The organism is Armatimonas sp., from assembly GCF_043757465.1.
Lineage (GTDB): Bacteria > Armatimonadota > Armatimonadia > Armatimonadales > Armatimonadaceae > Armatimonas.
Genome location: NZ_JAYVPL010000041.1, coordinates 1 through 57,671 on the forward strand (window position 1 = coordinate 1; position 57,671 = coordinate 57,671).

Below are 57,671 nucleotides of genomic sequence, written 5' to 3' on the forward strand. Positions count from 1 at the left end.
GTAGATGGGAAAGGCATTTTCAGCATTCATAGCAAACTTGGGCAAACGCCTGAAAACTGGGAAATTCGGTCTTCAAAAAAACAAATGCGGTTCCCCTGACGGGGGGGAACAATAGGGATTTTCCTTGTTCTCCCCCCGCTTGGCGGGGGCTAGGGGGTAGGATTATCCCAGCATCGCCTCCACAAAAACCTCCGGGTTGAAGGGGAGCATGTCCTCGGGGCCTTCACCAACACCAACCATTTTAACGGGAACGCCCAGCTCTTGTCGGAGCGTAATGACGATTCCACCACGCGCTGTGCCATCGAGTTTGGCGAGCACAATGCCCGTGACACCGACGGCCTCCGTGAACTGTTTGGCTTGAGGAATCGCGTTCTGGCCCGTGGTGGCATCCAGGGCAAGCAGCACTTCATCGGGCTTGCGGCCCAGCTCTTTCTCGCAGATTCTACCGATCTTGCGCAGCTCCTCCATGAGATTGAGCTTGGTGTGCAAGCGCCCCGCCGTGTCTACGAGAATTAAGTCCGCGCCACGAGCTTTGGCGGCGATAATGGCATCATGAACCACGGCGGCAGGATCGGCGTTCTCTTTCTGCCGGATCAGCTCCGCGCCCGCGCGATCCGCCCAGATTCCGAGCTGCTCCGCGGCGGCGGCGCGGAACGTGTCGCCTGCTGCGAGAATCACTTTCTTACCGTCTTTTTTCACCGCCCGATACGCCAGTTTCCCCAAGCTCGTGGTCTTTCCCACGCCGTTGACACCCACCATGAGATAGAGTGTCGGGCCGCTCTCGGCCACTTTAAGTTTCGTGTCGCCAGGATCGCCCAGCGCCTCGGTGAGCGCGAGCTTGAGCGCATCCTGAACTTCCTGCGCCGTGGACATGCGCTGGTCGCGCACCATCCCCTTGAGCCGCTCTAGGACCTGATCCGTGGTGCGTAGCGAAAGATCCGCCGCGAGAAGTGCCTCCTCGAACTCATCGAACAGATCATCATCAATGCGGCCCTTGCCCGTGACCAGAGCATCCACCGATTGAAACAGGGTCTTGAACACACCACGTTTGAGCATAGGGTTATCATACCAGCACCCCCTAGCCCCCGCCCGGCGGGGGCTAGGGGGCCTACTTCGCCATCAGATAATCGCCACGATAGACAATACCAGGCTGCTGATCGCTGATCGGAAGCTTGGCGGCGAACGCGGCGCGGGCGACAGCCTTAGCGTGCCCGTCGCAGAAGACGATATTGCCAAAGCCCTGGTGCCGGAAATCCAGCGACGATGTGCAGCCATAGCCGGGGTAACACCAGGAGCTAGGCGGCTGGATGATGATTGTCTCTGTCACCGTCGCAGCGGTCTTCATCGTCTCTGGGCCAGTGGCCGTGCTGTCGGTGCGGTTGCCACTGTCGGCAAAGAGCAGGCACTCGGCGGGGCGGGAAAGCTCCGCGTCGTGCGCCGGGCTCGGTTGCATCACCCAGCCCGCACTGGTGCTGACCCACCGCTCATTGGCCAGTACCGAGCTGTAGCCGTAGCCCGTGCCGCCGAGATTGGCAGGACCGGCGTACTCGGAGCAGCGCTGAATCTCGCCGCTCTTGAGATACGGAAAGATCAGCCCGAGCTTTTTATCCAGCGGCCCGGAAAACCCGCCGCGCGCCCCGACCCAGTAGGTCTGAGAATCGCCGTAGCTGAACAGAGGAAGCGTCGAATCGTAGTCCTGGGAGTACATCAGCGCCGCCAGCCCGAGCTGCTTGGTATTGGAGAGGCAGCTTGTCTGACGGGCTTTACTACGTGCCTGGGCAAAAACAGGAAACAAAATCGCCGCCAGAATCGCGATAATCGCGATGACAACAAGAAGCTCGATCAGCGTGAATGCCATTTTCCCCCGTCGGACGGGGGGGAGGGGGTGTATAAACAAAGGGGTCTCTTTCTGGCCTGTTTCGCGCAGGCCAAGGGATTTGTCGCCCCCGCTGGTGATCGGACTTGGAGCATAACGCTCTATTACCGTTGCGCGACAGTGCCGGAATCACACCGGACTTCCCCAGGGGCGGGAGCGGAGTCAGAGTATCACGACTATCAATCGGCGGCAATCCGGGTAAAATCCCTCCATGGAAAGATTTGTCATCGGGGTGGATGTCGGGACGGGCTCGGCGCGGGCGGGGGTTTTCGCCGTGGCCGATGGAGCACGTAAGGGGCTGGCGAGCCATCCGATTAAGCTCTGGCGACCGCAGCCAGAGTTTGTCGAGCAGAGCAGCGCTGACATCTGGAGCGCGGTGGGAATCGCGGTGCGCGGTGCACTGGCGCAGGCGAAAGTGGCTCCAGAGAGCGTGGTAGGGATGGGCTTTGACGCCACGTGCTCGCTGGTGGTACTGGGCGAGAGCGATGTACCACTGACCGTGAGCCCGACGGGAAGTTCTGAACAGAATATTATCGTCTGGATGGACCATAGAGCAATTGCCGAGATGGATGCGATCAACGCGGGGAGCCACGACGTTTTAAAATATGTGGGGGGGGCGATCTCGCCGGAGATGGAGCCGCCGAAGCTTCAGTGGCTCAAAAAGCACCTGCCGGAGACGTGGGCGAAGGCGACGAAGTTCTTAGATCTAGCCGACTTTCTGACCTACAAGGCATCCGGCCAAGATGTCAGATCACTCTGTACCAATGTTTGCAAGTGGACTTATCTGGGACATGAGGGGCGCTGGGACACGGCGTTTCTGGCGACACTGGGACTCGATGATCCGCGCATCACGGGGAATCTGATCCGGCCACTGGGCGAGCGCATTGGGCCACTCACAGCAGACGCCGCCGCGTACTTTGGGCTGACAACGGGCTGCTTTGTGGCAGTCGGAATTATTGATGCCCATGCGGGCGGGCTTGGGCTACTGGGAGCCGCCAACCTCGAAAGCTCTATCGCGCTGATCGGGGGGACGAGCAACTGCCACATGGCGGCGTCGAAAGACCCGATCTTTGTGCCCGGGGTCTGGGGGCCGTACTTTGGCGCGATGGTGCCCGGCTACTGGCTCACCGAGGGCGGGCAGAGTGCGGCAGGGGCACTCATTGATTTTGTGATCGAGGACTCCAGTGAGTACCGTGATTTAGCGTATCGCGCGGAGTCCGAGGGCACGACGGTCTATGCGCTGCTCAATGCCGAGGCCCAGAAGCTCGCCGATTCGGAGGGGCTGGCTGACCTGGCGTATCTGACGCGCCACTTACACGTCCTGGACTTTCACTTGGGCAACCGCTCGCCGTTCGCCGACCCGCACGCGCGCGGCGTGGTCGAGGGGCTCTCGCTGGATAAGTCGCTGGCGCAGGACACACGGCTCTATGTGGCGACGGTGCAGGCGCTGGCCTACGGTACGCGTGCGATTATCGAGGCCGCTAATGCAAAAGGCTTCACGATCTCCCAGATTGTTGCGACGGGAGGTGGCACGAAAAACCCGCTCTGGCTCCAGCAGCACGCCGATGCCTGTGGCTTACCGATCACTCTGGGGCGCGAGTCCGAGTCGGTCTTGCTAGGCTCCGCGATTCTGGCCGCGCACGCTTCCGGCGACTACGCCAGTGTCACCGACGCCATGACAGCAATGGGCCGAGCGGGGGAGACAATTGCGCCAAACCCCGCCACTCGCGCCTTCCACGACGCTAAGTACGCCATCTGGCGCGATCTCTACGACGCTCAAAGACGCCATTGTGCGCTCATGGTGGGCATCTAAACATGAGCCGGTTAAGCTGGAATGAGATTCGTGTCAATGCCACTAAGTTCTCCGAGGAGTGGAAAGACGCAAAGTACGAGAAAGGCGAGACGCAGTCGTTCTACAATGACTTTTTTGCCGTCTTTGGAGTAAACCGGCGCAAAGTCGCAAGCTTTGAAGAGCCGGTGAAGAAGCTCCATAATAAGCAGGGTTTCATTGATCTTTTCTGGCGCAAGACTCTCCTAGTGGAGCATAAAAGTGCGGGGAAGAATTTAGCCGATGCGAAGGCGCAGGCGTTTGAGTATTTTGTGGGTATCAAGGATGAAGACCTGCCGCGCTATCTGCTTCTGTGTGATTTTCAGAACTTTCAGCTCTTTGATTTAGAGGAGCAGACTGAGGTTCACTTTCCGCTTGCGGAGCTAGGCAAGCATGTGGAAGACTTCGGATTTATTCTGGGGATTCAGAAGCGGACGTTTCGCGACCAGGCTCCGGTCAATATCGAGGCGAGCGAGAAGATGGGCGCACTGCACGATGCCCTCTATGCTTCAGGGTATCGGGGGCATGATCTGGAGCGGCTGCTGGTACGGCTGCTGTTTTGCCTCTTTGCCGATGATACGGGAATCTTTGGCGAAAAGGATATTTTCTTTGATCTGATCTCGGACTGTACCCATGAGGATGGGAGCGACCTGGGGCAGTGGCTCAGTCAGCTTTTCGATACTCTGAACGAGCCGGAGACCGAGAGGCAGGCGACACTCCCAGAGCGGCTGAGTGCGTTTCCCTACATCAACGGGGCGCTGTTTTCGGAGCGCCTGCGAACCCCGGCCTTCAATGCGCTGATGCGAAAGCGGCTCTTGGAGGCGTGCGACTTTAACTGGGATGCTATCTCGCCTGCGATCTTTGGGGCGCTGTTTCAGTCGGTGATGAACAAGGAGGAGCGGCGGGGCAAGGGAGCGCACTACACCACGGAGCGCAATATCCTCAAGGTGATCGAGCCTTTGTTTTTAGACGAGCTACGCGACGAGCTAAAGCGCACGGCGGCTCGCAAGGATAACGGGCGGCGCAGTGCGCTGGTGGCCTTGCAGGAGAAGCTCGCCGGGCTGACCTTTCTGGACCCGGCGTGTGGGTGTGGCAACTTCCTGATTATCGCCTACCGAGAGCTGCGCGAATTAGAGCTGGCGCTGCTCAGAGAGCTTCATCCCGAAGGCCAGCAGGTGATGGATGTGGCGCAGCTCTCGCGCTGTGATGTGACTCAGTTCTACGGGATCGAGATCGGGGAGTTTGCGGCGCGCATTGCAGAAGTCGCGCTGTGGATGACGGATCATATCGCCAACAACCGCCTCTCACTGGCGTTTGGCCAGGTCTTTAATCGAATCCCGCTCAAGGCCGCGCCCCATATCCGCCACGCCGACGCACTCGAAACCGACTGGAGCGACTTACTACCTGCCGCTGAGTGCAGCTATGTTCTCGGCAATCCCCCGTTTATCGGAGTGAGTCTTCAGACCACTTTTCAGCGCGAGCAGTTGCGAAGGATTGTTAATGTTCAAGGTTCAGGAACAGGTCTTGACTACGTGGCAGCATGGTTTTTGAAGGCGGGAGAGTACGCGCAGAAGGGCAACGCGCAGATCGGTTTTGTTTCGACCAACTCCATCACGCAGGGGGAACAAGTGACTCCCCTCTGGCGGCTTGTCTTTGATCGCTACGGCCTTGAGATTTCCTTTGCTCACCGCACATTTGCCTGGGGGAGCGATGCACGAGGAGTTGCCCATGTCCATGTGGTGATTGTGGGGCTTGCGCGGCGGGAGGCGGCTCCCAAAGAGCGCCGTCTGTTCTCGTACACGGATATTAAAAGTGACCCGTTGGAGACAAAGCACACCACTCTTTCCGCCTATCTCACCGATGCGTCGCTTCTGGCCGATCCTCACTTGACCATAACAGATACGAACAAACCCATAAATGGAATGCCTGCAATCAAGAGTGGGACAAAACCAACGGATGGCGGATACCTCATCTTTACTTCCGAAGAGCGTGATGAGTTTCTGACAAAAGAACCAAATGCTTCAATTTTTATGCGACCGTTTATTGGGGCCGATGAGTTTATCAATGGAAAGCAGCGCTATATCCTGGCTCTTCAAAGCGCGACTCCCAGTGAACTTCGGGTCATGCCTTATGTGAAAGAACGACTTGAGCAGGTCAAGCAAATGCGAGCAAGTAGTTCAAAGTCAGCAACGCAAAATCTTGCCAACACTCCTACTCGTTTTGAATGCGGCGCGATACCGGATCGTCCTTTTCTTGTCTTTCCGCTTCATACGTCGGAAACGCGCGACTACATTCCTCTTGCTTATACTGCGCCTCCTGTCATTGCAAGCAATGCGACATCCGTTCTTTTAGATGCAGAAAAATGGCAACTTGCTCTTTTGACTTCTCGCATTCACATGGCCTGGATGCGCTACATTGGAGGGCGTATTAAAAGTGACTATCGCTACTCTATTGGAATTGTCTACAACAACTTCCCTCTTCCCGTTTTGGATGAGAAGGCCAAGGAGAGCCTGAGTAAGCACGCGGAGGAGATTCTGAAGGCTCGGGCGGCGTTTCCTTCCTCCACCCTCGCCGATCTCTACGACCCGCTCACCATGCCGCCTGCCTTGCGAAAAGCACACAGTACACTCGATGCCGCCGTAGACAAGCTCTATCGCACCGCGCCGTTTTCGGGAGATAGGGAGCGCGTGGAGTTTCTTTTGGCGGCCTACGAAAGCCTGACAGCGCCCCTGATGGCTTTTGCAAACGCTCCTAAAAAACGTAAAAGAGTCACTTTAGATAAAATTTAAATAATTTGAACCAATAATATGACTATAAGCTACGATAATTAAATGGAAAATAATGATATTTATTTAGGAAAATCTGATAATATAATGCTGTTGATTCATATTGAAATAGGGATACTTGCTGAGGAAACACACACGAGCTATAATGTTCACGAATTCCCCCCTAACCCCCGCCGGGCGGGGGGAATACAAGGAATCGGATTCTGTCTTGTCCCCCCGCTTCGCGGGGGTTAGGGGGTAGGAGGTTTGAGTATGAGAAAGTTTGATCTTGCGGCAAAGTCACACGCCTACGCCGATCACTGGAACAATGCCGAGACTGCTCTCGGACGGGCGATTGTCTTGCCCAGCGGAACGACCAGCGACGGGTTTGTAGACAGTGCCAGCGCCGCGCAAACCGCACAAGAGACCCTGATTGCCCGCACCAACGACATGGAGGGCGCTATGCAGACCCGCGACAACACCTTAGGGCCGCTCCAGAGCAGTGCAGCGCTCTTTACTGCTTTTGTGCGTGCCAGCACGCCCGGTAGTGTTTTTGTTAAGATGCTCCCCCGTATCCCCGTCACGACTGCGGCGGCGGTCAAGTGGGGCAAGGTACTCGGCGATCTCGATGGGGTCTGGGCACGACTCGATGCCACCACACCCGGCGAGTACCCCGCGCTCACCCTGCCCGTCACGCTCTCCAACGGCGCGACACTTGCCACTTTCTCGGCAGGTGTCACCACTTTCCAGACCGCGCTAGACGACTTGCAAGAGGCCATCAACGACATCAAAGTGGCACAAGGCGAGCTACGGACTCTGGGGAGCAGTGTTCGCGCCGACATCAGCGCCTACCGCAAGCTCATCCGCTCGCTCTTTCCCGCAGGACACCCGATCCGCACCAGCCTGCCGTAAAACCTACCCCTAACTCCCCTCCCTTCGCCCCAACGAAGTTGGGTCTCAGGCGAAGGGAGGGGCCGGGGGAGGGATGCTGGGATAGGTTCGGGAAGGGGGGGGAATTTATGCTCACCGTTTTTAAGCAGGAGGTGCTTCTACGACTGCGACAAGGGGCGACCTGGGGACAGTTTCTCTTCATCCTCCTAGGTGCTGTCGGTGTGATGATGAGCGACCGGGGGGACGCGGACAACGGACGGCTCCTTGCTAACGCACCGACGCAGCTTGTGATGATCTGCAGTGTGTTTTGCCTGATCACCGGGCCGATTGTGGCCGCCATTGCCGGCACGGGTATCTTGCGCGACTTTGAACTGCGGGTCCACGAGTTCTTCTTCACATCGCGCCTTAAAGCATGGCAGTACTTCTTTGGGCGCTATTTCGGCAGCTTTGTCGTCACGGCGCTCCTCTTCACGGCGCTCCCACTCGGGCTGTGGCTGGGGACGGTTCTGCCGGGCGACACGACCCATCTTGGCTCATTTCAGCTTGCACCCTACACTTTTTCATATTTTGTGATTCTGCTGCCGAATCTTCTGCTGACCAGCGCCCTGTTCTTCGTGGCGGGAGCGCTCACCCGAAACCTCTTTGCCGTCTATGCGCTGGGAATCGGGCTTTTTGTGTTCTACCTCATCAGTGCCGCGCTTGCGGCGGGGATCGAGAGTCGGGGCGTGGCGGCGGCGCTTGACCCCTACGGCATGGTGCTCACGATGGTTGAGACACGGTACTGGACACCGGCGCAAAAAAACGCGGAGCTACCGTCGTTGGATGGCGCGTTGCTGACCAACCGGCTGCTCTGGTCGGGGATCGGGCTGGGAGTACTGATGCTGGGAAACCTGCTCTTTCGCTTCCGCGCCCTGGCCCCGCAGCTTCCGCGCCGAACCCGTGCGCGAGGCGTGCCGCCCCCGCAAGGAGCGATTCCCCGGGCCACCGTGAAAGCGCGGCCTCGGGCGTGGCGGAGCTTTTTGCATCTGGTGCGCTTTTACTCCCGATCTATTCTCAAGAGCTGGCCCTACTGGCTCTTTCTCGCCCTCGGGCTGCTGGTCTTTGCCGTGATGGGGCAAAAAGAAGAGGGATTTACCGGAACGGCGCTGCTTCCCACCACCAGCCACGTTGTCAAGGAAGTGAGTGACAGCTACTTAGTGCTCTTTATCTTTGTCGCGGCGATCTATGCCGGGGAGCTGTGCTGGCAGGAGCGCATTCTTCGCGTCGCACCGCTGGTGGATACGCTGCCACTCTCACAGGCGGCGGCGACTCTGGCTCGGTTTGCCGCTCTGGTACTGAGCTTGGCACTCGCCGGGGCGATCTACGGGGGGATCGGGATGCTCCAGCAGCGGGCGGGGGGCATCGTGCCAGATGTCATCGGCTACGGGGTCGCGCTCTTTGGCGTGTGCGGAGTGCCCCTTTTGAGCATGTCCGCCCTGGCCTTTCTTATCCATAGCCGTGCGCCCAGTAAGTTTGTGGGACATATTATTTTTGTGGTACTGACCCTGCTACCGTCGGTGTTTGGTGAGCTCGGCTGGGAGCACCCACTGCTCAATCTCGGGTTGGTGGGGGAGGCACACTTCTCCGATCTCGACGGCTTCAGCGCCTACACCGCGCAGCTTCTTGGGCTGGGGACGCATTGGCTATTACTGACCTGCCTCATGCTTGGGCTCGCGATTCAACCAAAGCGGCGCACAGTGCTCGTGGCGCTGGCGGCTCTGTGTACGCTGAGCACGGGGCTTTTGCTCTATAACTTTCACGGGATCCATCGCTTCCAGAATGAGAACGGAGCAAAGCGCGAGCAGGCGGACTATGAGCGGATGTACCGGGGGAGCTGGGTAGACCGGCCACAGCCAAAAATCACCGCCGCCAGCCTAGACATGACACTCTGGCCAGAGCGCCGGGCGTTCTCGCTGAGTGGGCGCTACACGCTCCGGAACAAGACGGGCAAACCGATCCCCGAGGTTTTTCTGAGCTACGACAGCGATCTCACGCTACATCGGCTTGTATTTGGTGGAGCTCGCAGCGCCACACGCACCCAGAACAACTCGGTTTTGGGGGTGCAGATCTGGAAGCTCGCCACTCCACTGGCTCCGGGGCAGAGCACCACACTCGACTTCACGCTGGTCTGGGACAAGCCGGGCTTTGCCGTGAGCGGCCCCCGCACCGATATTGCCACCAACGGGAGCTTCTTATCCAACCTCGCTCCTCGGATTGGTTACCAGGCGGCCATTGAGCTGACCGATACGGCGGAGCGCACAAAGCAGGGCCTGGCGCACTGGCGGGAGCTACCGGAGAAAATCGGGCTGAGCCAGACCTACATCGGCGGCGACTCCGACTGGGTGAAGCTGGCGATCACGGTACGCACTGCGCCCGATCAGCTCGCGCTGGCACCTGGCAAGCTCGTTCGGGAGTGGAGCGAGGGCGGGCGGCGCTGCTTTCGCTACGAATCAGGCCATGTGGTGCGCTACTTCTGGGCAGTGGTCTCGGGCAAGTACACCACCCAAAAGAGCCTGTACAAAGGCACTCCCATCACGGTCTACTACCATGCTGGGCACCCATGGAACGTCAAAAGAATTCTCGCGGGCGCCAAAGCCTCTCTGGCCTTCTGCTCCGAGACCTACGGGCCGTATCCGTTCTCCGAGCTGCGCGTTGTCGAGTTTCCGGCGCGTGGTGAGGCCGTGGCGGCGCAGGCATTCGCCGGAACCATTCCCTTCTCCGAGGACGGCGGCTTCACGATGAAGGTGGTTCCAGGCGACTTTGACACGCCGTTCTATGTCACGGCGCACGAGGTGGCGCACCAGTGGTGGGCGCACCAGGTCACGGGCGCGAACCTACCCGGCTCCGAAGTCCTCTCTGAGTCGCTGGCTGAGTACACGGCCCTCCGTGTTGCTGTCGCTGCGGGCAATGATCCTCATGAGGTGCAGAAGCGTGCCGCTGATGCCTACTTAGAGGGCCGTGGAAAAGACCGCACGGAGGAGCGCCCGCTAGTGACAACGCGCCGCCAGCCGTATATCTGCTACCAGAAAGGCGGTCTCGCCTTTCATGAGCTGTACGGGCTCACCTACCAGAGGCTCGATGCTGTCCTGCGTGGCTTTCTCCAAGCACTCGCTTTCAAAGACCCCCCGTACCCCACGGCGCAGGCTCTGGTGGACACGCTCAAGGCGAACTTTCCCGCGCACGCGCTGCGCATCTCGGAGAGCTTTGAGAAGCTGACACTCTGCGATCTCACGGCGGTCTCGGCGCACAAAAAGCCGCTCGGGAAGAAGCGCTGGCGAACCGAGGTTGTGGTGAAAGCCAAGAAAGTTTTTGCCGACGGCCAGGGCAACGAGAGTGCTGCACCGCTCCACGAGGCGATCTCCGTCACGCTCTGGCAGGGTGAGCAGTCCGTGACTCTGCTTGCGTATCTCCAACAGTCGCGCCAGAGCCTAAGCTTCGAGACCGATTTTCCGCCGAGCTATATTGTCCTTGATCCCAGCTTTCACAAACTGGATCGCAACCACGACGATAACACGCACGCCGTAGAAGTAGAGTAGGCAGTAGGTACAATTGTGCTATGCTTCTGCTCCCTCTCCCCGCACTGGTGCAGCTGGTGCAGCCTCTCTCGTCCCTCTGGGAGCGGCTCCACTGGAGTGTCGAGGCACGCGGGGCGTTGATTGCCGTGGGAATCGAGGCGCGGGAGCCACTGCCAAATTTCCCCGTTCTGCTCCCCGGGCCGCAGAACGCCACGGACTTGCTGGCCCGCTACGATGCCACTCTGGTGCGCTACGGCAGCATTAGCGCCGTTGCCACACGCACCATGCGCGTCTACGACCCACCGCGCAGCCCCGTTGCACTGGCGGAGAAGCTACGCGACATCAACCCCGAACCCTACTGGCTGCTCCTGCTCGCGTCGCTGAACCCAGGGCAGTGGCAACAGCTTACGGGGCCGCCCGGCCTTCTGCTCTCGGCGCTGGAGACGCGGCAGCGCCGCTGGCTGGAGAGTGCCCTGCCCGAGAGCGCTTCGTTTCGGACTAGAGAGGCACTCTCGCTAGATCCCCGTGACTTCCGGCTGCGTCTAACCCGACAGCTCACGATCTCGGTGGGAGGCAAAGAAGTGGGGGATGCCTACTTTCCGACCGGACTCGCGGCTCTCTCCGAGGAGTCGGTGGTGACTCTCCCACTGCGCGAGGGCGTACAGCCGGGCGACGAGGACGAGCAGTTTTTGGGGCGTCGCCTTGCCCCTGGAAAGAGCAAGCCCACGGATCTGGACACACGGCTTCCTGCACTTCAGACCTCGGTGCTCCTGGAGGACGTGACAAGTGTGGGGGCTCTGGTCAAGCGTCTGGCAGCAGTCACGCAGCTGCCTCTGATGGCCGATGCGCTGCTTGCAAAAAGATCGGTGCGGGTGCTGGGCAAGCGTGCTCTCGCCGGGGACGTGCTCGCGGCGCTCTGTCGGGGAGTAAACGGGGGAATGCGTCGAGTCGGCTCCGTGTATCTGCTCGTGGAGGATCTCCCGAGTGCAGCGGCGCGGCGCGAGCGAGCCAATCTTGACTACCAGCGCTTTCTGGCACCACAGGAGCAGGAAGTGCAGCAGCTCTCTCAGCTTGCGGCTGCCGCGCGGAGCCGCCTGATTCGTGAGGGGGCACTAAAAAAAATACCGCGTAGTACCCAAGACGCGCCGGAGGCACTCTGGGCGCTTGCGGAGCGCTTCGACACTGAAGAGCGAATCCCTTTTGCACAGCTCTCAGCCACGTTGCGAACGGAAGTGCAGGCGCTGGCCGTGGAACAACAAGAACGGGTAGAGCGTTTTGGCGGGGTGTTGCCTCCCGTGCCCACCGAGGCGCATGCGGAGCAGAAGCTGGTACTGGAGCTACTGGCACCCGCCGCCCAAGGAGCCGCTTTGGTTGCGGAACTCTCTGCGGAGCTGCTGCGAAGCGACGAGCCACTTCCCGAGCCGCAGGGGCCGCTGGTGATCCCCGAGACGCTTAAAACGCGCGCCTGGCAGGTAGCACTTCCCGAAGATGACAGTGCCCAAGACGCGTTGCTCTCTCTGGCGAAGCGCACTAAGCTCACGCAGCTACGCATTGTCCTGCGACCTCATCCCCTGGCCGAAAAACGTCTGGCGGCACTGGCACGGGCCGCTAAAACAGCGGGAATCGGGGTTGTGCCGGTGTTCTCTCCGTTCTTGGCCTTCTCCGCAACGACCGCAAGAGAGCGCGGTGCGGGGGGACAGACACTTGAGCAGTGGGCGGCGATAAACGCCACCGATGAAACTCCCTCCAGCCGCCTGGCACGGTCGCTGGTGCGCTGGGACTTTGTGGTGCCCGAAGCGCTGGATCTCGCGGGGGTAGTTGGTTTCGCCGCGCGGCTCGCGGCGCTTCCTGGCGTGGTCGGGCTGGGGCTGGAGGGAGTCACGCCGCCGGGCTACCCGGATGCGGAGGTGGGAGACTGGGCGCTGTGGATCGGGGGATTTGCTCTGGAGCGACGGCTCGCCTTTGTCCGTGCGCATCAGACAGACCCCGCCGATCTAATCTCCGCTTCGCCGTTTAACATCGAGAGTGAGCCCCAGGAGCGCACGGAGCTCCGGGAGATTTGGGAGGCGGAGCAGCGCCAGCGGCGGGATCGGGCGCTGCTACGTCTGCACCAGGCACTTCTTGCGGCAAAGCTTCCCGTCCCGCTGTCGGTGCGCGCGGGGGCGCTGGGCAAGAGTGGGCACTGGCAGCGCTGGCGTGGGCATGTCGAACCCACCACGGGCGAGCGCTCCCCGCTTGTCCCCGAGGATGCCCACCCTGGCTTGCTCCATGTGAGTGTGATTGCCTACGATGTGCGTGTCTCAGGTCTCGGGGCAAATCTTTCCGCACTCTTTGACGCCACGGCCCAGTTTCGTAGCTGGCTCGACCTGGAGCTTCAGCCCGCCCTCCGCCCCACACCCGATCACCCGGATCACTGGGATGGCTTCGTCATTGATGTCTCGGATCGGTCCTTGGCTGTGGCACTTTTGGTGCTTGAGAAAGCTTTTGAGCCCTCTTGAACAATGATCGGCAGAACAGAAAGCCGAAATCAATTGGAGCAAATTAGCGATTGGGCAGGAATTCGATTTAGGAATGTGGAAAGGCCTTTCACATCAGGAGGAATTTTTTTATGTCTCAAAATAGACGTGAGTTTCTGACGGGAGCGGCGGCGCTCGGTATGGGGATGACGTTTGCCGATAAGGCACTGGCAAAGCAGGGTGGGAAAGTCCGCTTTGCGTGTATTGGAGTGGGTGGCAAGGGCGACAGTGACACGGCAGATGCTGCGCGCTTCGGCGAAGTTGTTGCGATCTGCGATGTGGACGAGAATACGGTCGCGAAGGCACTTAAGAAGTACCCGAATGCGAAGCCGTTTACGGATTGGCGCAAGTGCCTTAAGGCGATGGCCAAGGAAGTGGACGCGGTCACGGTGACGGTTCCTGACCACATGCACGGTATCATCGCCGCCAATGCCATGCGGATGGGTAAGCACACCTTCTGCCAGAAACCACTCTGCCGCACTATCTACGAAGCGCGTCGCCTTGCGGAGATCGCCACCGAGATGAAGGTGCAGACCCAGATGGGCAACCAGGGCACTGCGGACCCTAAGCTGCGCAAGCAAGCAGCTCAGGTGCGCGCGGGCATTATCGGCAAGGTCAGCGAGATCCATGTCTGGAGCAACCGCCCGATCTGGCCCCAGGGGATCGCACGGCCCACTGCTGTGGCGCCGCCGCCCACAGGTTTGAACTGGGACACCTGGCTGGGAGTGGCTCCGGTTCGCCCCTTTGTGCCCGGAGCGTACCACACCTTTAACTGGCGCGGCTGGTGGGACTTTGGCTCTGGCGCACAAGGCGACATGGGCTGCCACACGCTCAACATGCCGTTTATGGCGCTGGATCTGCGCGATCCCATCTCCATTCAGTCCGAGACCGCGCCCAATAACGGCGACTCGTTCCCGGCTTGGTCCGTCACGACGTTTATGTTCGCCGCGACGTCCACACGTGGACCGATCAAGCTGGTCTGGTACGATGGTAACAAGCAGCCGTCGCTGGATGTTCTTGGCGATGCCATTGACGATGACTGGAAGCTCCAGAATTCCGGTTCACTCTTAATTGGCGACAAGGGCAAGATCTACGTTCCCGGCGACTACGGCAGTGGGGGTCGCGTGGTAGGTGGCGTCGATCTCTCCAATGTCGGCTTTGAGGAGTCCCCGGGCCACTTCCAGGAGCTGGTGCGTGCCATCAAAGAAGGGAAGCCCGCCATGAGCAACTTCCCGGGTTACGCAGGACCGCTCGCGGAGATGGTGCTGGCCGGGAATCTTGGCGTTCGCGCTGCGGGTAAGAAAGTGGAGTGGGATGCCCGCGCGATGAAGGCGACGAACATGCCTGAGCTGGACGTCTACATCAAGCCCAAGTACCGCAGGGGCTACGACATGATCTAGCTTGACAGAAAGTCAAGCACTTGGGTGCGGAGCCACGGCTCCGCACCCTGGAAGGATTTCTTAAGATGGACCGTCGCAATTTTCTGAAGGGCGTTGCCGCCGCGGGCACTTTTACAATTATTCCCGCGAGCGCACTGGGACGTGGGGGGAAGCTCGCTCCCAGCAATCGCATCACCCTGGGCTGTATCGGTGTGGGAGGGCAGGGGAACTCCAACCTCGGTGCTTTCCTCAACGAAGCGGACTGCCAGGTGGTTGCGGTCTGCGATGTGGACAAAGACCATGTGCGCGACACAAAAAACCGCGTGGATCGGCACTACAAGAACGCGAGCTGCGCTGCCTACGCGGACTTCCGTGAGCTCATCGCCCGAAAAGACATAGACGCTATCTCGCTCTGCACCCCGGACCACTGGCATGCCGTGCCTGCGATTCTGGCGGCGCAGTCCGGGAAAGATATTTTTGGCGAGAAGCCGATCTCGCACTGCTTGATGGAAGGCCGCCAGATGGCCGATGCCGTCAAGAAAAACGGGCGTATCTGGCAGACCGGGAGCTGGCAGCGCTCCACCAATAACTTCCGCGTGGCTTGTGAGCTGGTACGCAATGGGCGGCTTGGTAAGATCGTGCGTATTGAAGTGGGGCTGCCAACGGGAAACCCCTGCGGGAAAGTGGACTTCAAAGATGCGCCACCGAGCTTGGACTATGACTTCTGGGTAGGCCCCTCGCGCATGATGCCCTACTGCAACGAGCGCACCCACTGGAACTGGCGCTGGCAGCTTGATTTTGGCGGCGGTCAGCTCATGGACTGGATCGGGCACCACGGCGATATCGCCCACTGGGGCATGGACTGGGACACGACCGGTCCGCAAGAGATCGAGGGAACCGGCAGCTACCCCGATACCGGAATCTGGGACGCGGCGACGACCTATCACTTTGTGTGCAAGTACGCCGGTGGCATCGAGATGCATGTCGCCAACGGGGGCAACGCCGGAATTCGTGGGGGCACCAAGTGGATCGGGGAGAACGGTAACTGGATCTGGGTAGACCGGGGTGGGTTAGACGCGAATCCTAAGAGTCTGCTCAGTGAGGTTATCGGTCCTGATGAGAACCAGCTCTTCCGTAGCCCGGGGCACCATCGTAACTTCCTAGACTGTGTTAAGTCGCGCAAACAGACCCTCACACCCGCCGAGACCGCGCACCGCTCCGCCTCAATCGGGCACCTGGGGCAGATCGCGATGAGAGTCGGGCGCAAGCTAAAATGGAACCCCGTCACTGAGCAGTTTCTCGACGATTCCATGGCCACACGCCTTCTCTCAACCCCGATGCGCTCACCCTGGCACGTATAAGCACCCTAGCACGTGTAAGAAAGTATTAGAATCATGCGAATATTTCAGAGAGCCTTCCCCATGCTGGCTCTGGCGCTCACGCTGACGCCTGCCTTTGCTCAAGATCCCCTTCAAGAGCTTCGGCAGTACGACTATCAGAACCGTAAGCCGCTAGACGCCATTTCGAAACAGATTGTCACGGCAGGCAAAGACAGCACAAAACTTGCCGCTCTGGAGATGGGGTTGGTGTCGGTGCTCCAGGATTCTCAGTCAACGCTGGGCGCTCGGCTTGAAGCCTGTACGTTTCTCAGCCGCATCGGAACCGTCCGCTCCGTGCCCGCGCTCGCCAAGCTCCTGGCCGATCCTGCAACCGCCAATATCGCCCGGCTGGCGCTGGAGCGCAATACGGATCCGGCGGCTGGCGTGGCGCTTCGGGCAGCGCTTGGCTCCGTGACCGGCGCTGCGCTGGTGGGGACGATCAACTCGCTGGGAAACCGTGGTGAGGTGTCGTCGGTGGCAAAGCTGAAGTCGCTGACTGCCAGCTCGGATTCGCTGGTCGCGGAGGCTGCTGTCACGGCACTTGGGAAGATTGCAACCCCGGCATCCGTGGCGGCGCTGCGCCTGGTGAAGAATACGGCTCTGCCCGCTGCTCCCGCACTGCTGAGTGTTGCCGGTAAGCTTGCTGTCGCGGGGAAGCGCAGTGATGCTCTGGGAGTCTACGAGAGCCTACTGGGTGGCAATCAGCCTGAGGTGATTCGGGCGGGCGCGCTGACGGGGCTGGTCGCACTGAACGCACCGCGTCTTGGCGAGCTGGCCCTGGCGCTCGCTCGCACCGCGCCCGAACCGGTGCTGCAACGCGTGGCCGGGCGGGTGCTTGGCATGCTTGCGGAACCCGAACGAGTGAAAGCGGCGGTTGCCGCCTTTCCCACTCTCACGGCACCAGCCCAGATCGCACTGCTGGCGGCGTGGTCGGACCGTAAAGAAGCGGCCGCAGCGGGCGTGACGACCGCGGCGCTAAATAGCACCGACCCTGAGGTACAGTCCGCCGCGATCCAGGCTGCGATCCATGTCTGCGATGCCAGCGTGGTGCCCACTCTCGCGGAGCTTGCCAAGAGCGGCCCGGCGTCAAAAGTAGCTCGGGAGTCGCTGGCACGGATGGGCGGCAAAGGTGTTGAAGAGGCACTTCTCAAACTTGCGGAGCAGGGTAACCTCGCCGTGATCGGTGTCCTTGGGCAGAGACCCAGCGCCAGTTCCACAGCGCGGCTGGTGACACTGGCCAGTGGCAAGGAGCCACGCTCGGCAGCAGCGGCCCTGAAAGTCTTGGAGAAAACCGCGAGCCTTGCGCAAGAGCCCGCACTGGTTGCGGTTTTAGTGGGCACGAGCGAGGATGATGTCCGCGATGCGGCTCAGGCAGCGGTTATTGCGATTGTTCAGCGCTCCGGCGATAAAGAGGGAGGCTCGGCACCACTGCTGGCCGCCATGAAAAGTGCTTCGCTCTCGGGCAAGTCAGCGCTTTTGAGTGCGCTCGCGGAGCTTGGTGGTGAGAGTGCTCTTGCCGTGCTCATTCAGGCCGCTACTTCGGGCGACGAGGAGCTGAGGAACGCCGCGCTCAGTGGGCTGGCTAATGCCTGGGGCGACTTGCGCGCCCTGCCGACATTGCTCAATATCGGCAAGAGCGCCACCGCAAAATCCGACCGCGTGCTTGCCCAGCGAGGCAGTTTGCGTTTGCTCGCTGCAGATGACAAGCTGCCTGCGGAGCAGAAACTCGCCCAACTGAGCGAACTATTTACCCTCACGGAGCGTCCAGAAGAGAAGCGCCAGGCACTGAGTGTCTTGCGCGAGGTGCGCTTGCCCGGAGCGGTGGCTCTTGCGGCAAAGGCACTCGATAACCCGGAGCTGGTGGCGGAGGCCGCAGACGCAATTTTGTATCTCGCGGCTCCGCAAAAAAAAGATCGGAAATCGCTTAATGCCGTGACTGGCGCACAGACAAAAGCCGCGCTTGATAAAGTGCTTGCCACAAGCCAGGATGAGAAAGTCCGGGCGCTGGCGCAGAAACTGAGTGCACAATAACGGAAACCAAAACTGCTCCGACGAACTCTAAAAGGGGCAGTGAACTTGTTTTTAGGAGAGTGAATAAATTGTATTTAACGGCTATGAAAAAGAGATCTCTTTTCCTGGTGCTCACCACACTTGCCCTTGCTGGGGCCGCGCTTGCACAGGACTTGGTGCCACTACCAGCGGTCTTGCCTAAGCCGAACTTTATCGGGACGCCCTCAGATGCGCCCGCTGGAGCCAACGTCGAGAAACCACTCGGGAAGCCAAGGCCCATTCCTCAGGTACCAATGGGAACCGTCAATCTAGCGCTAAAAAAGAAAGTTACGGCGAGCAAAGCGCCCTACGAAGGCTCTCTTGATCTGATCACGGACGGTGACAAAGACGCTAAGCAAGGCACCACTGTCGAGATGTACCCCAAGCTCCAGTGGATACAGATTGATCTGGGGGCACCCTCGGAACTCTCGTACGTTCTGGTCTGGCACTTCCATGAGCAGCCCGTTGTCTTCCGCGATGTGATCGTGCAGGTCTCCAACGATCCTAAGTTTGTGGAAGGGGTAACCACGCTCTACAACAACGATGCGGATAATAGCGCGGGGCTGGGAATTGGCAAAGACCGCGAGTACTTTGAGACGAGTGAGGGACGTCTGATCGCTGCCAACAAGGCCAAGGCACGCTATGTCCGGCTCTACAGTCGTGGCAGCACTTTCACCGACCCGCTGAACCGTTACACCGAAGTCGAGGTCTACGGCCTGCCGAGTAAATGAGGCATGGTTTCGCACTCGTTGCTGTCGTCTTTTTGATAGCGCTTGCGCTCGCTCTGCGACTGCCTCAGCTAGGAAACCGCCCCTTTCATGGGGATGAGGCAGTCCATGCGGTGAAGTTCCAGGAGCTCTGGGAGCACGGCAAATACGCCTACGATCCCAATGAGTTCCACGGCCCGACAATCTACTACGCCGCACTTCCATTCGTGGCCGCCAGTGGGCATCGCCTGTTTGCTGACATGCAGGAGTCGGATTTTCGGACAGCCATCGCGGTGCTCGGCGCCGCGACGGTTGGTTTGCTTCTGCTGCTCAAAAAGCCGCTCGGGCTACACGCACTGCTCTGGTCTGGGCTCTTTCTCGCGCTCTCTCCCGCCTTTGTCTTCTATAGCCGCTACTTCATCCAGGAAGTCTTTCTCGCCGCCTTCACACTGGGCTTTCTCGGCTTTGCCTTGCGCGGCTCCGCAGTGGGCGCGGGGATCTTCGCCGGGCTGATGTTCGCTACCAAAGAGACGGCGTCGCTCTCGTTGTTCGCGGCAGGAATCGCCTGGTTCTTCGCACTCCGCGAGGGCAAGACACTCGCCTGGCGTCCGATTCTGCTCACGATCACCATCGCGCTGGCGGTTGCCTATCTCTTCCTCTCGGGCTTTTTCACCAATCCCGCGGGGCCGCTTGGGTACCTGCAAACCTACACGCCCTGGCTCCGGCGCGCGGGCGGGACGGATCTTCACAAGCACCCGTGGCACTACTACCTCGCGCTTCTGACCTGGCATCCTGGCACAAAGGGAATGGTCTGGAGCGAGGGACTGATCCTCGCACTTGGGATGGTGGGGGCTGCGCTGAAATTCCGCACCCGGTTTGGACGCTTTTTGACGCTCTACACGCTGCTGCTCACCGGAATCTACGCGGTGATCCCGTATAAAACGCCCTGGTGTCTGCTGAACTTTCTGCTTCCCTGGACTCTCTTAGCCGGGCTTGGTGCGGCCGGGATTGTGGATGCCACCCGCTCGAAATCGTTGAAAACCCTTGCCGTGCTGCTGCTCTTGCTGGGCGCAGCGCAGCTCGGCTGGCAGGCGTACAAGACAAGTTTTGTCTTCCAGAACGACACCCACAACCCCTATATCTACTCCCCAACCCTCCCCGATGCGGATCGGTTTCGGACGCAGCTTGAGGCACTGGCGCAGGGGCACCCAGATAAATTCAAGATGGTGATCCAAGTGGTCTCCAAGGACGGCTACTACTGGCCGCTTCCATGGTACCTGCGGCGCTTTAACGTGGACAAGATCGGCTACTACACGCAGGTTCCAGAGACGCTTTTCGCACCCATCGTGCTGGCATCGCCAGAGTTCGATGAGACTCTAACACCACGCTTAAAGGGGCATGTCATGACTGGCTTTGTCGGCCTGCGCTCCGGGGTGATGTTCCAGACCTTCGTCGAGCAGGGGCTCTGGGAGGCGTATCTCAAGAAAAATGGCCCGGTCAAAGATGAGCGCGAAGACACCTGGGTACCATCGCACTGAGGCTGAAGAGGCGACAGCGAGAGCCCAACTTGTGGTAAGAGGATTCGAAGATGCCAGATAACACCCACCCACTTTTTAAAGCGTTTGACACTAACAACGATGGTAAGCTAAGCCGGGAGGAGCTTCCCGAGCTGCTTCGGCCCGCATTTGACCGGATGGACACCAATGGCGATGGCTTTCTCTCGCCCGCCGAAGAGTCCGCCGCGCGCGGTGCGGCAGCGCATGTGCAGATCGAGGCCACACCGCTCCAGCGCTTTACCACTGCACTCTCCGTGCGCGGAACCAGTGTTGCCGTACCGATTCCTTTTGATCCCAATGACACGTGGGGGCCAAGAGAGCGCCACGATGTCACGGGAACTCTCGGAGGGCACCCCGTTCGCGGCCCACTCCAATCCGACCGCGACGGTTTTATTCTCCTGCTTGGCCCGGCATTTCGACGTGATTCCCAGCTTGATCTGAGCGCCGATGTTGAAGTGGAGCTCTCGCCCGAAGGCCCACAGCTCTACGAACTCTCTTCGGACTTCCGTGATGCAATTATCGCTGTCCCCGAAGCAAGGGCTTTCTTCGAATCTATTCCGACGTTCTACCGAAAAAATTATGTCCGCTGGATCGAAGCTGCCAAGCGCCCTGAAACCCGCACCAAGCGCATCACGGAAGCCGTCGAGCTGCTCCGAAATAAACAGCGCCGCTAGCTCGCCGCCTGTCTTTCATCGGGTTCATCGCGCAGATCAGGAAGCATCAGGGCAAAGCACATTGCCAGGAAAAACAGGGGGCTGAGCGCGATCAAAGAGAGGCGCATATCGCCGACAGGGTTGATCAGAACAAAGAAAACCGTGCCCGCTGCCGCGAAGATCCGTCCGATATTATAGCAAAATCCCGCCCCCGTCGTTCGCAAGAGTGTGGGGAAAAGGGGCGGTAGGTACATCGTGAAGAGCGCGAATACCCCTGAAAAGAACCCAACAACGGGCAGGAAAGGCAGAAGCGCGGCGGCGCTACGGGGGACGATGTACGCGGCGGTGTTGGCAAGGCAGAAGCCCAGAAGCATGACGGCGATTGCGGCTCTGTAGCCTAGTTTCCGGGCGAGAAACCCGGCGAAGTAGTTCCCTAGAATCGAGATGCCGATGATCCACCCGAATGTCTTACTGGCGAGCTGCGTGATCGCGAGCTTATCCATCGCCTGTACCTCCGGGAGGCTACGCAGGTGCTGGAGATGCCAGAACTGAAACGCCCACCAGGCCGTGAGTGAGGTGGAACAGACCGCGACGACCCGTAGCGTGGTTGTGAGAACCGGGGGGCGGAACAGATCGGCGATGCCAGGCGCCTTCTCGTCTTTCTCTTTAGCGGCTTTCCACTCGTCGGGCTCGGGGACATTTTTACGGATCCAGAAGACGAAGAGGGCTGGGAGAATTCCCACCAGGAAAACCCAGCGCTCGTTGCCCGCCATGAGGTAGGTGGTGAGAGTCGCTAGGAGCACGCCGATATTCACGCCCGTCTGGAGTGTCGCCGCCAGCCAGCCGCGCCAGCTCTTGGGCCACGTCTCCGAGAGCAGTGCGGAGCCCACAGCCCACTCCCCACCGATTCCGAGTGCAGCGATAAATCGGAAAATAAGAAGCTGTTGCCAGGTCTGCGCCACCGACGACAGTCCGGTAAACACCGCGTAGGTGAGGATCGTCAAGCTCAGCGAGCGGCTCCTGCCCAAAATATCACCCAACCGTCCAAAGAACGCACCGCCCAGCGCCCAGCCCACCAAAAAGGCTGCCTGAATGTAGGCAGCTTTCTCTTTAACATCGGGAGATGTTGTCGAAGAGCTCTGGAGCAAAAGTGCCACGAATACCGGGGCGACGACGGTGTAGAGATGGATATCTAAGCCGTCGAAGAGCCAGCCGAGCCAGGCGGCGATGCCGGATTTCCACTGCTGTGGAGAGATTGATTTTAGAGTCATTTCTTTTTTTTCTTAGGCGGTGGGGCCGGGGTTGGCTTGGGGGCTGGGGCCGGTTTTACGGTGGGTTTAGGCGGGGGGGACGGCGCAACAGCCTTTCCGGTGGTGAACTGCCAGGAGCGTGCCGTCTCCCGCCCATTCCCTTCTTTTACGACAATGTGTGCACGGTAGGTGGTGAGAGGCAGAAGCGGCTGCTTGGGAATCAGCAGGATCATGTCGTCGAGCTCACTATCGTTGCTGGGAGAGTTTGTGTAGCACGCAACAGGGATATTGTTCAGGCCGGTGAGCGCGGCCTCAACCAGCTCGGGTTTTTCGGTGACTCCGTAGAGATGGAGCGTGATTGGATAGCCCGTCGTTCGGGCGGCACCCGGGTAGAGCCGGAGGGGGTCGGGAGTCTCGGTGTCGGTCCACTGGACATTCACATCGAGCTGGCCGTCTGCCGGGTAAACCAGGACTTCTCTGCCTGTACTCGCTCCACAAAGCACCGTGACACGATCCCCGGCGATTCCCACTCCTGCGGGAAATGCCCCTGGCTGGAGCAAGGCAGCGCGGTGGTAGGGGGCATCCACCAGACTCTGAACCGAGGCCAGTGCGCTGGGCCCCTGGGCCACGACCTCATAGCACGGATCATAGAACCCCGCCTTCTCTGCGCGCTCACCGGGAGTGGCGGCGTAGAACTCAGATTTCTCGGGCTGCTGCGCGTGGGTGAGCTCCAGCTTGTTGGCCCAGAGATAGCGGCTGTGGCGGGCGGCTGCCAGGCAGAGTGCAGGCTGAAGGACGGCGTCTGACAGGAGTGCGGCACGCCGGAGGTGATTGAGATGCGTGAGGGTGTCTTGCTGGGCGCTATCCGGGGCGGGGGGCGGGGGAGGACTGAGCACACGGGTGAACTCCCACTCCATATCCACCCCTTTGTCGTTGGAGAGCCAGACCTCGCAGACAGCCTTCACAGGGCCTAAGGGAAGCGGCTCCTGAGGTTCCCCGATAATACTATGGCTCTCGTTGTCATAGCGAGTGGGAATGGGCTGGCCATTGACACGCATTTGAATCCGGCGTAGCTGTGCGCCCTTGGGCTGCATTTGCCAGACCAAGACGGGCTTCTCCAGTGGCGTCTTACCCTGGGGACGCGGCTCGGAGCCTTCCCAGAGGTTCTGTTGAGGCATGGAAAGTACGAACAGAAGCGCTGCCAGAGCCAGTCGTTTCACCGCATCTCCTGTCCACCCGTAACATTGAGTGCCTGCCCGGTCATGTAGCCCGCGTCCTCGGTGCACAGAAAAACCACCACACCTGCGATATCTGCATAGGTCGCGCTGCGTCCGAGCGGCACCTGCGACTCATATTTTTCTCGTACTTGCTCTTTCGTGAGCGCTTGGGTTTGGCTGTACTGTCCAAACAGTGAGTCTTGCCAGAGTGTGCCGTCCAGTAAGTTGCCGGGGCAGACACAGTTTACGCGTACCCCATGGGGGGCCATATCCAGCGCGAGGCTCTGCGTTAGTCCGATCCCACCGAACTTACTGGCTGCGTACGCTGAGTTGCGCAGGCTACCTTTCTTGCCCGATTTTGAGTTGATCTGCACAATACAGCCACTTTTCTGCTGCGCCATTTGTTTACATGCCGCCTGCGCTGAGATAAAGTAGCCGCCTAGATTGACATCAATGACTCTTTTCCATTTTTCGGGATCAAACTCGCACACATCGCCCGCGATCAGGATTCCGGCGTTGGCGATCAGAATATCGAGCTTACCAAATTCCGCCACGGCGCGTGCCACCATCGCCTCACAGTCAGACGCGCTTGTCACATCCGCACGCATGCCAATCGCACTTCCGCCGATTTTCGTCGCCGCCAGAACTGCTTTTTCCTCGCTCAGGTCCGCCAGAAGCACGGAGCAGCCTTCACTTGCCAGACGTTGTGCGAGTGCCTCTCCGAGCCCCTGGGCCGCCCCAGTCACGATTACTGATTTTCCTTGAAGTCGCATAGAACAGAATTATAACCGATAAAATAGGGCAGTATGGCTATTTTTAGTGCGGATTTCGCCCTGCGGGAGAACTTAGAGAAGATCGTCGCACTTGGCGATTATCTGGCGATCAAGCAAAACTTAGAGACCCAGGGCATGCTGCGTTTTGTGCAGGAGGGCGGAGAGAGCGGCTACAGTGCGCGTCAGCTCAAAGACGCTGAGGCTTCCGCCAAGCTCACGCGCTGGATTGATGCCCTGAGCAACGAGCGCAAGTGGCCGATTAAGCGCTTCACGGAGCAAATCGCCCCGATGCTCGCTGAGGGAATCGCGGTTGCCGTCGCGCCGTCGCACAACCCGTTTACGACCGATACCCCCATTCGAGCACTGGCACAGAAGCTCGCCGAGTCTGGGGAGCGCGTGGATGCCACAGGGTGCTTGGTGCGCCATACCAAAATTCGGCGTATCGGCTACGGTGGGCCCAGCTACATGCACTTGCATCAGGAGACGATTCGGGTAGAGAACGAGGTGCTGTTTTTCGGCAAGCCCGTGTTGCTCCTCGACGACATCGCGCGCTCTGGGGCCACTCTGCGTGCTTGTCGCCGCCTTCTACTCGACCACGGAGCTGCGGAGGTACAGATGCTTGTGCTGGGACGTGTTTGGAGAGGCTAACCTGAAATGCCCCCCTTTAGGGCTATCGCATTGTTCTGTGTTCCTCTATACTTTGGAATATCTCTAGAAATAAGGAACAATGACAATGTCTCGCAAGATTCTATGTAACCTCGCTTTAGTGTCTCTGATTCTCTTTACCTGTGCTCCGTCTCAAGCCCAAACGGCTGTTGAAATAGGTTATCATAATTCATTTGGTAGCTTTCAAACAGATTTTTTCGGTGGTTCGGCTGCTTTTATAAACACAGGCACTATCAATGGCGGATACACATCCGCTCTTGATCCTCTTGGAATGAGTGGAAATGCTATTATTGTCACACCTGTATCCGATCCAGTGATCCACTTCAACTCGTACTCAATGACAAATCTGACAGGAGATACTTTTTTGTCAGTGACATTTCGTATGCCGCAGTACTTAGTGGGGGATTCCCGTCGAACACAGCTTGGGTTTCTTGAGTCACCCACTACGTTGGGAGTGGGGAGCAACGCGGCAAACTTCCAAGTGGCCTACCTGAATCCAATCGGCAGTTACAATGGTGATGCTTTGGCCTATACGGGGGCTCCTGTGTACAGTACTCTGCATTTTTACCGAGGGGTGGGGAGTGCTCTGATCGCATCGGGTCAGGCGGGAACCTTCAATTTTCATGTGGGTTACCCCGCTGCGCAGGCAGGGATAGTCCACTACTTCATGGATGTTGTCCCTGGCACTCTCAATACTCCCTCGCCGAATGCGGGTATCTTCAACACTCCTAACCCGGGAGGCGGGATCATGCCGTTTGGACCAGCGCCGGAACCCGCCACGATTGGTCTCACTCTCTTGGGACTGCTAGGGCTCGGGGGAGCTCGTCACCGTTGTAGGCAATTTTCATCGTGACAGAAAGCGTTCTACGATTCTTCTTATTTTCCGATATTGAAGGGAGCACGCCGCTCTGGGAGCGTTTCCCTATTGCAATGCGGCATACTCTTGCTCGGCACGATACTATTTTTCGTGAGACAGCCCTCTCGCAAGAAGGAACTGTCTTTAAGACAATCGGGGATGCCTTCTGCATCGCTTTTACAAATGCCGAGGCAGCGTTGACAACAGCTGTTGAGGTGCAGCGTGCTCTGCACAACGAGGACTGGGGAGAGATCGGATCGCTTCGGGTACGGATCGCGTTGCACGGTGGAGAGGTCGAGGAGCGCGATGAGGACTACTTTGGCATGCCCCTCAATCGTGTCTCCCGGATGCGCGATGCGGGACATGGCGGACAGATTTTGGTCGCTGAAGCACTGAAGCAACAAGTACAGTCGAATTTGGTCTCGTGGCGGGATATGGGATGGCACCGCCTTCGTGGTATCGAAGAGCCTGAGCATATCTTTCAGGTCGTGGCAGCAGGCCTGCCCGAGAACTTTCCTATCCTGAAAAGTGAGTCCTCGCATCCTCATAATCTGCCTTCTGAGACAACCTCATTTGTTGGGCGGCTGGCCGATAACGAAAAGCTTCAGGGGCTACTTGTCGAAAAAAAAGTGCGCTTGGTGACCATCACAGGTTTGGGAGGTAGTGGCAAATCGCGGCTTGCTCTCCATTGCGTGGGGGAACTCCTCTGGCACTATCCTGAGGGTATCTGGTACGTGGATGCCATCCCTCTCGCGCGCTCCGATGAGTTCGCGCCCACGCTACTTCATTCCTGTGGTCTTGTGGAAGATCCTAAAAAGAGCCCTCTGCAGCAGCTTTGTGAGCACTTCCGAACGGCAAGTGCCCTCTTGATATTGGATGGAGGAGAGCGCTTCGAAGAGCTTGCCGATGAGATTGCCGTGCTCTTGAAAGGAACCGAGCGGCTCCAGGTACTCGTGACATCACGGAATCTTCTTTATTTAAGCATGGAACATGAGTACTCACTGGAGCCGTTGACTCTGCAAGAGTCGGTGGTTCTTTTTACTGAGCGCGCCCAGCAAGCCCGGCAAAATTTTTCCGTCGCGCACGAGGAGGAAGGGATTTTAGATGCCCTCTGCCAGCAACTTGAAGGTAATCCACTGGCTGTCGAACTCGCAGCGGCCCAGGTTCGTTCCCACTCTTTGGACGCAATTTGTGAGGCGCTGGCTCAGCGCTTGACGGTTCTTGCCAGCCGGATGCGCGACCTCCACCCGCGCCATCGTTCCCTGCGTGCGACGATTGACTGGAGCTACCAGACCCTGAGTACAACGGAGAAGCAGTTGTTTCTGGGGCTTTCGTGCTTTACAGATGGCTTCAGTATATGGGCTGCTCAGACGGTTTGTGCCGAGATCTGCCATGTTAGCAATGTGCTTGAGGTACTTATCAATCTGCGTGATAAGAGTCTGTTGCGGATTCGACCGGGTGAGGGGGAGCGTTATCTGCTGCAGGACAGTCTCCGAGAGTATGGTGCGCAGCTCCTGGAGTCCGAGGCTCCGACGCTTGCGCGTCAGCTACGTTTGCGCCATGCCGAGCACTTCCAGCAAGAAGTTGCCGACTATGCGCGGGAGCTACGCGGTCCTGGACAGAAAGCAGTGCTACTTAAGCTAGAAAGTGATGCTGCCAATATCCGCTCAGCCCAGGAGTTTTTTCTGGTCTCAGGGAGCCTTGAGGCTGCGGCCCGGATGGTGGTGGGCCTCTGGCGTTTTTGGGAGACCCGTGGCTGGTTGCGAGAAGGTCGTGCACGAATCCAGCGCCTCTTGGAGCGTCGTACTGAGATGGGAGACTCGCTTCTGGTTGCGGAGCTGTTCCTGACAGCAGGGCGCTTGGAGTGGAACGGAGAGGATGCAAGCCTTGCTGTGCATTTCCTGGAACAGTGCGTTGCTCTTTGCCGGGGCAAGGAAAACGTCTCCGCGGCCCAACTGGAGAGAACGGCACGGACAGTTCTCGGAATGATTGCCTACAGTTGGGGAGATCTGTATAACTCAGACACACACTATGAGGCGGCTCTTAAAATCTCGCTCAACGACCCGCATGGGGAGGCAGCTCTTAAGATGAACTTGGGGATCAATGCTCTGTCACGCGGGGAGTTCCCCAGAGCACTTCTTTTGTTTGATGAGGCACTGGTGATTCGGCAGGCGATCGGAGACGGAGTTCGCGAGGCGCAAGTCTGGAACTGTATCGGGGCAGGAGCCGCTGGACTGGGAGATCTGGAGCGTGCAAAAGAGGCGTTTACCCGAAGTCTGGCACTCTATGAAAGCCGTCGTGACCCGATTCACGCTGCCCATGCCCGGATCAACCTGGGGGATATCGCTGTTCGCAAAGGAAAACTACCGGAGGCTCAACGTACCTATCAGATCGCGCTCAAGACCTTGCGGGAGACGGAGGACTGGCGTGGCATCATTGCGTGTTTGCTTGGACAAGCTCAGGCGGCACTGCGGACAGAAAAGCCCGAGATCGCTCTGCCACTTCTCCGCGAAACGCTCGCACTAAGTCAGCGCAATGGCTACCGTGAGAGCCTGGTTGCCACGCTTGATTTAGTGGCATGGCTCAGCTTCCAGCAGAAGCACCTGCACCGAGCTTTCGAAGCTCTAGACGTATCCGACACGCTGCGGAAGACCTATGGCTTGACACGACTCGAATTTCAAGAGCAGTTGGTTGGGGAGCTAAGGGAGGTGCTGAGTAATGGGGTGCCTGCCCTGCTCTCTGTTGCCGAGACTGAGTTTTTTCCCGCAAAAGTGATGGGTTGGTTGTCGGAAAATTAAGCGAGAGATTGATCTAAAGAACCCTGGTATAAACACCAATAAAAGTAGTGCGAGGCTCTAAGATACCTTAGAACCGAGAGCGAGACGAGACTAAGACCCGCCAGACACCTGTCTGGCGGCTTTTTTTATCTGACGGATCGCGAGCGCCGCTGCAAATCCAGGCTCAGGAATGAGGCGGATCACGTCGTAGTGCTCCGCCAGCTCGGGCTCCAGTGTCGGCCAGACCGTCCGTTTCAAGAGCGGCGACGAGAACCCGCCGCCCTCCGCCTTGATCAGCGCTTCCTTGGCGGTCCAGGCATCAAAGAAATCCTCAGTGGTCGTGATGGCCGCAAGCTCGGTGGCCGTAAAGACGCTACGCCCCAGGGTCTTGGGCTCGATGTCCTGCCGGATTTTTTCGATATCCACGCCCTCGGCACCCAGAGCGATCAGTGCCAGTCCGGCACTGTGAGAGACGTTGAAGGTCAGCTCACACTCCGGTTTTCCGTAGGGGCCGTAGGTGAAGACAACTGCCTCAGGAGCAACTCCAAGCGCTTCGCCGAGCACAAGACGCAGGGCACTCCGGCAGGCACGGTAGCGATGGCGATCACGTGCGAAGCGAAAACGGGCTGCCCGTTCTTCTTCCTCGGGGGAAAGACAGTCCGAAGGGATCGTGCTGTCTAGCGCTAGCTGCCAGACGGCGATCCCCTCCGGGGCGCTGAGACGGATCATGCTGCCTTGACGAGGCGTAGGGTGGGGGGGGCAAGCCGCTGCGTTAGCTCTTGGGCTAGTGTCCGCACAAAGGGCTCTTGAATCAGCAGGTGGTGGTCACCGGGCACATCGCAGAGCTCCACCTGCGGCAGAGCCTCTCCCCAGAAAAGCTCTTCATCCCAGGGAGCACTGTGCTCAAGTGCCCGGAAGAGTGTTACGGGCGCTTCGTAGGCTGCGGGGAAGTGCTCGTGGATCGCTTTCTCTTGTGCCTGGCGAACGCGCCCCAGCGCCTCCCAGAATGCCTTGTCGGGCTCCTCGGTCGCCGCAGGCTTGAGCCGCCCTTGGACCTTCTTGAGCCGCCCTTTGAGATACTCACCCTGGCTTTTCGTGTCTAGCTTACGGAACATGCTGAAGTGCGACGCAAGCCGCTGCGCTGTTGTTTCCGGGTTGGTGAACTCGGGGTGGAGGCGGTGGTACTCGGGCGCGTAGCTATCAAACATTCCAACAAACTCTACCACTTTTCCAGCGTTACGGAGCACCCGTGCGACTTCTAGCGCGACAATTCCTCCCGAGGAGAAGCCTGCGACACGGTAGGGGCCGTCGGGGAATTGCCTCTGAATCAGCGAGGCGTAGTCCTGCGCCATCGCGAGAATCGAGTCATGCGGCTCGGTCTCGCCGTCAATGCCCGCTGCCTCTAGGGCAAAAACGGGCTGCTCATCCCCCAGATGCTTTGCCAGATCGTGGTAGAGCACGACAATGCCTTGGACATGGTGGATCAGAAAAAGTGGTGCCCGGCTGCCGTTGGGCTGTAGGGGGACCAGGGTTCCTCGAACTGAATCCCTGGTCTCTTGAACCCATTCCCCGGCCCCTTCCTTCGGAGAGGAAAGGGGAGTATTTGGGGCAAGGCGTGAGGCGATTCCACTTGGGGTGGGAGTGGCGAAGAGGGCGGAGAGCGGGAGGCGCTTGCCAAACTCGGCTGCGATGCGGGCGAAAAGGCGGATGGCCTTGAGGGAGTCGCCGCCCAGCGCGAAGAAGTCATCGTCCGGGCCGACGCTCTCCAAACCAAGAGCCTCGGCGAAGAGAGATTCCACTGAACCTACCGCCGCTTCCGAACCCACCCCGGCGCCGCTCGTTCCTCGCATCGCCGCCCCTTCCTCCACGGAGGAGGGGTGGGTGGATAGTTTTTTCTTATCTATCTTGCCGCTGGCGTTGAGTGGGAGCGCCGCGACGGCGATGATTACCGAGGGGACGAGATAGGGTGGGAGCGAAAGTTGGAGGGCTTGTTTGAGCGTGCCCGGTTGCGCTTCGCCCACCACGTAGGCCACCAGTGAGCGGCTTCCATGCGTGTCTATAGGAGCCAGTGCAGCAGCTTCACGGACACCGGGGAGGCGACAGAGCGCCGCTTCCAGCTCGCCTAGCTCGACGCGGTTTCCACGGATTTTTACCTGCTGATCGGCACGTCCAAAGAACTCAATTGTTCCGTTGGTGCGCCAGCGGGCAAGATCACCCGTTCGGTAGAGTCGCTCGCCCTGAACCACGACGAACTTCTCCGCCGTGCGCTCTGGATCGTTGTGGTAACCGAGCGCTAGGCCCTCGCCGCCCGTGTAGAGCTCGCCCATAATGCCCGTTGGACAGGGCTGGCTTGCTGCATCCAGAATCCTGACGCTGGTGCCCGTGATGGGCTTGCCAATGGGAATGCTCCCCTTGTCTGTATCTGTAAGAGTGATGGCATGGACACAGGTAAAAGTCGTGTTCTCCGTCGGGCCGTAGCCGTTGAAGAAGCGCGTTTGGGGAAGTGCTTGGAGTGCTTTGGCAAGCTGCGGCGCGGAGAGTACATCGCCGCCTGCCAGAAGCTGCTCAACTCCTGTAAAGTCCGAAAGCCCGCTGTCTGCCAGGGCATGAAATAGCCCCGCCGTCAGCCAGAGCGTCGTCACTTTGTTTTCACGGACGCACTGCCCGAGCTCCGCAAGTGTGAGCGGGCCATCGGGAGCCACCACAAGCTTGCCGCCGTTGAGGAGCGGCCCAAATATCTCCAGAAGAGTCGCGTCGAACGCAAAGGCGGAGTGAAAGAGAAATGTCTGGTTTGCGAACGCCAGCCAGTCGGCGTCCTTCACCAGGCGTGCAATGGCTTTCTGCGCAATCCGCACCCCCTTCGGCTCGCCCGTTGAGCCCGACGTATAGAGCAGCGCGGCTTGATCACGGACTTCCCCCCCTTGCCCTCGCCCGGCGGGGGTGATTCCTAGGGGAGTGATGGCTGCGACTACCCCGCTGTCTTTTTGCAGCCACTCACGGCGCTCTTTGGGGTAGGCGGGATCAACGGGGACATAGAACGCCCCAGCGCTAAGAACTCCCAGGACGGCGGTGATTGTCTCCACGGAGCGCGGAAGCTCGATGGCAACACCCTGGCCCGGCGCGACACCTGCCGCACGGAGCTGCGCGGCGAGCGTGTCGGCGCTGGCCTTGAGCTCCGCATAGGTGAGGGACTTTTTGCCGTCGGTTACGGCAGGGGCAGTGGGCGTTTTTGCGGCTTGCTCGGCGAAAAGCTCCGCCAGTGGCGCGAAGCTTCGCCCGGTAGTGCCAATCGTGCCGCCATCGCCCCAGGCTTGTAGCTGTCTTATGTCGTCTCGACCAAGCAAAGGAAGCATCGCTAGCTCGCTCTCGGGCTGGGCGAGGATGCCTTCGAGCAGCGTCTCAAAGTGCGATAACCAGCGCGTGATAGTGATTTCGGTAAATAAATCCGGGTTGTAGCTGGCCTCAACTTCAATTGTCTTGCCATCGTCCACGAGGTTAAAGCCCAGCTCGAACTGATAGGCAACACGCGGCGCTTTGCTCATGTGGCTGGTAAGGCCGACAAAGCCCAGATCGCCGCCGCCCGTGCGCTCCAGATTGAACGTGGTGGAGACCAGCGAGTTACGGCTTGGGTCACGTTTCAAGTTCAGGGCACTGACTAGGGTCCCGAATGTACAGTCACGGTGGTCGAAGGCATCCAGAATCTGGCGTTTGCGCCGGGCAAGGAGCTCGGTAAAACTCTCTCCCTTCGCTTGCCGGAGGGAGAGGGGCAGCAAATTAACCGCGTGGCCGACCAGAGGCGCATCGGTCTCGATAGTGGTCTGGCCCGCCGACGGAACCCCGATCACCAGCTCATTCTGCCCCGTCAAGCGGCGTAGGAGTGTCTCGTAGGCAGTGAAGAGCGTCGCAAAGAGCGTCGCGCCTTGTTTGCCGGAGAACTTGCGCAGTGACCCGACCAGGCTCTCGGGGAGAAGGCGGTGGACGCGATCTCCACGGTAGGTAAAGACCGCAGGGCGTGTCTGATCCGTGGGGAGCGCGAGCGGCGGCACGGGGCTCTCCAGGTGCGCTTTCCACCAGCTTAGATCGTCGTTGTTTGCGGGCTTCTGTGCAAACTCAGCAAAGTCGTAGGGCTGTGGGAGTGTTTTTCCCGCCATGCCCTTCGTCAGCTCATCCAGTAATACTGCCCACGACCAGCCGTCGCAGACAATATGGTGCGCGGTGAGCAAGAAAACATGCCGATCTGAGGAGACGCGCACGAGCCGGGCCCGCAGAAGTGGCCCGTGCGCGAGATCAAAAGGGCGCGATGCCTCTTCCTTCTGGAGTGCGGCCACTCCTGGCTCGTCGGTCTCTGTGAGGGGGATGTCCAGTGTGAGCGTGGGAGCAATTGTCTGGGTGGTGCCGTCTTCGCTAAACGTGGCGCGGAGGGCACCGTGGCGCTCGACAATACTTTGCAGGCTCTGGGTGAGCTGGTTGGTATCGAGATCACCCTCCAGATGAATTCCAATGGACTCATTGTAGGAAAGAGAGGCAGTCTCGCTCTCGTGGGCGGCCAGCCAGACCTCGCGCTGCTGTGGCGTGGTGGGAAGGGTCACGGGAGCAGGGGGCGTTAAGAATCCCCCCGCGGCCATGGCGGCGCAGGACTGCTCAAAGGCATCCAGGATAAAGTCAAGGTCGGCGTCGGTGTGCTCCGTCGAGAGAAACGAGGGGCGGTTCTCCCAGATATGCACATTGCGGAGCCGCAGGTGGTAGTGTAGCAAGCCACCCGTCGTCGCACCGTGCGTATTGAGATAGAACATCGAACGGAAGCGCTCTAGTGGGAAGGGGACGCCCCATTTTTTGAGCACTGCATCGAGGCGTGCTCCGAACTGCTCGCCACGTGCCGAGATGCGATCCGCAATAGTTGGGTCTGCATTCAGGCGCTCCAGAACGGCGTTGGCGGCGGCCATGGCGAGGGGGTTGCGGACGAAAGTCCCGGCAAAGAACGTCATCCCCACTGAGGGGAAGGAGTCGTCGCCGTACCCCCACTGTCCTCCGTCAAACGCATCCAGAAACTTCGCTTTTCCGGTCAGCGCCCCGACGGGAATGCCTGCTCCGAGAATCTTCCCGAAGGTCTGCATGTCCGGCTCGATTTCATAGACTCCCGCCGCGCCGCGTCTGCCAAGCCGGAAGCCATTGACGATCTCATCAAAGACAAAGGCGATTTCGTGCTCGCTGGCAAGGGCGCGGAGTGTCTTTACGAACTCCATGGGGCGCAGCTCCGGATGGCGGCTCTGGATCGGCTCCACTAAGATCGCGGCAATCTCCCCTGCACGCTGCCGGATTACCTGAAGCGCTTCGTCGCTGCCGTACTCCAGAATAATCGTCTCGCTTACCGCCGAGTTCGGGATGCCCGGCGCAATGGGAAACGACTTGCCACGCCCGTTGCCGCGCACAAGAACTTCATCATGGACGCCATGATAGGCTCCTGAGAACATCACGATCTTGTCGCGGCCCGTCACCGTGCGAGCGGCACGGACGGCGGCCATGACGGCCTCTGAGCCCGTGTTACAGAAAATTGCTCGCTCCGCCCCGACATAGGCGCAGAGTTTTTCCGCCACCGGCCCGGCCAGCGGCGACTGTGGCCCGACTTCGATTCCGAGCTCAAGCTGTTTCTTCACGGCCTCGATCAAAAAATCTGGCCCGTGTCCAAAGAAATTCAGCCCAAATCCCATCGTCATATCAACGTATTTATTACCGTCAATGTCAATAATCTGGCTGCCCTTAGAACTCTCAGCGACTATTGGGTAGACGAGATCTTTCCAGAACGGCTTAAACCCCGCCACGGCACGCGGATCGGAGAGCTTTGCGCGGTGCTGGATGGTGTACTCACGGGACTTGCTTGTCTTGGCGAGATACTTTTGTGTGAGCTCTGCCAGGTGCTCTCTTTGTTGCGGCGTGAACTCATCTGTGGCCGTCTTCTGAATCGGGCGGAACGGGCCATGGTTGCCCGTGGGCTCGCCGCCCCTTGCACTTGGTACATTGGGCGCGGAGGCGATGTTCAGCGTGGGCTTAGCGGGCTCAGGTGGGGCAACGCGCACCGTTTGTGCAGTAGCACCACCGCCAGAGAGCAGCGCAAGCTGTTGTTGCATGATCGCGAGCTGCTGGGCAACAAGAGCCTGGATAGAGCCATCCGTTGTAGCCAGCACCCCACCCTCCGCTGGGCGGGGGAGCTCAAAGGTAATTTCCTCCCCCCGTTGGACGGGGGCTAGGGGGGCTTCAGGAGCCAACAAGCCATCCACGTAGCCCGTCAGAGCGGCAGGCGTCGAGAGATCCTCCATGAGCTGACGAAACGCAATGCTCACGCCGAACTGCTTGGCGAGCGCTTGCGCGGCCTGCGTCAGAAAGAGCGAGTCGAAGCCCAGCTCCGAGAAGCTGGCATCGGCGGCGATATCGCCTGTCGCCATGCCAGAGAGATCGGAGAGGGTCTCTTGAATCTCCGCGAGCAGGCGGGGCTTACGGTCGAGGGTGATTAAGGGGCTAGGTGCAGACATAGGCGTGGTTACAGTTTCGTTGATTTTTGGTTGCGCAAAGTAGCGCTGACGCTCAAAGGGGTAGGTCGGCAAAGAGACACGGCGAGCCGTGGAGGGCTCAGGCAAGGAAACTCCGGCGACCCAGAGCTGGGCCAGCGGGTCGTCGTCGGTGGTGAGCGTGCGTGGTTTTTCCGGGCACTGCTTGGCAAGCGTCGTGAGAACGCGCCCGGGGCCGCACTCGATAAAGATCGAGTTTGGGGTTTCGAGCAACACTGAGAGTGCTGCATCGAAGCGGACGGTACTGCGAAGCTGCTCGGCCCAGTAGCGTGGCGATATCGCTTCAGATTCTGTGAGCCAGGTGCCGGTTCGCGTCGAGACAATCGCTTGTGTTGGGGCGTTTCGTGGCAGTGTGGCAACAAAGCGCTCGAACTCATCTAAGATTGGCTCGGTCATGGCGGAGTGGAAGGCATGCGAGGTTTTCAGGCGCTTGCAGGCAATTCCCGTGGCTTCGAGCGCGGCGATCTGCTCAAAAGTTCCCGAGCCAACGCAGAGGTTCGGGCCATTGACGGCGGCCAGTGACAGGTCAAATTTTGCAAAAAGTGGTGCCGCCTCAGCCTCGGGCAGGCGCACGGCAAGCATCGCGCCCCCAGGCAGGCTCTGCATGAGCCGTGCGCGCTCCGCGAGAATGGTGAGAGCATCAGGGAGCGAGAAAACCCCGGCAAGGTGCGCCGCGACATACTCTCCGAGACTGTGCCCCAGCATGGCGCTAGGCGTGACACCCTGCGACTCAAAGAGCTTCGCGCTGGCGTAGCTGATCACAAAGAGAGCGGGCTGCGTGATCGCAGTCTGGCTGAGCGCTGCCTCGTCGTCGCCAAAGATCACGTCACGAATATCGAGACCAAGTGGGCCCTTGAGCAGCTCCGCGCACTCGTCCACGGCAGCGCGGAACACGGAGCTGCTCTCGTAAAGGCTCTTGCCCATGCCGCAGCTCTGGGAGCCCTGGCCGGGAAAGAGAAAGACCAGCGCGGGGTTTTCCAGTGCTTTTCCCCAGGCCCCACGTTTCTTATCGGTCAGCGCTGCTATTGCATCACTGTGACCAGCACTATCTTCGACACGCACGGCGCGTCGGTGCGCAAACTCCCGCCGCCCGACGCGTAGGGTGTAGGCCACATCGGCGAGTGACTGTTCCGGGTGCTTGGCGAGATGCTGCGCGAGATTCGCCGCCGCACTCTCCAGCGCCGTCTCGGAGCGTGCAGAGAGGCACAGCATTTCTCCTCCGTTGGATGGGAGCTGAGGGGACAGGGAGGCTTCCGAGATCACCACATGCGCATTGGTGCCGCCAAAGCCAAACGAGCTGACACCCGCAATGCGTGTTGTGGCATTTTCTATGCGCCAGGGCTGAAGTTCTGTATTGACGAAAAACGGGCTGGTGGCCCACTCGATCTTGGGGTTGGGTTTGCTGAAGTGAATCGCGGGGGGAAGCTGCTGGTGCTTGAGCGCCAGAATTGTTTTAATAAGCCCAGTGACTCCTGAGGCGACATCGAGATGCCCGATATTGGGCTTGAGCGTGCCCAGAGCGCAGAACTGCGTGGCTTCTGTGGTCTCTCGAAACGCACGGGTCAGGCCCGCAATCTCAATAGGATCGCCGAGCTGCGTTCCTGTGCCATGTGTTTCGACATAGCTAATTTCGTCGGCGCTGACTCCCGCGAGTGCCTGCGCGAGTGCAATCACATCGGCCTGCCCGGAGATACTCGGTGCGGTGAAGCCCGCTTTATCGGCCCCGTCGTTGTTGATCGCTGCACCACGGATCACGGCATGGATCGTGTCGTTGTCTTTGAGAGCGTCTTCGAGCCGCTTGAGCACAACCACCCCGACACCGGAGCCAAAGACCGTGCCGTTGGCCTGCGCATCAAAGGCGTGAACCGTGCCATCGGGCGAGAGAATGCTCCCGGGAACGACAGTATAGCCGTGTTCTTGGGGGAAATAAATCGCAACACCACCCGCGAGCGCCATATCACACTGGTAGGACTGGAGGGCATTCACCGCGTTCACGACTGCCACAAGCGATGTCGAGCAGGCGGTGTTCTGCGCTATCGCGGGGCCACGCAGCCCGAGCTTGTAGGCCACGCGCAGGGCGACATAGTCTTTCTCGTTGCCCAGCATCACCGTCATGGCGCCGGCAGTGCGCTCCAGCTCCGGGTTCTGGCGCACGAGGTGCAGGTAGGTATTGTTGCTCATTCCCGCCCACAGCCCAATGCAGCCAGGGTAGTTTTCAGGGACGTAGCCTGCATCTTCGAGGGCGGCCCAGCACGATTCTAGAAAGACCCGCTGCTGAGGATCGGTGGCCTCGGCCTCGCGGGGCTGGTAGCCAAAGAAGCCCGCGTCGAACTCCTCGGCACCTGAGAGCGTCCCGCGTACGGGCACGTAGGTGGGGTCATCGGTTGCCGCAAAAGTCGAGAGTGAGCAAACTCCAGTGCTTACATTGTGCCAGAAGGTCTCCAGATCGGGTGCGCCCGGAAAGCGTCCAACCATGCCAACCACGGCGATACCTTGTGTCTCGTCCATACGTCGTGTCTCGTCCATACGTCTTCTCGATTAATATCGGTATTAATGTCGGCGAAGACGAGCGATTGCTTCACGTTGTCGCGCCGCTCGGTCACGAATCCCGTTGTTTTGCGAGGTCTGCGCCGGCTGTGAAACTCTCTGGGCAAGGGCTTTGGCGCTAGGGTACTCAAATAGCTCAACCAGGCTCAGCTCGACATCAAAAAGCTTCTTAAGACCGTCACGGACGATTGGCAAGAGAAGGGAGTGCCCGCCAATATCGAAGAAGACATCGTCACCCGTCAGTGCCTCATTTGTACCAATCACATGTTGCCAGAGCGCTAGGACTTGCTCTAGCGGTGCCTCCCCCACCGGGCAGGGACTGGGGGGGAGGGCCGAGGGTGGTAGGGGCAAGGCACGGCGGTTCAGCTTGCCGTTGACCGTCATCGGGAAGCTCTCCAGATGGACGAACACTGTAGGAACCATGTAGACCGGCAGGTGAGCGCGCAGATGGTTCCCCAGTGCACTCGAATCGGGTTTTTGACCGATGGTATAGCCCACCAGCTTCTCGCTGTGCAAGGCGACGGCACTGCCGCGGACTCCAGGAAACTGCACTAGTGCAGCTTCAATCTCTCCGAGCTCGATCCGGTGACCGCGTAGCTTAACTTGCAAATCAGCGCGCCCAATGTAGTCGAGCTCGCTATTGGGAAGCACCGCGACCAGATCGCCCGATTTATAGACGCGCTGCTCTTGGTAGCATACAAAGCGCTCATCGGTGAGCTCGGGACGCTTTAGATAACCGCGCGTCACGCCTGCACCACTCACCCAGAGCTCGCCATTGACCACATGCATTGTCCAGCCCGGAAAGGCAACTCCTATGGGGCTAACGGTAGAGTCCGTATCCGTGGCAAGGATACGCCGGTAGCTCACGAAAACCGTGGTCTCCGTAATACCATAGAGGTTCCAGAGTGCGGGCTGAGCGTCGCCATAACGCGCAAACCAGGGTTTCAGGCTGGCAACTTCAAGCTTCTCCGCGGCCAGAATGACCGTCCGGAGCGACTCCAGCTTAGGGGCATCTTCATCGGCGGCCATCAGCTGGGAAAAAGCCGTGGGGGACTGGTTGAGCACCGTCACACCCTCGCGGCGCAGCAAGGCATGAAACGAGTCCGCGGCGCGGCGCTCGGCATCGGTGGGAATCACTAATCGTCCGCCATGCAACAGTGCCCCCCAGATCTCCCAGACCGAGAAATCAAATGCGTAGGAGTGAAATAGGGTCCAGACATCGTGCTCCGTTGTCGTAAAGACTGGATTGTCGAAGAGAGGCAAGACATTGCGGTGCTCAACCAGGCAGCCCTTTGGCTGGCCCGTTGAACCTGATGTGTAGATCACATAGGCCAGATTTTTCTCACTGACCGCAGTGAGCGGATTTTCCGTGCATGCGCCGTCGTCTTCAGTGTCATCAGCGGTGATGGTAAGAATCTTGGCTGTGGTTTCGGGCAGAGCAATGCCCCGTTGCGTCACCAGCACCGGTGCTTCACAGTCCGATAGTTGGAAAGCGAGGCGCTCTGTGGGGTAGGCGGGATCTAGCGGGACATAGGCTCCGCCCGCCTTGAGGATGCCCAGTATCCCGATGACCATGTCAAACCCGCGCTCCACAAGCAGTGCCACCAGGCTCTCCGGGACAACTCCCTCCGCAATGAGGCGCTGCGCCAGGGTATTGGCACGGGCGTTGAGAGCTTCATAGGAGAGGGATCTCCCCTCAAAAGTAAGGGCTATCGCGTCAGGAGTTTGCGCCGCTTGTGCGGCAAAGCGTTCATGGAGCGTGTTCATCATTATTTCACCAGGGCAGATCTCAGTTTATTGATCACGCGACGTGGTAGCTGCTGGGCCTGATAGAGTACCGGGTTTCGAAACGGCAAGAGAGCTGCGTCGAGAGACTTTATCAATGCGGGATCGTTGATTGAATTATCGTGTAGGTAGCGCTCAATCCATAGGAGAATTCGCTCCTTGGCGGGATTAGGTCTACCAAATACCCACTCGCCCCGTGCCATCGCCTGATGGCAGCAGTTATCGGGGTGCTGGCGATAGAGGCTCCAGGTGTTGCTGGCGGCATAAACAGGGTAGTGTGTAAAGAGACGTGTGTAGAGAACATTGTCTTCATAGAGTCCCTTAAAACTCTCATCCCATCCGCCGAGTTTGCGGAGAATATTCGTACGGGCAATAAACTCTGAGGTGCAGGGTTGGAAACTCTCGTCACCAAGCCAATGCTGGAGCATTTCCCGAGGGGCAATCACTCGGTCCGCAGTAAGGCCTCCCAGATTCAACCAGTCTGGCTGTGTGGCTGTCTCCGCCCACGAGTGCCAGATCTTGCTCCGGCCAAAGAGCGCTGCCGCTGTGGGCTGCGCCTCAAGAATTCCCACCTGCTCCGCTAGCTTATTGGGCAACCAGAGATCGTCGGCATCCAGGAGCGCAATATATTGACCGTGTGCCTGTGCGAGGCCCAGGTTACGCGTGGCGCTCATCCCACGGTTCAGTCCTCCAGGATGCTGGAGATAGATCACTCTCCCCGAGTGCTGCGTGGCATAGGCTTGGGCTAGCTCTTTTGAGCCATCTGTCGAACCGTCATCTACGAGAAGCAGCTCCCAGTCCGTAAAAGTCTGGGCCAGCACGGAGTCAACCGCTTCGGCAAAGAAGCGACCTGGGTTATAGAAAATGACAACTACAGAGACAAGTGGCGCAGTGGACATGTATTCGGCATTGTGCAAGATTCATGCCGAAAGGACTAAATCTTATACTTCAGGAGATCTTTGGTGAAAACACGCTCGGCTTGTCCTGGTGCCTTGACGAGATAGCGTGTCCGCACCACGCCAACCCCGGGCGCAAACCAGCGTGTGACCCAGAAGTGGGCTAGACCATCGGTGAGCCGCGTCTCTAAGATGGTGTCAACTCGATAGGCCGTGAATGTCCCCGCGGGAACCTTGATCTTTTCGACACAGCGCAAGCGTGATTTTGACCGACTGGGAACTAAAGCGCCCCTCAAGGAAACCCCTCCTTGCCAGCTGAGAGTCTCGTCGAACTTGAGCGGAAAGCGCAGAATGGGCATGGGGGGCTTCAGGGTTACTTTCTCCGCAGCACCCGCTGAGAACTGTGCAATTTCATTGTTCGTGACATAGAAAAGCTCCTCGCGATCTGGGGCTCCTTTGCGCTTGCCAGACAGTACAAGGGCTGTTTGTCCATCTATCAAGCGGGAAGGCAGGACTGTTACCTCCTCGATACCGTTTTCTTCATTAGTCAACCGATAAGTCCAGTGACTGTTAGGCGATGTGGGAAGAAGCGGTTGGGCAGGGGGGACAGGGGTGGCGGTGAGCTCCTGAGGAAGGTGGATAAAACTGTCATCCGAACCCGTTGCAATTCGCAGATCTTTACAGCCCGAAACAAGCGTAAAAGCGATGACACAAAGAGTAAAAGCGATTCTGCTCACCCTTCTTTTCCTTCCTTAAGCAGTGCTCGGTAGTAGGCCCGTGAGATCTCATGAACCCCACGTTGTGCGCTCAAACCCACCGAATCATCGGTTTCACTGTAGACGGTATAGACGCGCAATAATACAGACTGCCGCCCCAGAATAACGGCACCGAATCCCGTTCTGAGTCGCGCGGGGAGGTCGCGGAAGTTACCCATCATCGGCTCGCACGTGGTGTTACCATCGCGCGACTGTTGCCAATAGTACATAATAATCCGCGTCTTAGGATTGTTGCGCTGGCGAAAGATCATCGCACGAACTGGAGCACTCCCGGGGCCGTCCAGAGTAAACTCTTTCCGACTTGTGAACTCCCAGGCACCCGTCCCCCCAACACAAACAGTGGGATCGTGGAAGTTCTCAAAGGGCCCCGCCGTCACGAGGGTCGCCAGAACTGTTTCCCCTGTGCCATTGGTGTATTCTCTGCCAGTCGCACGGGGATTTCCCAGAAGTGCCAGAGTGCTCTGAGGAACGGGTTGATTCGTTCCCTCCCAGCCCGAGATGGTATCGGGAACGCTAGGAAACCAGCCGCCAGCCGATTCCAGGCGTTTTTGCGAAAAAATACTGAGTGCCGCGGTTATACCAATGATGACACTTAGCTGTTTAAATACTTTAGGAGGCATGGGGAGTCCTACCGCTTCCGGCGGTTCTGAAGCTTTCGCTCGCCGCGACGAATGAGTGTTTCGAGATTTTTATTAGATGAGCCTACAAGCTTTCCGATCTTATCCAGACCAAGCAGGAAAAAACTGATAGCTAGTGTTAAAGGAGTAAAGAGAAATAGTATAACTTTACCAACACTCATTCCTGCACGAGCTGAGCCCGAAAAGAGCTTGTCAATGGGACGTTGGATTGTATTGCTAAGTCTTCCTAGGGCACTTACGAAACTCACGACCCACTTCGGTCGTCGTAGACTGGCCGTAACACGGGTGGTGAATAGGGTGAGTGCAAGGCTGGGAATTGTGAAAAACCAGCAGTTTGCGTAAACAAAGTAGCCAATAATAGTTGAATTAGAGGCGATCAGCCAGCAAGATATCACGAGTTTGAGCTGGCTTACGACAAATGTTACGGTCAGTCCTAGGAAAATTAGTCTCATAGTGCGCTGTGCTGAGTAGCGACGGTAGAGTCCATATCCCCAGAAAAAAACAATCGCAGCGAAATATCCCTGCATCCCGGAAAGAGTGACAGGAGTGGGAATGCTTGCTCCATCAATGTAAATATTTTCTGGGGTAATCGCTATCTGATGCCCAAGGCGAAGGAGGATCCCCTTGAGGATCGTGCCGTGCAAGTTAAGCCCCAGTAGCTCGAAACGACTTGTCGCGCTTTCAGGAAGCCAGGGGACAATTAAAAGTAAATACAGGATCGGGGCTCGCAGTATTTTAAGAACATTCTTACCGTAAACACAGACGATAACTCCAATTAGCATCAGGACCAACCCGAGCACTGCGGCGACGCTTAATCGTGAAAAATGGGCGAAAAAATAGAGGAGACTGCCACACACAAGTACTGTCAACGAGCCTTTCTTCTGAGGTTTCCCGACATGACGTTCCCAGTGTGCCTGTGCTGCCTGATGTGCCTTAAAAGTCGCACGACGTCCCCAAAGAATGATGCAAAAGAGGGGGAGAACGAACGGTTGTGCTGCGAGAATAGAGTAGTGGGATTTCCACCAATCGCTCATCCATTCAAAGGGGATGATCCAGGTTGCTAGGTAGATCAGTCCTAGAATAAACCACGAGCGCTCTTGCACTATATAGGTTTTTAGCGCTTGGAGACGTGACATCTACTTACCCTTGACCTGATAGCGCTCCAGATCCTGAAGGGCTGGCTTACCATCATCGGCAAAACTTCTGCGCACAAACCCGATTTTCTCAGAGAGCCACCGGATCGACGGAAAGTGCAGAGCTTGCTCTTTTGGACGGCTCATGGTGAGTACACTATCAATTCTAAAACATTGAAAACGTCCTGTCCGTGTCTGCAGATTTTCTTGCGCTGTTACTCTGGTATACGCAGTGGAGTTATACTCTTTTCCTTTGAAACGTACAGAACCTTTCCACGTAATTTCATCTCCTTCACGAAGCACGGCTTTTAGGAGAGGAAGGGGAGGAGATAGGACTAATAACTCTTGCTGTTTTTCCCCAAATGCTAGTAGGGACAAGCCACTGTCATCGTTTTTATAGACTTCTTGTCGCCAGAGTACTCCTTCCCGGAATAATTGAAGGTGTGTGCCTGTTGAGGCTCCTACTTGCTTTGGGCCGACGACTACAATCTTGTCACGCGTGGTGTGTTTTTCACTGATACCATTCATCTCCCAGAAGGTACCAGGTGTCAGTGGCAAGAGCTTTTGGCTCGTCGTTTGTGCAGGAGAAGCCCTCTCTTTAAGATAGGCGCTATCTTCTCCACCCGCGACTAATTGGGGGGCACATCCCATAAGCAGAGCAAGCAGGCTTGGTACGAATCTCAATATCGGTTTCATTTGCTATTTCCCAAGTTCTGTTTGTAAAGACTTAAGGCAACCGTATCCAGGCTCCGACGGGCCTGTGCACCATTCTTGTCTGTGGGAGGAATGAGCATATAGAGACGTACCAGGCACAATGGCTCCTTGTTCCAAATCGTGGCCCATCCTAACCGAAGACGATCCGGGAAACCCTGCTGAATACCTTGTTCACCATAGAGATAAGTCTTACCTGAGGGGCTCTGGAGCCAGGAATAGACAAGTAACCTGCCATTTCCCCGCGGTACTTTCAGTACCCATGCACGTAAGGGGTTATCTGCGCCAAAGAGAGTCAGCTTTCGTTGGGCAGTGAGTGACAGGGGGAAAAAAACGTCTGGTTCCCTGTAGGACTCGAAAGATCGCACTGCGATTAACTGGCAGGTAATCTCATCATCCAGCGGATTCTTAAATGCTACGCCGCGTACCTTGGGCAGAGAAAGACGGGTTAAAAAGTCCTGAGAGAGAGGGGTATCAATTGCTTCCCAGTTACCCGCACTCACGGGGACATCCAGAAGCCAGTCATTGGTACGTCCTAGCCGATACGAGAGAAACAGATTTAGCAGGGCGACGCTTGCCAGAAAAGCTCCCAGTCGCTTGATCCGTTCTGAAAGTAAACTTTGTGAGGTCATTTTTCCTCCGGCGTTGTCGGATTACTGAGGAGTTTTCTCGTGGCGAGGAAGATGGTTGCGAGGACACACAAGATTGTTGGTAGGGCGGGGATACTTGCCAGAGTATTTGCCACGGAAGGGTATTGACGCGCCACGAGTCCGATTAAAAGTAGCCGGAATAAGTTTATTATCACTGTCAGGAATGCTGCGATAAGCAGGGTTAAGAGACTTTTTAACAGAGGGGCACGTTTCCAGATCAAGTAGCTGACAGTTCCGAAAATTGCAAAAAGAAAGACATCTATACCACTTAGCGAAGGGATAATCTGAAGCTGCCAACCTGATTGTTTAATGGTGACTTGAGCTCCCATGATGCGTGTCTGAATTCCCATCAGATCTAGGCCACCCCCTAACATGGTTGCACCTGCTAACTGGAGACGAGCAAGTAAGACAAGAAAGAGGGTATGTGGAGGAGGGATCATTAGTAAGAGGAGCAATAACGGACTAATAACGCTACGAAGTAGGAAAGGGCCAAAAAGATAGAACACAGTTCCTATAATAACCAAGCAGAAACCAAGAATGCTAACTAGAGGCAATAAAGCGATTTGGGATAAAATCAGTCCCAGACATCCTAGAACGATCAGGATCATGTTGCCAGAACGCCGTGGGTCGCGTGGATCGGGGAATAATTCCTCTAGCTCCTTGGCCGTCCGCTGCCAGTCAGGCTTGCGTGTCCAAGCGAGCAAAGCTACAACAGGGAGAACCCAAGCTTGTACAAATAACTGTGAACCGGTTTCAAACCACAAAGGAGAACAGATGCGAAACGGAATCCATGCCAGGGCAACTCCCGGAGGAATGAGCCACCAGAGTGCGGAAGGCTGTTTCCGTGACCGGGTGTCCGAATTCTTAACATCATTAGTCACAATATCAACCATATTACCATAATCCGCTTCCTGTAACGGGAAGCATTAGTGTTTGCGAGCCACTCGTGCGGCTAGAGCAAAAAGTCCGATCAGACCCGTTAGGCAGAACGCAATAATTCCCCCAAAATAGCCGGGTACTCCCAGATACTGTGAAATCAGGACTCCCAGAAAACCCATGACAAATGTTGCCAGGAACCAACTAACAAATGTCCACCACCAGTACGGTCTCTGATGTTTCATTGTTCCCAGACCTCTTTCTTTTTTTGACGAACTGTCTCAAGTGCCCGTAGTCCCCCGCCTTCTGGATCGAAGAGCTGCCCTTGAATACCATCCAGCGGCTTCAAGGCGACCTCTGCATCCTCATAGTGACCTGCTGCAAGATAGGCTTGCCCTAGAGCGATTCGCCAGCGCCAGTTACGTCCGACATCACGTAGGAGTGGAATGCCACAGAGAAGCCCTCCGAGGCCAAAGAGCAGGTTACTCAGCCATGGACGCGCTCCCCAGAGAGGCTTGAGAAGGGTAAGAAGCAGAGCACAGGCCGCAATCCGTACGACCAGCAGTACCACGGCACGTATCTGACGGCGTAAAAGCTCCCGAAGAGCAGCACCGCGCTCGGGGAGAATCGCTTGTTTAGTCATTCTGCCCCACACTACGGCGGGCAGGCGTCTTTAAATAGTGTAATTGGGCAAGCGGCACAGCGTATTAGACCACTTGTCAAACTCAGAGGCAAGCCCGAAACGCCGAGTCCTTTCAGGCGGCACGTCCCCCAGGCACCAGTGTCAGGTGTCCGTGGGTTCGGAGGCTCTGGCAGGGTGGGTGAGGCGCTGACAGATTGCTGTGTTCGATCACTGTCCACTCCGCTACAATAATGTTGTCTTGTACTAGAGCGAGCAGGCGTGGGCGGCGCGGCAGAGCAAGGTCACGCTCCGCAGCCCACTGGGCAATCTCGTGGCGCGCCTCGGTGCGATCTTGCCGATCGCTGGAAACGAGGAGACAGTTTCGATTGGAGTGAGTAGGAAAGATATTGACCATGATATTTAAGTATCGGTTCGCGTGGCCTATTCATTCAGTCGGGCGAGAAAACCTGTCAATTCTGATAGCACTGTAACGAAACGAGGAGGTAGGGCGTATAATACAACCATGTCTACCGCGCCCACTCTCGCGTCGAAGTACCAGAAGCCCGCGTTCCCTTACCTGGCACCCCTCGTCCTGGGGATTTTGTTTTTTTGCCTCTATGGTGTGGGGAACTGGCCGGGGATGCCGGGATTTTCCGAGGGCAGTCAAGCGACACTGGGGTTCCTGGTGTTTCGGTGGGCGACAGACCCGAGCGCAACCCATGGCTGGTTGATTATCCCTATCGCCTCCGCCGTGGTCTGGCACAAGCGCGAGAAGCTGCGCCGAATTGCGCTGTGCTCCGATAAACGCGGCCTCGGGGTGGTGGGCGTGGCGCTTGCGATGCATCTTGTGGAGAAAACCCTCGATATCAATGGGCCCTCGCCGCTCTCCATCCCGATCTTTCTTGCGGGCGCTGTTTGGTATCTCTGTGGGACAGCGTGGCTGCGGGAGCTGGCGTTTCCTCTTGCGTATTTAACGTTTTTTCTGCCCATCCCCGGTGGCCTCACCCAGCCGATCTCGTTTCCTCTGCGAATGATCGCAACGGGAGGCAGTAAGTGGATTGTTGAACATCTCTTCAATATTCAGGTGCTGGGTTCCGGTATGGACATGGAGTTTGCCTTTAAAAAGACGGGCGAGATGGTGCGTGTCAAGATTGCAGATCCGTGCTCGGGGATTCACTCGCTCATGGCGATCAAGGCGCTTCATGCCATCACTGCGTATATCTCGCGCCTGAAGCTCCCGTGGAAATGGGTACTGTTCTGGTTGGCCTTGCCGATTACACTGGCCGCCAATGTCATTCGGATCACCTTGCTGATTCTGGTGTGCTCGCTCTACGATCCCAAGTTTGGTTTGGGGACTTTCCATGATGCCTCTCCGTACCCTCTCTTTATTATTGTCTTGCTCCTGCTCGTTTCCATTGGCCGTACGATGGAGCGCGTCACGGGCGGAGAGAAGTGGTGGAAGGCCCGCCAGGAAAAAGAGAAGTCGGAGTGGGCGCAGATTCCCGCCCCGATAGGCTTCACACGCACGGGCACTCCGCCCCGGCTGGCGGTTCTAGGGGGGATGCTGGCAGCCGCACTGGCGATCTCGCTCGTGGCGTCGGCACCTCCTGAGAAATCGCCCGCTGCCGATGTCCGTTCGATCTCCGCCGAGCTAGGGCGCTGGAAGTGCCCCGAGGGAGATTATTCGGACCCCGCACTCGCCGATGCTGACTCCTACCTGATTCGGGACTATGTTCGCGATGATGGCCAGCGAGTGCAGCTTCTGGTGGTCTACCGGCGCTACGGACGACGTGAGTTCGCACACCGCCCGGATCAGTGTTTTCCTGCGGGAGGCTACATTCAGCTCAAGAAGGACGAGGCGACATTGCCGTGGGCGGGGCGCGAGGACAAGGTTGTCCACATGCTCTTTGATGGGAGTGAGGTACAGCTCACGAGCGGCCAGAAAGGCTTGCCCATCACGACCGTTTCCTATTTCTTTGTCTCTGGAAACCGTAGCGAGTCGGACTTTATGCGCCAGCAGATGATCATGGCGACGGAGCGACTGGTTCGAAATAAGAACGGCTGGACTTTCGTGCGCCTGGTATCGCCTCGGGTCACCACGGACGACGACGCACTCGCGGCGCAGAAAGAGTTTATGAAGACCTTCGAGGGCGAGATCCGTAAAGTCATCACCACCGATCCTGAGACTGCGGGGAAAGAGGGCGCGTGAGCGAGAACAAGGCTTTGCGGATCGCTGTTTTTGTGGGGACGAAGGGGCGTGGCTCCAACCTGATGGCAGTGCATGCCGCCGCTCAAGTGGGTCGCTTGAGTGGTGACGTGTGCCTGGTGCTGGGAACCAAACCCGATGCGCCCGCACTGTTGCGTGCTCGAGAGGCAGGAATCCCCGTGGCCGTGATCGCTCTCGGGGAGGGCTACGATGTGCGCCTACTCGCCGCTCTGGACGCTGCCAAGGCGGATACGATTGCTCTGGCGGGGTACTTGCGCAAGCTCCCTGAGCCTGTTGTGGAGCGCTTTCGCTGGCGGATTGTCAATGTCCATCCCGCGCTGCTGCCGTCGTTTGGTGGCAAGGGGATGTACGGTCACCATGTGCATGAAGCGGTGCTCGCCTACGGCTGCAAAGTAAGTGGCTGCACGGTGCACTTCGTGGACACTGAGTACGACACGGGCCCGATCTTGCTCCAGCGCACGGTTCCCGTTCTCGATGATGATACGCCAGAGACACTGGCGGCCCGGATTCTTCCCGAGGAGCACGCTGCCTACATTGAGGCCCTCCGCTACCTCGCGGAGGGGCGCATCTCTGTAAAGGGCCGCCGGGTTACTGTTGCCAAGCGCGACTGACGATTACAGGCGATTATGAAGGGATAAATCCACGCTGCTTGAACCACTGTGCGCACTGTTCGGGCCAGGCCAAAGTCTCTGGGAACTTCGGGTTCCCCAGACCGACCCCGTGCGGCGCGTGTTCATAGACTTGCAGCGCGAAGGGGACTCCACTAGCCGCGAGCGCCGTTGCGAAGAGGAGCGCGTTCTCGACGGGAACCACTGCATCGTCGGCGGTGTGCATGATAAAGCACGGCGGCGTGGTCTTGGTGACTTTCAGGTGGTTGGACAGCTCGCGCACCAGCTCGACGGGGGGATTGTCCCCAAGCAGGTTGCGCCGCGAGCCCATGTGGGCGGCTTTGCCCTCCAGCGTGATCACCGGGTAGAGAAGCACCGCCAGATCGGGGCGGTCGTCGGGGCTGGTGAAGTGGGTGGCGGCGGTGCTGGTGAGGTGCCCGCCTGCCGAGAAGCCGAGAATCCCGACACGCTTGGTATCCACATTCCACTCCCGTGCTTTTGCTCGGACGGCCTTAATCGCACTGAGCGCGTCGGTCATCTCGGCAGGATGGTGGTACTTGGGCCCGAGGCGGTACTTCAAGACGGCGGCGAAGATGCCCAGCGTATTGAGCCACTTTGCGATAGGCTCCCCTTCGTGTGCCGCCAGCCCGCCGTAGCCCCCACCGGGGCAGACAATCACTGCCGCCCCATTGGGCTTCTCGGGCGGGTAGAGCGTCAGGCTGGGAATGTCCTCGGGCGCATTGCCTAAAGAAAACGGAACTTGACCGTCGGGGTAGAGCGGGATAATCGTATTCATGGGCTATTTTACAGCATCCTGCATTTTTCATCCCCTGCTCGCACCGCTCGCGACCCCTTCGGCTGATCGGCACAGTACCTGGGTGCGGGGACTTTCAGGCCCCTGACCGGGTTACCACCCTCGCAAACTGGCTCGAATGTCCCGGCGGCGTTCTTCGGCTTTGGGATCAGGCGGTGGCGGCGGCTCCTTGAGGGCTTTGTCGAGAAACTCGACTAGCTCCTCAGTCTGGGCCAGCACCTTACTGCTCTGAATATTCATCACTACTTTACTAGGCTGGAACTCGTAGCCTTGCTGGGCTTTGAAGGCGGCGCTGAGCGCACGAACGGAGTGCTTGGGCAGCGCGACGCCGGGCTTGAACGTGACGATCACTTGCCGCGCTTCGGTCTGAATGCCTAAAATACCGATCTCCGCACAGCGCAGGCGCAGGCGCAAGAGACCGAGCGCGTTCCAGACCGGCGGGGGCGGATCACCGAAGCGGTCCTCGAACTCATCTTGTAGACGTGCCACGTCTACTTTGTCTCTCACGGCGGCGAGCTTTTTGTACATGAGAATGCGCTGGGGCTCGGCGGGAATGTAGGCTTGCGGAATGGTTGCGGCCACGGGCAAGTCCACGGTGGGGAGAGGGACATCCTCTTTGTCGGGTTCCTCGCCTTTTAGCTCGTGAATGGCCTGCTCCAGAAGCTGAATGTAGAGATCGAAGCCTACATTGCTGACCGTGCCGCTTTGTTCAGCGCCCAGGAGGTTGCCCGCGCCGCGTAGTTCTAAGTCGCGGAGTGCAATTTTATAGCCACTGCCCAACTCGGTGAGCTCGCGGACGGCATCGAGGCGCTGCTCGGCAATCGTGGTGAGGCTCTTGCCCTTGCGGTAGAGTAGATAGGCGAAGGCCTGCACTTTTGCCCGGCCCACGCGGCCTCGGAGCTGGTAGAGCTGCGAGAGTCCAAGCTTGTCGGCGTTGTCAATGATAATGGTATTGACATTGGGAATGTCGAGGCCCGACTCCACAATGGTGGTGCAGACCAGCACATCGAATTTTTTATGGTAGAACTCGAACATCGTGTCTTCTAGTTCATCGTTGCCCATCTGGCCGTGCGCCACTTTGCAGCGCGCCGTCGGGACGAGCTGTTCGATGTGATTGGCGATGTGGTAGATGCTCTCCACTCTATTGTGCAGAAAATACACCTGGCCGCCCTGGTCAAGCTCGCGCAGAATGGCCTCGCGAATGAGCAGATCATCGAACTCCTTGACAAAGGTCTTGACGGCGGTGCGGCCCTCGGGTGGGTCATTAATAAGCGACATATCCCGAATGCCGGAGAGCGACATGTGCATGGTTCGGGGGATGGGGGTCGCGCTCATGGCCAGCACGTCCACGCTCTTACGGAGCTGTTTGAGGCGCTCCTTGTGCGTCACGCCAAAGCGCTGCTCCTCGTCCACGATCACGAGGCCAAGATCCTTGAACTCGACATCTTTGGAGAGCAGTCGGTGGGTGCCAATAACAATGTCCACGCCGCCGACTCTGAGATCCTCCAGGGTCTTGGTGTGCTCTTTGGCACTACGAAAGCGCGAGAGCTGGTCCACGCGCACGGGAAACGCGGCGAGGCGCTCACTAAAGGTCTGGAAGTGCTGCGATGCTAGAACCGTGGTGGGGCACAAGACCGCCACTTGACGGCCCTCGCTAGCGACTTTAAACGCGGCGCGCATCGCCACTTCGGTCTTGCCAAAGCCCACGTCGCCGCAGATTAATCTATCCATCGGGCGTGGAGACTCCAGGTCCCGCTTCACATCTTCGATAGCCGCGAGCTGATCAGGCGTCTCGGTGTAGGCAAAAGACTGCTCCATGTCCTGAATCCAGGGCGTGTCAGGAGCGTAGGCGTAGCCCTCAATGGCCTGACGGGCGGCGTAGAGCGCGATCAGCTCACCCGCGATCTCTTTGACCTGACGTTTGGCTCTTGCTGTGGCCTTGAGCCACTCGGTGCCGCCCAGCTTGTTCACCGACGGCGACCCGCCCTCGGAGCCGATGTATTTCTGCACCCGGTCCACTTGATCCACGGGCACATAGAGCCTGTCGCTGCCCTCGTAGGCAATCACCAGAAACTCTTTTTCCACGGGTGGCGCACCGGGAAACGGAGCCGTGTTCATCTTGGTCAGGCCCGCATACATACCGATGCCATGATGAATATGCACCACATAGTCGCCGGATTTCACGTCCAGCAGGCTTGTGATGCGCATTCCCTCACGGAATTCGCGACGCTTGGCCTGCTTCTTGAAGCGGTGTCGGTCGCCAAAAAGCTCTGTGTCCGAGAGCACCACCAGATTTGCCTCGGGAAGCCGGAAGCCCGCGGTAATTAAGCCATCAATGAGCTTGACTTGTGCGCTCTCCTGAATGCCAAAGCCACGCAGACGCGGCGCTTGTGCGGAGATTAAAATCACGCGGGCACCGTTGGTTGTCCAGGTATCAATGGCCTCTTTGAGGGGGCCGGGCCGTCCGCCGAAGCTCTCCGCGGGTGCACCCTGAACACTGAGATGCAGCGACGGGGCCAGGAAGGGCAGGGCGCGTGCGAGGAGCGTGAGCAACAGTGTGGGACGAGCTGCCGTGAGCTGGCGCAGTATCGCCTCAAAGTCTGCCCAGAGGCCCCCCCCGCCCCCGATAACGGGGGAGCCATTGTAGGCTAAAATCTCACCGCGTTCTGCGCGGCCTGCCAGGCTTTTTTGGATTCCCTCCAGCACGCGCTCCGCATAGGGTTCGAGTTGCGCGGGCTCGTCTAAGATGAGGATTGCGTCCTCGGGAAGATAGGCCGCGGTCGGAACGGCATCGGGGTGAATCAGGAGCAGATAGCGCTCGACACCGCCGAAATAGTTCGCTAGCCCCAGCTTGACGATATCGCCCTCGGCACTATCGCGGAGCTTCTCGGCACGGCTTACGTCAAAGTTCTTAAGCGTGCCTGCGAGCTGCTTTTTTAGAGTCTCCTGGGCGGTAGCCATGCGCTCGCGGGTAAAGGCCATCTCATGCGCGGCGACAATAACAATTTGCTCTTGCTTGCCTTCGCTGCGCTGGCTCTCGGGATCAAACGGGCGAATGCTCTCCACCTCATCGCCAAATAAGTCAATGCGTACGGGCACGCTCACGTCGGCGGGCCAGACATCGAGCAGATCACCGCGCCTTGCAAACGTCCCTGGGAGCTGCACAAGCTCGGTGCGCCGGTAACCAAACGCATTGAGCCGCGCCGCCGTTTGATCTAGCGAGAGCGTGTCGCCCACCGTGACAGTTAATCGGCGTGTTTTGAGAACCACCGGCGGCGGCGCGAGCTGGAGCAAGGCTGCCGTGGTGGTCACTAAGACACGGGGGGTGATTCCCTGCGCCAGATCTCCGAGCAGCCGTACGCGTTTGCCCGAGCCGCGCACATCCCGTTCCGAGTCTGCATCGTCTAAAAGAAGGTTGAGTGAGCTTGGGAGACGCTCTAGCGTGGTTCCTGGGGGAAGAAAGAGCGCCAGGTCATCGGCGAGGCGCGTGGCGGCATCGTCGGTGTAGGTCACGAGCACCAGTGGTTTTTTCAGGTCTTCCTGAAGTCGGGCCAGAAGCCAGCCCCGTGCGGCGACAGGCATTCCTTCGAGCTGGACAGCACAGAAACCCTGCCGCAGTGCTTCTTCTGTCTGCGCCAGGGTCTTCCAGCCATCCGCGAGCGAGAGCAGAGCGGTTAAGTTCATGGACATGAGATTATACCCCGTGATAAACTGCTCTAAGCTTCTGCGAAGAAGTGGGAAGAGTAAGCAGGTAGGTTTCGCCAGAGAAGAAGGGTCGTCGGCTGAGAGCCCTTTTCGAAAAATACTTTCTGAATGTCGCCCACGGAGCAGGACGGGTTGCGCCCGAAATAGCGTGCGAAAGTGCGTCGGCTCTGCGCCGACGAACCGGGGTGGTACCGCGCGAGCGGCTCTAAATTTATCTGGAGCCCCGCGTCCCTGGGCAATGTTGCCCGAGGACGCGGGGCTTTCCGCGTCTTGGGGTGAAGGAGCCAACAACGAATGGAACTCTCGACACGTTACGAGCCGCAAGAGGCGGAGGCGGCGATCTATGCGCAGTGGCTCGCTGCCAATAGCTTTCGGGCGACGCCCGATAGTCGCACGCCGTACTGCATCACGATCCCCCCGCCCAATGTCACGGGTGCGCTGCACATGGGCCATGCGCTCAACCACACGATCATGGACACACTGGGGCGCTGGAAGCGTATGCTCGGCTTCAATGTGCTGATCCTGCCCGGCACCGACCATGCAGGGATTGCCACGCAGGCCGTGGTGGAGCGCAAACTCAAGCAGGAGGAGCGCAAGACCCGCTATGATCTGGGCCGCGAGGCGTTTACCGAGAAAGTGTGGGAGTGGAAAGAGGAGTACGGCAATAAGATCGTCTCCCAGATGCAGCGTCTTGGGTGCAGCTACGACTGGAGCCGCCTGCGCTTTACCATGGACGAGAGTTACGTGGAGGCGATTCACACGGTCTTTGAAAAGCTCTACGCCGATGGCTATATCTACATCGGGGAGCGGATGGTGAACTGGTCGCCGGGCTTTCAGAGCGTGATCTCCGACATCGAGATTGACAGTCGCGAGGAAGACGGGTTTCTCTGGCACCTGCGTTACCCGTACACGGATGGCACGGGCGCAATTATTGTCGCCACAAGCCGCCCCGAGACCATGCTCGGTGATACGGCGGTGGCCGTAAGCCCCAAAGATACGCGCTACGTGAGTGTTCTTGGTAAGAGCATTACGCTGCCGCTGGTAGGCCGCGAGATTCCGATCTTAGCCGATGACTTTGTGGATCCTGCGTTTGGCACGGGCGCGGTGAAGATCACGCCCTTTCACGATCCCAACGACTATGAGATGGGCAACCGGCATGGCTTAGAGCGCATTGAGGTAATCGGGCCGGATGCAAAAATGACAGCAAATGCGGGCGAGTATGCCGGACTGGATCGCTTCGAGGCACGCAAGCGCATCGTGGCGGATCTGGAGGCGCTCGGTCTGCTGGAGAAGATCGAGCCGTACCGCCACACCGTGCCGTACTGCGATCGTTCGGGGGCCGTGATCGAGCCGCGCCCGTCGTCGCAGTGGTTCTGCAAGATGGGCGGCACCGAGATGGTGGATAAGTCTATTGAGGCCGTGCGCGACGGCTCGATTCGCTTTTTGCCCGAGCGTTACCGCGAGATCTACCTGCTCTGGATGGAGAAAATTCGCGATTGGCCGATCTCCCGCCAGCTCTGGTGGGGCCATCGCCTGCCCGTGTGGCGCAAGACCGACTCCAACCCCGAGGAGGCGAGTAGCTGGGTATTTGCCCGAACCCAAGACGAGGCCGAAGCGAAGCTGGGCAGCACCGAGATTCTGCAATCGTCGGACGTGCTCGACACGTGGTTTAGCTCCGCACTCTGGCCCTTTGCCACGCTGGGCTGGCCGCACACGGAGACCGACCTCAGCTACTACTACCCGACGAGCCTGCTTTCGACGGCGCAGGAGATTCTCTATCTCTGGGTGGCGCGCATGATCATGACCGGTGAGCTCTTCCTCGGCAAGAAGCCCTTCGAGGAGGTCTACATTCATGCGACTGTGCTGGACGAGCACGGGCGGCGTATGAGCAAATCTAAAGGCAATGGCATTGATCCCGTGGAACTGATCGAGCTCTACGGGGCCGACGCGCTGCGTTTTGCGCTGGCACGTGAGGCTGGGCAGCGTCAGGACATTCGCTTCAAGCCCGTGAAGATGGGCAAACAGGAGCAAGTGGAGCAGGCGCGTAACTTTGCCAATAAGATCTGGAACGCCAGCCGCTTCGTGATGATGAATTTGGAAGCCCCCCCTGCCCCCGCAAGCGGGGGAGCCGAGTTTGCGCCCAAACCAATCGCGCTCGTGGATCGCTGGATTCTCTCTCGCCTCGCTGCCACTGCTGATGCAGTGAACGCTGGGTTTGCGAGCTACAACATAGACGATGCCTCGCGGGCGCTCTATGAGTTCTTCTGGAGCGATTTTTGTGATTGGTACGTCGAGGCCGCCAAACCGAGACTTGCAGCAGGCGATGAAAGTACCAAAGCCACGCTCTGGTATACTTTGGAGCGCTCGCTGCGCCTGCTCCACCCGATCTTGCCGCACCTCACGGAGACGCTCTGGCAGGCGCTTCCAGGCGCAAAAGCGGCGGCTGGCTGTGACTTCCTGATGCAGGCGGCATTTCCCAAAGACTTGCCGTATCGCGATGAAGCCGCTGAAGCCGAGTGGGAAGCCGTTCAGGAAATCACGGTGGCGATTCGCAATGTGCAAGCGGTGAACAACCTCAAAAAAGGCGGCGAGGCGTTTGTCACAACAAGCAAACCTGAGGTTCTTGAGAGCAGTCGCTCGATTATCGAGTTCCTGACGCGCTTCACGCTGGTGCTGGGCGCTGGCCCATCCGACGGCCATCTTCAACCCACACGCTTTGGCGATGTGCGCCTGCCGCGCCCTGAAGCAAGCCCGGAGGAGCTTGCTGCCGAAAAGGGACGTCTTGAGAATGACTTGCTGAAGATCGAGAAGGATCTGGAGGGACTTAACAAGCGCTTGGACGATCCTAGCTTTGCCGAGCGTGCGCCCGAGGCCGTTGTGGTCAAAACGCGCTCCCAGCAAGTCGAGTTGTTGGAAAAGCAGGGCAAGCTGCAAGAGCGACTGGCGCAGCTCGGTTAGAAGCGCAGAGCTTCTGGTGTCTCTCCCACGACATAGAATGAGCCAGTGACGATAACACGTAGGGGGCTCTTAAGCGCCGTCTGGATCGCATCAGGAACGTGGGGGAGACACACAACCGGCAGGCCAAGAGCCTCTGCCGCTGTGGCGACCTCGGTGGCGGGAATGGGCTTGAACGTGGGCTCCGTGGCGATCACGGTGTGCAGAAGTGGGGCTAGCACGGCGAGAAACGGGGCGGGATCGTGGGTCTGTTTGGAGCCAATCACGGCCGTAAACTTCTCCCCAGGAAACTCCTCCTGAAGCGCCGCCACGAGCGTACGAGCCCCGTCTTCGTTGTGCGCTCCATCTAGGATCAGTCGTCCGCCCTGGCAGACCTGAAAGCGTCCGGGGAGCGCTGCGGTCTCCAGGCCCGTGCGAATTGCATTCTCAGGAATCTCAAGCGTCCGCGCGATCCAAGTGGCGGTGCTGGCGTTGACACGCTGGTGTGGGCCACGTAGCGAAAGATGTGTGCCACTTGGGAACGCATCGTCGGGAACATGCACGAGAGGCACAGCTTCTTCTCGCGCTTTTTTGGTGATTGCAGCGAGCGCCTCAGGCTCAGTAACGGGTGTGATGCAAGCGCGCGTGCCGCGCTTCAGAATCCCAGCTTTCTGGCCCGCGATCTCACCCAGCGTGCTGCCCAGCAAATTCACGTGGTCAAAACCAATACTCGTGATCGCAGCCACGAGCGGCGCTGGGATGATATTGGTCGAGTCGTAGGTGCCCCCGATTCCGACCTCGATCACCGCAAAGTCCACACCAATCTCGGCGAAGTGCTTGAAGGCGATTGCTGTCTTGAGTTCAAATTCCGTGATCGCGCCGTACTCGCTCTCGTTCATCGCCTCAACAAACGGGGCCAGCTCCTCCACATGCCGGGCCAGATCCGCTTTTGCGATCGGGAGCCCACCCACCATCCAGCGCTCCCGCACATCAAAGACATAGGGCGAGAGATAGGCTCCCACGCAGTAGCCCGCCGCTTGCAAGATCGCCGCCGTCATGGTGGTTACTGATCCCTTACCATTGGTTCCGGCAATATGGACACAGCGTAGCTTGTCTTGCGGAGAGCCTACCTGAGAGAGTAGCATCTTGAGACGCGCCGGGTCTTTGCGGGGAGAAAAAGTGATGCGGTTGGCGAGGTAGAGAACCGCCTGGTCGAAAGTCACAAATACTATTCTACCGTGTGGCCTAAGCAAAAAATCCGAATCCGCCGAATATGAAACTGACTATGCGAGAAAGTACTTTCCAACGATCTAGCGCACGTGCATTTACGCTGATTGAAATTATGGTGACACTGATGATTGTCACGACTTTACTTGCCATTGCCGTGCCACAATTTCTACGCGCCCGTGAGGTTACTCGGTCGAGGGGCTGTGTGAAAAATCTCAATACCATTCAGCTCGCCAAAGAGCAGTATGCAATGGATAACCATATGGG

At 58.5% G+C, this 57,671-nt stretch carries 39 protein-coding genes and 1 riboswitch (1 of these 40 running past the window's edge); of the genes, 18 read left to right on the forward strand and 21 right to left on the reverse strand.

Features of this window, described 5'->3' with window-relative positions; translation table 11 throughout:
* Nucleotides 1–162: 162 nt before the first annotated feature.
* The gene (ftsY, locus tag ACH2ED_RS05235) at nt 163–1,056 is read right to left on the reverse strand and encodes a signal recognition particle-docking protein FtsY (RefSeq protein WP_395089152.1); all 894 of its coding nucleotides are present in this window, start codon (nt 1,054–1,056) and stop codon (nt 163–165) included.
* Between the two features lie 52 nt (nt 1,057–1,108).
* Nucleotides 1,109–1,858, reverse strand: coding sequence for a DUF1559 domain-containing protein (locus ACH2ED_RS05240; RefSeq protein WP_395089153.1), 750 nt, complete (start codon nt 1,856–1,858; stop codon nt 1,109–1,111).
* 41 nt (nt 1,859–1,899) lie between these two features.
* A riboswitch (adenosylcobalamin (AdoCbl) riboswitch) is annotated at nt 1,900–2,047 on the reverse strand.
* 40 nt (nt 2,048–2,087) lie between these two features.
* On the opposite strand from ACH2ED_RS05240, the gene ACH2ED_RS05245 reads away from it, so the two are divergent.
* The 11 genes from ACH2ED_RS05245 (at nt 2,088) to ACH2ED_RS05295 (ending at nt 21,174) form a co-directional block, all read left to right on the forward strand.
* Complete coding sequence (locus ACH2ED_RS05245; RefSeq protein WP_395089154.1) at nt 2,088–3,689, forward strand: FGGY-family carbohydrate kinase; 1,602 nt, start codon at nt 2,088–2,090, stop codon at nt 3,687–3,689.
* 2 nt (nt 3,690–3,691) lie between these two features.
* A complete protein-coding gene (locus ACH2ED_RS05250; RefSeq protein WP_395089155.1) occupies nt 3,692–6,493 on the forward strand; it encodes a class I SAM-dependent DNA methyltransferase in 2,802 nt (933 codons plus the stop codon).
* A 249-nt stretch (nt 6,494–6,742) separates the two neighbouring features.
* Nucleotides 6,743–7,381, forward strand: a complete 639-nt coding sequence (locus ACH2ED_RS05255; RefSeq protein ID WP_395089156.1) for a hypothetical protein — start codon at nt 6,743–6,745, stop codon at nt 7,379–7,381.
* A gap of 107 nt (nt 7,382–7,488) precedes the next feature.
* Nucleotides 7,489–10,935 (forward strand): hypothetical protein, encoded by a 3,447-nt coding sequence (locus ACH2ED_RS05260; RefSeq protein WP_395089157.1) that lies wholly within the window; start codon nt 7,489–7,491, stop codon nt 10,933–10,935.
* Between the two features lie 20 nt (nt 10,936–10,955).
* Nucleotides 10,956–13,412 (forward strand): hypothetical protein, encoded by a 2,457-nt coding sequence (locus ACH2ED_RS05265; RefSeq protein WP_395089158.1) that lies wholly within the window; start codon nt 10,956–10,958, stop codon nt 13,410–13,412.
* Nucleotides 13,413–13,522: 110 nt separating this feature from the next.
* Nucleotides 13,523–14,830: a Gfo/Idh/MocA family protein gene (locus ACH2ED_RS05270; protein ID WP_395089159.1), complete on the forward strand. Its 1,308-nt coding sequence runs from the start codon at nt 13,523–13,525 to the stop codon at nt 14,828–14,830.
* A 65-nt stretch (nt 14,831–14,895) separates the two neighbouring features.
* Nucleotides 14,896–16,170 (forward strand): Gfo/Idh/MocA family protein, encoded by a 1,275-nt coding sequence (locus tag ACH2ED_RS05275; RefSeq protein WP_395089160.1) that lies wholly within the window; start codon nt 14,896–14,898, stop codon nt 16,168–16,170.
* 33 nt (nt 16,171–16,203) lie between these two features.
* Nucleotides 16,204–18,219, forward strand: coding sequence for a HEAT repeat domain-containing protein (locus tag ACH2ED_RS05280; protein WP_395089161.1), 2,016 nt, complete (start codon nt 16,204–16,206; stop codon nt 18,217–18,219).
* An 83-nt stretch (nt 18,220–18,302) separates the two neighbouring features.
* Nucleotides 18,303–18,968 carry a discoidin domain-containing protein gene (locus tag ACH2ED_RS05285; RefSeq protein WP_395089162.1) on the forward strand — a complete coding sequence of 222 codons (666 nt, stop codon included), beginning with the start codon at nt 18,303–18,305 and terminating at the stop codon, nt 18,966–18,968.
* Complete coding sequence (locus tag ACH2ED_RS05290; protein WP_395089163.1) at nt 18,965–20,482, forward strand: flippase activity-associated protein Agl23; 1,518 nt, start codon at nt 18,965–18,967, stop codon at nt 20,480–20,482. The genes ACH2ED_RS05285 and ACH2ED_RS05290 overlap by 4 nt, the downstream gene beginning before the upstream one ends.
* Before the next feature lie 50 nt (nt 20,483–20,532).
* Complete coding sequence (locus tag ACH2ED_RS05295) at nt 20,533–21,174, forward strand: YdeI/OmpD-associated family protein (protein WP_395089164.1); 642 nt, start codon at nt 20,533–20,535, stop codon at nt 21,172–21,174.
* Here ACH2ED_RS05295 and ACH2ED_RS05300 read toward each other — a convergent pair.
* Genes ACH2ED_RS05300 through ACH2ED_RS05310 form a run of 3 tightly spaced genes read right to left on the reverse strand, consistent with a single transcriptional unit; the run spans nt 21,171 to nt 24,393 of the window.
* A complete protein-coding gene (locus ACH2ED_RS05300; protein WP_395089165.1) occupies nt 21,171–22,424 on the reverse strand; it encodes an MFS transporter in 1,254 nt (417 codons plus the stop codon). The two genes, ACH2ED_RS05295 and ACH2ED_RS05300, sit on opposite strands and share 4 nt — an antisense overlap.
* Nucleotides 22,421–23,623, reverse strand: coding sequence for a CAP domain-containing protein (locus tag ACH2ED_RS05305; RefSeq protein WP_395089166.1), 1,203 nt, complete (start codon nt 23,621–23,623; stop codon nt 22,421–22,423). The genes ACH2ED_RS05300 and ACH2ED_RS05305 overlap by 4 nt, the downstream gene beginning before the upstream one ends.
* Entirely contained in the window at nt 23,620–24,393 is a 774-nt protein-coding gene (locus ACH2ED_RS05310) for a glucose 1-dehydrogenase (protein ID WP_395089167.1), read from the reverse strand. The genes ACH2ED_RS05305 and ACH2ED_RS05310 overlap by 4 nt, the downstream gene beginning before the upstream one ends.
* A 33-nt stretch (nt 24,394–24,426) precedes the next feature.
* On the opposite strand from ACH2ED_RS05310, the gene ACH2ED_RS05315 reads away from it, so the two are divergent.
* The 3 genes from ACH2ED_RS05315 to ACH2ED_RS05325 all read left to right on the forward strand — a co-directional run bounded on the left by ACH2ED_RS05315 (nt 24,427) and on the right by ACH2ED_RS05325 (nt 28,713).
* Nucleotides 24,427–25,041: a ComF family protein gene (locus tag ACH2ED_RS05315; protein ID WP_395089168.1), complete on the forward strand. Its 615-nt coding sequence runs from the start codon at nt 24,427–24,429 to the stop codon at nt 25,039–25,041.
* Nucleotides 25,042–25,126: 85 nt separating this feature from the next.
* Entirely contained in the window at nt 25,127–25,912 is a 786-nt protein-coding gene (locus ACH2ED_RS05320) for a PEP-CTERM sorting domain-containing protein (RefSeq protein ID WP_395089169.1), read from the forward strand.
* The gene (locus ACH2ED_RS05325; RefSeq protein WP_395089170.1) at nt 25,909–28,713 is read left to right on the forward strand and encodes an ATP-binding protein; all 2,805 of its coding nucleotides are present in this window, start codon (nt 25,909–25,911) and stop codon (nt 28,711–28,713) included. Before ACH2ED_RS05320 ends, ACH2ED_RS05325 begins: the two co-directional genes overlap by 4 nt.
* Before the next feature lie 90 nt (nt 28,714–28,803).
* On the opposite strand, the gene ACH2ED_RS05330 is transcribed toward ACH2ED_RS05325, so the two are convergent.
* From ACH2ED_RS05330 to ACH2ED_RS05390, 13 genes are all read right to left on the reverse strand, one after another.
* A complete protein-coding gene (locus ACH2ED_RS05330; protein ID WP_395089171.1) occupies nt 28,804–29,421 on the reverse strand; it encodes a 4'-phosphopantetheinyl transferase family protein in 618 nt (205 codons plus the stop codon).
* A complete protein-coding gene (locus ACH2ED_RS05335; RefSeq protein WP_395089172.1) occupies nt 29,418–37,781 on the reverse strand; it encodes an amino acid adenylation domain-containing protein in 8,364 nt (2,787 codons plus the stop codon). The genes ACH2ED_RS05330 and ACH2ED_RS05335 overlap by 4 nt, the downstream gene beginning before the upstream one ends.
* Nucleotides 37,782–37,805: 24 nt before the next feature.
* On the reverse strand, nt 37,806–39,572 hold the full coding sequence (locus ACH2ED_RS05340) for an amino acid adenylation domain-containing protein (RefSeq protein ID WP_395089173.1): 1,767 nt from the start codon (nt 39,570–39,572) through the stop codon (nt 37,806–37,808).
* The gene (locus ACH2ED_RS05345) at nt 39,572–40,486 is read right to left on the reverse strand and encodes a glycosyltransferase family 2 protein (RefSeq protein WP_395089174.1); all 915 of its coding nucleotides are present in this window, start codon (nt 40,484–40,486) and stop codon (nt 39,572–39,574) included. Before ACH2ED_RS05345 ends, ACH2ED_RS05340 begins: the two co-directional genes overlap by 1 nt.
* Nucleotides 40,487–40,521: 35 nt before the next feature.
* Entirely contained in the window at nt 40,522–41,220 is a 699-nt protein-coding gene (locus ACH2ED_RS05350; RefSeq protein ID WP_395089175.1) for a hypothetical protein, read from the reverse strand.
* Entirely contained in the window at nt 41,217–41,879 is a 663-nt protein-coding gene (locus tag ACH2ED_RS05355) for an exosortase-associated EpsI family protein (protein WP_395089176.1), read from the reverse strand. The genes ACH2ED_RS05350 and ACH2ED_RS05355 overlap by 4 nt, the downstream gene beginning before the upstream one ends.
* Nucleotides 41,880–41,887: 8 nt before the next feature.
* Nucleotides 41,888–43,000, reverse strand: a complete 1,113-nt coding sequence (locus ACH2ED_RS05360) for an archaeosortase/exosortase family protein (protein ID WP_395089177.1) — start codon at nt 42,998–43,000, stop codon at nt 41,888–41,890.
* Nucleotides 43,001–43,033: 33 nt separating this feature from the next.
* Entirely contained in the window at nt 43,034–43,726 is a 693-nt protein-coding gene (locus tag ACH2ED_RS05365) for a hypothetical protein (protein ID WP_395089178.1), read from the reverse strand.
* A complete protein-coding gene (locus tag ACH2ED_RS05370; protein ID WP_395089179.1) occupies nt 43,723–44,373 on the reverse strand; it encodes a hypothetical protein in 651 nt (216 codons plus the stop codon). Before ACH2ED_RS05370 ends, ACH2ED_RS05365 begins: the two co-directional genes overlap by 4 nt.
* Complete coding sequence (locus ACH2ED_RS05375; protein WP_395089180.1) at nt 44,370–45,284, reverse strand: archaeosortase/exosortase family protein; 915 nt, start codon at nt 45,282–45,284, stop codon at nt 44,370–44,372. Before ACH2ED_RS05375 ends, ACH2ED_RS05370 begins: the two co-directional genes overlap by 4 nt.
* A gap of 33 nt (nt 45,285–45,317) precedes the next feature.
* Complete coding sequence (locus tag ACH2ED_RS05380; RefSeq protein WP_395089181.1) at nt 45,318–45,512, reverse strand: hypothetical protein; 195 nt, start codon at nt 45,510–45,512, stop codon at nt 45,318–45,320.
* On the reverse strand, nt 45,509–45,910 hold the full coding sequence (locus ACH2ED_RS05385) for a hypothetical protein (RefSeq protein ID WP_395089182.1): 402 nt from the start codon (nt 45,908–45,910) through the stop codon (nt 45,509–45,511). Before ACH2ED_RS05385 ends, ACH2ED_RS05380 begins: the two co-directional genes overlap by 4 nt.
* Nucleotides 45,911–46,022: 112 nt before the next feature.
* Entirely contained in the window at nt 46,023–46,304 is a 282-nt protein-coding gene (locus tag ACH2ED_RS05390) for a hypothetical protein (RefSeq protein ID WP_395089183.1), read from the reverse strand.
* Nucleotides 46,305–46,412: 108 nt separating this feature from the next.
* Between ACH2ED_RS05390 and ACH2ED_RS05395 the strand changes: the two genes are divergently transcribed.
* Nucleotides 46,413–48,098, forward strand: a complete 1,686-nt coding sequence (locus tag ACH2ED_RS05395) for an exosortase C-terminal domain/associated protein EpsI (protein WP_395089184.1) — start codon at nt 46,413–46,415, stop codon at nt 48,096–48,098.
* Nucleotides 48,095–48,727 (forward strand): phosphoribosylglycinamide formyltransferase, encoded by a 633-nt coding sequence (purN, locus tag ACH2ED_RS05400; protein WP_395089185.1) that lies wholly within the window; start codon nt 48,095–48,097, stop codon nt 48,725–48,727. Before ACH2ED_RS05395 ends, purN begins: the two co-directional genes overlap by 4 nt.
* Nucleotides 48,728–48,740: 13 nt before the next feature.
* Here purN and ACH2ED_RS05405 read toward each other — a convergent pair whose 3' ends face one another.
* Both ACH2ED_RS05405 and mfd read right to left on the reverse strand, forming a co-directional pair.
* Nucleotides 48,741–49,520: an alpha/beta hydrolase gene (locus ACH2ED_RS05405; RefSeq protein ID WP_395089186.1), complete on the reverse strand. Its 780-nt coding sequence runs from the start codon at nt 49,518–49,520 to the stop codon at nt 48,741–48,743.
* Between the two features lie 111 nt (nt 49,521–49,631).
* Entirely contained in the window at nt 49,632–53,222 is a 3,591-nt protein-coding gene (gene mfd, locus ACH2ED_RS05410; RefSeq protein WP_395089187.1) for a transcription-repair coupling factor, read from the reverse strand.
* Nucleotides 53,223–53,537: 315 nt separating this feature from the next.
* On the opposite strand from mfd, the gene ACH2ED_RS05415 reads away from it, so the two are divergent.
* Nucleotides 53,538–56,201, forward strand: a complete 2,664-nt coding sequence (locus ACH2ED_RS05415; RefSeq protein WP_395089188.1) for a valine--tRNA ligase — start codon at nt 53,538–53,540, stop codon at nt 56,199–56,201.
* On the opposite strand, the gene ACH2ED_RS05420 is transcribed toward ACH2ED_RS05415, so the two are convergent.
* Entirely contained in the window at nt 56,198–57,400 is a 1,203-nt protein-coding gene (locus ACH2ED_RS05420) for a bifunctional folylpolyglutamate synthase/dihydrofolate synthase (RefSeq protein ID WP_395089189.1), read from the reverse strand. The two genes, ACH2ED_RS05415 and ACH2ED_RS05420, sit on opposite strands and share 4 nt — an antisense overlap.
* A 62-nt stretch (nt 57,401–57,462) precedes the next feature.
* Between ACH2ED_RS05420 and ACH2ED_RS05425 the strand changes: the two genes are divergently transcribed.
* Nucleotides 57,463–57,671: the 5' portion of a competence type IV pilus major pilin ComGC gene (locus ACH2ED_RS05425; protein WP_395089190.1), read on the forward strand. 172 nt of this gene lie beyond the right edge of the window; the window shows 209 of its 381 coding nt (coding positions 1–209); the start codon lies at nt 57,463–57,465; the stop codon falls past the right edge of the window.

What these genes read in the sequence shown, in the direction of transcription:
- ftsY (WP_395089152.1), bottom strand. Translation starts at nt 1,056, where the DNA reads ATGCTCAAACGTGGTGTGTTCAAGACCCTGTTTCAATCGGTGGATGCT.
- ACH2ED_RS05240 (WP_395089153.1), bottom strand. Translation starts at nt 1,858, where the DNA reads ATGGCATTCACGCTGATCGAGCTTCTTGTTGTCATCGCGATTATCGCG.
- ACH2ED_RS05245 (WP_395089154.1), top strand. Translation starts at nt 2,088, where the DNA reads ATGGAAAGATTTGTCATCGGGGTGGATGTCGGGACGGGCTCGGCGCGG.
- ACH2ED_RS05250 (WP_395089155.1), top strand. Translation starts at nt 3,692, where the DNA reads ATGAGCCGGTTAAGCTGGAATGAGATTCGTGTCAATGCCACTAAGTTC.
- ACH2ED_RS05255 (WP_395089156.1), top strand. Translation starts at nt 6,743, where the DNA reads ATGAGAAAGTTTGATCTTGCGGCAAAGTCACACGCCTACGCCGATCAC.
- ACH2ED_RS05260 (WP_395089157.1), top strand. Translation starts at nt 7,489, where the DNA reads ATGCTCACCGTTTTTAAGCAGGAGGTGCTTCTACGACTGCGACAAGGG.
- ACH2ED_RS05265 (WP_395089158.1), top strand. Translation starts at nt 10,956, where the DNA reads ATGCTTCTGCTCCCTCTCCCCGCACTGGTGCAGCTGGTGCAGCCTCTC.
- ACH2ED_RS05270 (WP_395089159.1), top strand. Translation starts at nt 13,523, where the DNA reads ATGTCTCAAAATAGACGTGAGTTTCTGACGGGAGCGGCGGCGCTCGGT.
- ACH2ED_RS05275 (WP_395089160.1), top strand. Translation starts at nt 14,896, where the DNA reads ATGGACCGTCGCAATTTTCTGAAGGGCGTTGCCGCCGCGGGCACTTTT.
- ACH2ED_RS05280 (WP_395089161.1), top strand. Translation starts at nt 16,204, where the DNA reads ATGCGAATATTTCAGAGAGCCTTCCCCATGCTGGCTCTGGCGCTCACG.
- ACH2ED_RS05285 (WP_395089162.1), top strand. Translation starts at nt 18,303, where the DNA reads ATGAAAAAGAGATCTCTTTTCCTGGTGCTCACCACACTTGCCCTTGCT.
- ACH2ED_RS05290 (WP_395089163.1), top strand. Translation starts at nt 18,965, where the DNA reads ATGAGGCATGGTTTCGCACTCGTTGCTGTCGTCTTTTTGATAGCGCTT.
- ACH2ED_RS05295 (WP_395089164.1), top strand. Translation starts at nt 20,533, where the DNA reads ATGCCAGATAACACCCACCCACTTTTTAAAGCGTTTGACACTAACAAC.
- ACH2ED_RS05300 (WP_395089165.1), bottom strand. Translation starts at nt 22,424, where the DNA reads ATGACTCTAAAATCAATCTCTCCACAGCAGTGGAAATCCGGCATCGCC.
- ACH2ED_RS05310 (WP_395089167.1), bottom strand. Translation starts at nt 24,393, where the DNA reads ATGCGACTTCAAGGAAAATCAGTAATCGTGACTGGGGCGGCCCAGGGG.
- ACH2ED_RS05315 (WP_395089168.1), top strand. Translation starts at nt 24,427, where the DNA reads ATGGCTATTTTTAGTGCGGATTTCGCCCTGCGGGAGAACTTAGAGAAG.
- ACH2ED_RS05320 (WP_395089169.1), top strand. Translation starts at nt 25,127, where the DNA reads ATGTCTCGCAAGATTCTATGTAACCTCGCTTTAGTGTCTCTGATTCTC.
- ACH2ED_RS05330 (WP_395089171.1), bottom strand. Translation starts at nt 29,421, where the DNA reads ATGATCCGTCTCAGCGCCCCGGAGGGGATCGCCGTCTGGCAGCTAGCG.
- ACH2ED_RS05335 (WP_395089172.1), bottom strand. Translation starts at nt 37,781, where the DNA reads ATGGACGAGACACGACGTATGGACGAGACACAAGGTATCGCCGTGGTT.
- ACH2ED_RS05340 (WP_395089173.1), bottom strand. Translation starts at nt 39,572, where the DNA reads ATGATGAACACGCTCCATGAACGCTTTGCCGCACAAGCGGCGCAAACT.
- ACH2ED_RS05345 (WP_395089174.1), bottom strand. Translation starts at nt 40,486, where the DNA reads ATGTCCACTGCGCCACTTGTCTCTGTAGTTGTCATTTTCTATAACCCA.
- ACH2ED_RS05355 (WP_395089176.1), bottom strand. Translation starts at nt 41,879, where the DNA reads ATGCCTCCTAAAGTATTTAAACAGCTAAGTGTCATCATTGGTATAACC.
- ACH2ED_RS05365 (WP_395089178.1), bottom strand. Translation starts at nt 43,726, where the DNA reads ATGAAACCGATATTGAGATTCGTACCAAGCCTGCTTGCTCTGCTTATG.
- ACH2ED_RS05370 (WP_395089179.1), bottom strand. Translation starts at nt 44,373, where the DNA reads ATGACCTCACAAAGTTTACTTTCAGAACGGATCAAGCGACTGGGAGCT.
- ACH2ED_RS05375 (WP_395089180.1), bottom strand. Translation starts at nt 45,284, where the DNA reads ATGGTTGATATTGTGACTAATGATGTTAAGAATTCGGACACCCGGTCA.
- ACH2ED_RS05380 (WP_395089181.1), bottom strand. Translation starts at nt 45,512, where the DNA reads ATGAAACATCAGAGACCGTACTGGTGGTGGACATTTGTTAGTTGGTTC.
- ACH2ED_RS05385 (WP_395089182.1), bottom strand. Translation starts at nt 45,910, where the DNA reads ATGACTAAACAAGCGATTCTCCCCGAGCGCGGTGCTGCTCTTCGGGAG.
- ACH2ED_RS05390 (WP_395089183.1), bottom strand. Translation starts at nt 46,304, where the DNA reads ATGGTCAATATCTTTCCTACTCACTCCAATCGAAACTGTCTCCTCGTT.
- ACH2ED_RS05395 (WP_395089184.1), top strand. Translation starts at nt 46,413, where the DNA reads ATGTCTACCGCGCCCACTCTCGCGTCGAAGTACCAGAAGCCCGCGTTC.
- ACH2ED_RS05405 (WP_395089186.1), bottom strand. Translation starts at nt 49,520, where the DNA reads ATGAATACGATTATCCCGCTCTACCCCGACGGTCAAGTTCCGTTTTCT.
- mfd (WP_395089187.1), bottom strand. Translation starts at nt 53,222, where the DNA reads ATGAACTTAACCGCTCTGCTCTCGCTCGCGGATGGCTGGAAGACCCTG.
- ACH2ED_RS05415 (WP_395089188.1), top strand. Translation starts at nt 53,538, where the DNA reads ATGGAACTCTCGACACGTTACGAGCCGCAAGAGGCGGAGGCGGCGATC.